The sequence below is a fragment of the Bradyrhizobium sp. ISRA430 genome, assembly GCF_029909975.1.
In the GTDB taxonomy this organism is placed as follows: Bacteria; Pseudomonadota; Alphaproteobacteria; order Rhizobiales; family Xanthobacteraceae; genus Bradyrhizobium.
Map to the genome: position 1 here is coordinate 4757459 of NZ_CP094516.1, position 56101 is coordinate 4813559.

At 64.4% G+C, this 56101-nt stretch carries 56 protein-coding genes and 1 pseudogene (2 of these 57 cut by a window edge); 31 read left to right on the top strand and 26 right to left on the bottom strand.

All coding sequences use genetic code 11. The annotated features are described in order from the left end of the window. Positions 1-2240: the 3' portion of a penicillin acylase family protein gene (locus MTX21_RS22660; protein ID WP_280966893.1), read on the top strand. Its footprint begins 208 nt before the window's first position; the window shows 2240 of its 2448 coding nt (coding positions 209-2448); the start codon falls outside the window, past its left edge; the stop codon is at positions 2238-2240. Positions 2241-2278: 38 nt separating this feature from the next. Here MTX21_RS22660 and MTX21_RS22665 read toward each other — a convergent pair whose 3' ends face one another. Further along, the gene (locus tag MTX21_RS22665) at positions 2279-3259 is read right to left on the bottom strand and encodes a threonine/serine dehydratase (protein ID WP_280966894.1); all 981 of its coding nucleotides are present in this window, start codon (positions 3257-3259) and stop codon (positions 2279-2281) included. A 27-nt stretch (positions 3260-3286) separates the two neighbouring features. On the opposite strand from MTX21_RS22665, the gene MTX21_RS22670 reads away from it, so the two are divergent. Together MTX21_RS22670 and MTX21_RS22675 are read left to right on the top strand one after the other, a co-directional pair. Continuing rightward, on the top strand, positions 3287-3589 hold the full coding sequence (locus MTX21_RS22670) for a helix-turn-helix domain-containing protein (protein WP_280966895.1): 303 nt from the start codon (positions 3287-3289) through the stop codon (positions 3587-3589). Positions 3590-3600: 11 nt separating this feature from the next. Then, positions 3601-4233, top strand: a complete 633-nt coding sequence (locus MTX21_RS22675; RefSeq protein WP_280966896.1) for a glutathione S-transferase family protein — start codon at positions 3601-3603, stop codon at positions 4231-4233. Between the two features lie 24 nt (positions 4234-4257). On the opposite strand, the gene pobA is transcribed toward MTX21_RS22675, so the two are convergent. Further along, positions 4258-5427 (bottom strand): 4-hydroxybenzoate 3-monooxygenase, encoded by a 1170-nt coding sequence (gene pobA / locus MTX21_RS22680; RefSeq protein WP_280966897.1) that lies wholly within the window; start codon positions 5425-5427, stop codon positions 4258-4260. Positions 5428-5684: 257 nt separating this feature from the next. Between pobA and MTX21_RS22685 the strand changes: the two genes are divergently transcribed. The 10 genes from MTX21_RS22685 to MTX21_RS22730 all read left to right on the top strand — a co-directional run bounded on the left by MTX21_RS22685 (position 5685) and on the right by MTX21_RS22730 (position 16405). After that, a complete protein-coding gene (locus MTX21_RS22685) occupies positions 5685-6701 on the top strand; it encodes a TRAP transporter substrate-binding protein (protein ID WP_280966898.1) in 1017 nt (338 codons plus the stop codon). A gap of 286 nt (positions 6702-6987) precedes the next feature. Further along, a complete protein-coding gene (locus MTX21_RS22690) occupies positions 6988-7497 on the top strand; it encodes a TRAP transporter small permease (protein ID WP_027549560.1) in 510 nt (169 codons plus the stop codon). Between the two features lie 2 nt (positions 7498-7499). Beyond that, on the top strand, positions 7500-8819 hold the full coding sequence (locus MTX21_RS22695) for a TRAP transporter permease (protein ID WP_280966899.1): 1320 nt from the start codon (positions 7500-7502) through the stop codon (positions 8817-8819). Positions 8820-9047: 228 nt separating this feature from the next. Further along, positions 9048-10007: an IS5 family transposase gene (locus MTX21_RS22700; protein ID WP_280964961.1), complete on the top strand. Its 960-nt coding sequence runs from the start codon at positions 9048-9050 to the stop codon at positions 10005-10007. A 161-nt stretch (positions 10008-10168) separates the two neighbouring features. After that, positions 10169-10627 carry a DUF3237 domain-containing protein gene (locus MTX21_RS22705; protein ID WP_280966900.1) on the top strand — a complete coding sequence of 153 codons (459 nt, stop codon included), beginning with the start codon at positions 10169-10171 and terminating at the stop codon, positions 10625-10627. A gap of 427 nt (positions 10628-11054) precedes the next feature. Next, a complete protein-coding gene (locus MTX21_RS22710; RefSeq protein ID WP_280966901.1) occupies positions 11055-11864 on the top strand; it encodes a crotonase/enoyl-CoA hydratase family protein in 810 nt (269 codons plus the stop codon). Next, the gene (locus MTX21_RS22715) at positions 11861-13744 is read left to right on the top strand and encodes a feruloyl-CoA synthase (RefSeq protein ID WP_280966902.1); all 1884 of its coding nucleotides are present in this window, start codon (positions 11861-11863) and stop codon (positions 13742-13744) included. The genes MTX21_RS22710 and MTX21_RS22715 overlap by 4 nt, the downstream gene beginning before the upstream one ends. 234 nt (positions 13745-13978) lie before the next feature. Continuing rightward, positions 13979-14740 carry an SDR family NAD(P)-dependent oxidoreductase gene (locus MTX21_RS22720; protein ID WP_280966903.1) on the top strand — a complete coding sequence of 254 codons (762 nt, stop codon included), beginning with the start codon at positions 13979-13981 and terminating at the stop codon, positions 14738-14740. Positions 14741-14764: 24 nt separating this feature from the next. Continuing rightward, positions 14765-15184, top strand: a complete 420-nt coding sequence (locus MTX21_RS22725; RefSeq protein WP_280966904.1) for a thioesterase family protein — start codon at positions 14765-14767, stop codon at positions 15182-15184. A 78-nt stretch (positions 15185-15262) separates the two neighbouring features. Next, on the top strand, positions 15263-16405 hold the full coding sequence (locus tag MTX21_RS22730) for an ABC transporter substrate-binding protein (protein WP_280966905.1): 1143 nt from the start codon (positions 15263-15265) through the stop codon (positions 16403-16405). Between the two features lie 75 nt (positions 16406-16480). Here the strand turns inward: MTX21_RS22730 and MTX21_RS22735 are convergent, their stop codons facing one another. Next, on the bottom strand, positions 16481-17209 hold the full coding sequence (locus MTX21_RS22735) for a glutathione S-transferase family protein (protein WP_280966906.1): 729 nt from the start codon (positions 17207-17209) through the stop codon (positions 16481-16483). Between the two features lie 37 nt (positions 17210-17246). Then, entirely contained in the window at positions 17247-17522 is a 276-nt protein-coding gene (locus tag MTX21_RS22740) for a hypothetical protein (protein WP_280966907.1), read from the bottom strand. Between the two features lie 124 nt (positions 17523-17646). Between MTX21_RS22740 and MTX21_RS22745 the strand changes: the two genes are divergently transcribed. Together MTX21_RS22745 and MTX21_RS22750 are read left to right on the top strand one after the other, a co-directional pair. Next, positions 17647-18345 carry a YafY family protein gene (locus MTX21_RS22745; protein ID WP_279373205.1) on the top strand — a complete coding sequence of 233 codons (699 nt, stop codon included), beginning with the start codon at positions 17647-17649 and terminating at the stop codon, positions 18343-18345. Further along, positions 18345-18674, top strand: a complete 330-nt coding sequence (locus tag MTX21_RS22750; protein WP_280966908.1) for a YkgJ family cysteine cluster protein — start codon at positions 18345-18347, stop codon at positions 18672-18674. Before MTX21_RS22745 ends, MTX21_RS22750 begins: the two co-directional genes overlap by 1 nt. Here the strand turns inward: MTX21_RS22750 and MTX21_RS22755 are convergent. The 3 genes from MTX21_RS22755 to MTX21_RS22765 form a co-directional block, all read right to left on the bottom strand. After that, the gene (locus MTX21_RS22755; RefSeq protein WP_280966909.1) at positions 18671-19072 is read right to left on the bottom strand and encodes a hypothetical protein; all 402 of its coding nucleotides are present in this window, start codon (positions 19070-19072) and stop codon (positions 18671-18673) included. The two genes, MTX21_RS22750 and MTX21_RS22755, sit on opposite strands and share 4 nt — an antisense overlap. Before the next feature lie 295 nt (positions 19073-19367). Then, positions 19368-19715 carry a DUF3307 domain-containing protein gene (locus MTX21_RS22760; RefSeq protein ID WP_280971140.1) on the bottom strand — a complete coding sequence of 116 codons (348 nt, stop codon included), beginning with the start codon at positions 19713-19715 and terminating at the stop codon, positions 19368-19370. Between the two features lie 260 nt (positions 19716-19975). Further along, positions 19976-20260, bottom strand: coding sequence for a hypothetical protein (locus MTX21_RS22765; RefSeq protein WP_280966910.1), 285 nt, complete (start codon positions 20258-20260; stop codon positions 19976-19978). On the opposite strand from MTX21_RS22765, the pseudogene MTX21_RS22770 reads away from it, so the two are divergent. From MTX21_RS22770 to MTX21_RS22790, 5 genes and pseudogenes are all read left to right on the top strand, one after another. Further along, positions 20205-20837 (top strand): annotated as a pseudogene (locus tag MTX21_RS22770) (C4-dicarboxylate ABC transporter substrate-binding protein); the annotation flags it as partial. The gene MTX21_RS22765 and the pseudogene MTX21_RS22770 overlap by 56 nt on opposite strands. Positions 20838-20961: 124 nt before the next feature. Further along, positions 20962-21180 (top strand): hypothetical protein, encoded by a 219-nt coding sequence (locus MTX21_RS22775; RefSeq protein WP_280966912.1) that lies wholly within the window; start codon positions 20962-20964, stop codon positions 21178-21180. A gap of 198 nt (positions 21181-21378) precedes the next feature. After that, positions 21379-22488: a cyclic nucleotide-gated ion channel gene (locus MTX21_RS22780; protein WP_280966913.1), complete on the top strand. Its 1110-nt coding sequence runs from the start codon at positions 21379-21381 to the stop codon at positions 22486-22488. 12 nt (positions 22489-22500) lie between these two features. Further along, the gene (locus MTX21_RS22785; protein WP_280966914.1) at positions 22501-23286 is read left to right on the top strand and encodes an enoyl-CoA hydratase/isomerase family protein; all 786 of its coding nucleotides are present in this window, start codon (positions 22501-22503) and stop codon (positions 23284-23286) included. A 363-nt stretch (positions 23287-23649) separates the two neighbouring features. After that, positions 23650-23889: a hypothetical protein gene (locus MTX21_RS22790; RefSeq protein ID WP_280966915.1), complete on the top strand. Its 240-nt coding sequence runs from the start codon at positions 23650-23652 to the stop codon at positions 23887-23889. Between the two features lie 197 nt (positions 23890-24086). On the opposite strand, the gene MTX21_RS22795 is transcribed toward MTX21_RS22790, so the two are convergent. The 8 genes from MTX21_RS22795 to MTX21_RS22830 form a co-directional block, all read right to left on the bottom strand. Continuing rightward, positions 24087-24800 (bottom strand): nitroreductase, encoded by a 714-nt coding sequence (locus MTX21_RS22795; RefSeq protein WP_280966916.1) that lies wholly within the window; start codon positions 24798-24800, stop codon positions 24087-24089. Between the two features lie 118 nt (positions 24801-24918). Then, a complete protein-coding gene (locus tag MTX21_RS22800) occupies positions 24919-26163 on the bottom strand; it encodes an acyl-CoA dehydrogenase (protein WP_280966917.1) in 1245 nt (414 codons plus the stop codon). A gap of 85 nt (positions 26164-26248) precedes the next feature. Further along, complete coding sequence (locus tag MTX21_RS22805; protein WP_280966918.1) at positions 26249-27490, bottom strand: acyl-CoA dehydrogenase; 1242 nt, start codon at positions 27488-27490, stop codon at positions 26249-26251. A 67-nt stretch (positions 27491-27557) separates the two neighbouring features. After that, on the bottom strand, positions 27558-28685 hold the full coding sequence (locus MTX21_RS22810) for an acyl-CoA dehydrogenase family protein (protein ID WP_280966919.1): 1128 nt from the start codon (positions 28683-28685) through the stop codon (positions 27558-27560). 98 nt (positions 28686-28783) lie between these two features. After that, on the bottom strand, positions 28784-30655 hold the full coding sequence (locus MTX21_RS22815) for an AMP-binding protein (protein WP_280966920.1): 1872 nt from the start codon (positions 30653-30655) through the stop codon (positions 28784-28786). 43 nt (positions 30656-30698) lie between these two features. Next, complete coding sequence (locus MTX21_RS22820) at positions 30699-31505, bottom strand: enoyl-CoA hydratase-related protein (protein ID WP_280966921.1); 807 nt, start codon at positions 31503-31505, stop codon at positions 30699-30701. 184 nt (positions 31506-31689) lie between these two features. Then, positions 31690-32448 carry an SDR family NAD(P)-dependent oxidoreductase gene (locus MTX21_RS22825; protein WP_280966922.1) on the bottom strand — a complete coding sequence of 253 codons (759 nt, stop codon included), beginning with the start codon at positions 32446-32448 and terminating at the stop codon, positions 31690-31692. A 54-nt stretch (positions 32449-32502) separates the two neighbouring features. After that, positions 32503-33162, bottom strand: coding sequence for a TetR family transcriptional regulator (locus tag MTX21_RS22830; protein WP_280966923.1), 660 nt, complete (start codon positions 33160-33162; stop codon positions 32503-32505). A 153-nt stretch (positions 33163-33315) separates the two neighbouring features. On the opposite strand from MTX21_RS22830, the gene MTX21_RS22835 reads away from it, so the two are divergent. The 6 genes from MTX21_RS22835 (at position 33316) to MTX21_RS22860 (ending at position 40795) form a co-directional block, all read left to right on the top strand. After that, positions 33316-34488, top strand: a complete 1173-nt coding sequence (locus MTX21_RS22835) for an acetyl-CoA C-acetyltransferase (RefSeq protein ID WP_280966924.1) — start codon at positions 33316-33318, stop codon at positions 34486-34488. Positions 34489-34604: 116 nt separating this feature from the next. After that, positions 34605-36149 carry an acyl-CoA synthetase gene (locus tag MTX21_RS22840; protein WP_280966925.1) on the top strand — a complete coding sequence of 515 codons (1545 nt, stop codon included), beginning with the start codon at positions 34605-34607 and terminating at the stop codon, positions 36147-36149. A gap of 221 nt (positions 36150-36370) precedes the next feature. Then, positions 36371-37534: an alpha/beta hydrolase gene (locus tag MTX21_RS22845; protein WP_280966926.1), complete on the top strand. Its 1164-nt coding sequence runs from the start codon at positions 36371-36373 to the stop codon at positions 37532-37534. Positions 37535-37600: 66 nt separating this feature from the next. Further along, entirely contained in the window at positions 37601-38572 is a 972-nt protein-coding gene (gene mbfA / locus MTX21_RS22850; protein WP_280966927.1) for an iron exporter MbfA, read from the top strand. A gap of 232 nt (positions 38573-38804) precedes the next feature. After that, positions 38805-40277 carry an amidase gene (locus tag MTX21_RS22855; protein ID WP_280966928.1) on the top strand — a complete coding sequence of 491 codons (1473 nt, stop codon included), beginning with the start codon at positions 38805-38807 and terminating at the stop codon, positions 40275-40277. A gap of 164 nt (positions 40278-40441) precedes the next feature. Beyond that, positions 40442-40795 carry a nuclear transport factor 2 family protein gene (locus tag MTX21_RS22860; protein WP_280966929.1) on the top strand — a complete coding sequence of 118 codons (354 nt, stop codon included), beginning with the start codon at positions 40442-40444 and terminating at the stop codon, positions 40793-40795. 142 nt (positions 40796-40937) lie between these two features. Here MTX21_RS22860 and MTX21_RS22865 read toward each other — a convergent pair whose 3' ends face one another. Then, on the bottom strand, positions 40938-42026 hold the full coding sequence (locus MTX21_RS22865) for a Zn-dependent alcohol dehydrogenase (RefSeq protein ID WP_280966930.1): 1089 nt from the start codon (positions 42024-42026) through the stop codon (positions 40938-40940). Positions 42027-42114: 88 nt separating this feature from the next. After that, a complete protein-coding gene (locus MTX21_RS22870) occupies positions 42115-43899 on the bottom strand; it encodes an acyl-CoA dehydrogenase family protein (protein ID WP_280966931.1) in 1785 nt (594 codons plus the stop codon). Between the two features lie 242 nt (positions 43900-44141). Here MTX21_RS22870 and MTX21_RS22875 point away from each other — a divergent pair, with 242 nt between their 5' ends. Both MTX21_RS22875 and MTX21_RS22880 read left to right on the top strand, forming a co-directional pair. Continuing rightward, entirely contained in the window at positions 44142-44843 is a 702-nt protein-coding gene (locus MTX21_RS22875; RefSeq protein WP_280966932.1) for an SDR family NAD(P)-dependent oxidoreductase, read from the top strand. A gap of 115 nt (positions 44844-44958) precedes the next feature. Then, complete coding sequence (locus tag MTX21_RS22880) at positions 44959-45789, top strand: enoyl-CoA hydratase (protein WP_280966933.1); 831 nt, start codon at positions 44959-44961, stop codon at positions 45787-45789. A 97-nt stretch (positions 45790-45886) separates the two neighbouring features. On the opposite strand, the gene MTX21_RS22885 is transcribed toward MTX21_RS22880, so the two are convergent. Continuing rightward, positions 45887-46510, bottom strand: coding sequence for a GNAT family N-acetyltransferase (locus MTX21_RS22885; protein ID WP_280966934.1), 624 nt, complete (start codon positions 46508-46510; stop codon positions 45887-45889). Between the two features lie 64 nt (positions 46511-46574). Further along, positions 46575-46778 (bottom strand): DUF1127 domain-containing protein, encoded by a 204-nt coding sequence (locus MTX21_RS22890; protein WP_280966935.1) that lies wholly within the window; start codon positions 46776-46778, stop codon positions 46575-46577. Positions 46779-46888: 110 nt separating this feature from the next. On the opposite strand from MTX21_RS22890, the gene MTX21_RS22895 reads away from it, so the two are divergent. After that, positions 46889-47788 (top strand): transcriptional regulator GcvA, encoded by a 900-nt coding sequence (locus MTX21_RS22895; RefSeq protein ID WP_280966936.1) that lies wholly within the window; start codon positions 46889-46891, stop codon positions 47786-47788. A gap of 141 nt (positions 47789-47929) precedes the next feature. After that, complete coding sequence (locus tag MTX21_RS22900) at positions 47930-49261, top strand: MFS transporter (RefSeq protein ID WP_280966937.1); 1332 nt, start codon at positions 47930-47932, stop codon at positions 49259-49261. Between the two features lie 124 nt (positions 49262-49385). On the opposite strand, the gene MTX21_RS22905 is transcribed toward MTX21_RS22900, so the two are convergent. From MTX21_RS22905 to MTX21_RS22915, 3 genes are read right to left on the bottom strand one after another with little or no spacing between them, the layout of a single operon-like run. Beyond that, positions 49386-49799 (bottom strand): Rieske (2Fe-2S) protein, encoded by a 414-nt coding sequence (locus MTX21_RS22905; RefSeq protein ID WP_280966938.1) that lies wholly within the window; start codon positions 49797-49799, stop codon positions 49386-49388. Then, positions 49799-50908 carry an amidohydrolase family protein gene (locus tag MTX21_RS22910; RefSeq protein WP_280966939.1) on the bottom strand — a complete coding sequence of 370 codons (1110 nt, stop codon included), beginning with the start codon at positions 50906-50908 and terminating at the stop codon, positions 49799-49801. The genes MTX21_RS22905 and MTX21_RS22910 overlap by 1 nt, the downstream gene beginning before the upstream one ends. A gap of 23 nt (positions 50909-50931) precedes the next feature. Further along, entirely contained in the window at positions 50932-51990 is a 1059-nt protein-coding gene (locus tag MTX21_RS22915) for an amidohydrolase family protein (protein WP_280966940.1), read from the bottom strand. 155 nt (positions 51991-52145) lie between these two features. On the opposite strand from MTX21_RS22915, the gene MTX21_RS22920 reads away from it, so the two are divergent. Then, positions 52146-52628: a CinA family protein gene (locus MTX21_RS22920; protein ID WP_280966941.1), complete on the top strand. Its 483-nt coding sequence runs from the start codon at positions 52146-52148 to the stop codon at positions 52626-52628. 292 nt (positions 52629-52920) lie between these two features. Here the strand turns inward: MTX21_RS22920 and MTX21_RS22925 are convergent, their stop codons facing one another. The 4 genes from MTX21_RS22925 to MTX21_RS22940 form a co-directional block, all read right to left on the bottom strand. Further along, positions 52921-53196 carry a DUF1488 family protein gene (locus MTX21_RS22925; protein ID WP_280966942.1) on the bottom strand — a complete coding sequence of 92 codons (276 nt, stop codon included), beginning with the start codon at positions 53194-53196 and terminating at the stop codon, positions 52921-52923. A 142-nt stretch (positions 53197-53338) separates the two neighbouring features. Beyond that, positions 53339-53965: a tetratricopeptide repeat protein gene (locus MTX21_RS22930; protein WP_280966943.1), complete on the bottom strand. Its 627-nt coding sequence runs from the start codon at positions 53963-53965 to the stop codon at positions 53339-53341. Between the two features lie 139 nt (positions 53966-54104). Further along, on the bottom strand, positions 54105-55607 hold the full coding sequence (locus MTX21_RS22935) for an AMP nucleosidase (protein ID WP_280966944.1): 1503 nt from the start codon (positions 55605-55607) through the stop codon (positions 54105-54107). Between the two features lie 216 nt (positions 55608-55823). Continuing rightward, positions 55824-56101, bottom strand: partial view of an HlyD family type I secretion periplasmic adaptor subunit gene (locus tag MTX21_RS22940; protein ID WP_280966945.1) — the 3' end only. It continues 1057 nt past the right edge of the window; only the last 278 of its 1335 coding nucleotides appear in the window; the start codon falls outside the window, past its right edge; it ends in the stop codon at positions 55824-55826.

Sequence of the window (56101 nt, forward strand, 5' to 3'; positions counted from 1 at the left end):
ACGACGTGTTCTTCCTGCAGGGCTTCAACGCGGCGCGTGACCGGCTCTGGCAGATCGATCTCTGGCGCAAGCGTGGGCTCGGCCTGCTCGCCAAGGACTTTGGCCCGGCCTATGCCGAGCAGGACAAGGCGTTGCGGCTGTTCCTTTATCGCGGCGACATGAATGCGGAGTGGGCGGCTTACGGGCCCAAGGCGAAAACCTATGCCGAGGCGTTCGTCGCCGGCATCAATGCCTATGTGGCCGAGGTCCGCGCGGGCAAGCGTCCACTGCCTATCGAGTTCAGAATCGCCGGCACCATGCCCGATCCCTGGGCCGCGGAGGATGTTGTTCGCGTTCGCAGCCATGGGCTGACGCGCAACGTCGCCTCCGAGGTCAAGCGCTCGCTGGTCGCCTGCGCGGCCGGCCTCGACGCAGATCGGTTTCGCGTGAAGCTGGAGCCGGCCTGGACAACGAAGGTCCCGGACGGCCTCGATCCCTGTAGTGTACCGAAGGCCGTGCTCGCGGCCTATGATCTCGCCATACGCCCAGTGGCCTTTGCGCAGCCGAAAGACCGCCACGCCGCGCTCGCGCACGATCCCGACAAGTTCCTCACCGAGGCCGATCAGCAGCGCGACACCATCGGCTCCAACAACTGGGTGATCGCGCCGTCGCGCAGCGCGACGGGTCGTCCGATCCTCGCCAATGATCCGCATCGCGAGCACAGCGTGCCCTCGCTGCGCTACATCGTCGGGCTCAACGCACCCGGCCTGTCCGTGATCGGCGCCGGCGAGCCGGCACTGCCCGGCATCTCGATCGGCCACAACGGCACCATCGCCTTCGGATTGACGATCTTCAACGTCGATCAGGAAGACCTCTACGTCTACGAGCTCAATCCGCAAAACTCCAACCAGTACCGCTATGGCAACGGCTGGGAGGACATGCGCGTCGTCCACGAGAAAGAGCAGGTCAAGGGCGAGGCCGATCGCGACCTCGAGCTGAAATTTACCCGGCACGGTCCCGTCATCCTCGTGGATGAGGCGAACAAGCGCGCGTTCGCCGTGCGCTCGATCTGGTTCGAGCCGGGCACCTCGGCCTATTTCGGCTCGTCGGATTACATGACGGCAAAGGACTGGAACGGATTCCTCGCGGCCATGCGGCGCTGGGGCGCGCCGTCGGAGAACCAGGTCTATGCCGATACGCGCGGCAATATCGGCTGGGTCGCTGCCGGCAAGACGCCGCGCCGCGGCAACTATGACGGATTGATGCCGGTGCCGGGCGACGGCCGCTACGAATGGCAGGGTTTTCTGTCGCTCGACGACCTGCCGAAGGCCTATCAGCCGAAGCAGGGTTTTCTCGCCACCGCGAACCAGATGAACCTGCCGCCCGATTATCCCGTCAGCGAACGCAAGGTCGGCTTCGAATGGGCCGACAGCGCGCGCTGGCAGCGCATTGTCGAGGTGCTCCAGGCCAACAGCAAGGTAACGCTCGCAGACGCCATGGATTTGCAGAACGACGACACCGCGATGCTGGGGAGACGGCTGGTCAAACTGCTGCAGCCCCTGTCCTCCGATGATGTCAACGTGAAGAAGGGCCTCGAACTGCTCAAGCCGTGGGACGCGCGAGACGCCGCCGACAGCGCTGCGGCCGCGGTGTTCGAAGTCTGGATCGCCAACCATCTCGGACCGGTGCTGCTGAAGACCACAGCGCCCAAGGCGGCCGATATGATCGCGCCCGAGGCGTCCAGCATTTCGGCGATCGTCGCCTACCTCGAATCTCCGGATGCCGCGCTCGGCTCCGATCCCGCTGCGACGCGCGACCAGATCCTGCGCGACAGCCTGGGCGCAGCGATCGCCGACGTCGCAAGCAAACTCGGCCCTGATTCATCCACCTGGCGCTGGGGCCGGCTGCACGTCGCAAAGTTCGACCACGCGCTGATACCACTTGCCGACAAAGCCACGGCAACGCAGTTGTCGGTCGGCCCGCTCGCGTTCGGTGGCGCCGCCAATGTACCGCGCGCGGCCACCTATCGCCGCGCAGACTACCGGCTCATCTCCGGCGCCTCGTTCCGCATGGTGCTCGACGTCGGCAATTGGGATGCGAGCCGCACCATCAACACGCCGGGCCAGTCGGGCGATCCCTTCAGCGGCCATTATCGTGACCTCGCGCCGCTCTGGGCGACGGGGCAATATGTGCCTCTGCTCTACAGCCGCGCCGCAGTCGAAGCCGCGACCGCCGAGGCGATCACGCTGACGCCGCGGTAGGAAGAGGGGACGATGCGCATGATCCTCCCCGACGCAAATCAGCTCTCGAAGTTTACCGCCGTGGTGTTGGCGCCACAGATCAGCACCGCGACCCGCTCCTTCGGCGCGGGACGATAGCGGCCGGAGAGCAGCGCCGCAAACGCGGTCGCGCCGCCGGGCTCGGTCACCATGCGCAGGCTCGACCACAGTGAGGCCTGCGCCCGCCGGATCGCGTCGTCGCCGACCAGCACGACCCGCTCGACGTGAGCGCGTGCGATCGGAAACATCAATTGCCCGACGCGCCGCGGTGCAAGGCTGTCGGCGGCGATGCCGCCGGCAGGCGCATCAACCGGCGCTCCGGCCTCGAAAGCAGCATTCAAGGTCGGCGATTGCTCCGGCTCGATCGCGATGATGCGGGTGTTGCCGACGTACCATGCCGCGATGCCGCCGATCAGGCCGCCACCGCCGACGGCCACGAGCAACGTGTCGATCTCGGGCGCATCCTGTTCCAGCTCCAATCCGACGCTGCCCTGACCGAGCAGGGTCTCCGTCTGGTCGTAGGCGTGGACCGCCATAGCACCGGTGCGCTCGACATGGGCCTCGCTCGCGGCAAGTGCATCGGCATAGCGGCTGCCCGCGATCACGAGCGCCGCGCCATAGCTCCTGATCCGCTCCACCTTTGCCGGCGACGTGATCTCCGGCACGAAAATCGTGGCGGGGATGCCGAGCCGCTGCGCCGCATAGGCGACCGCCGCGCCGTGATTGCCGCCGGACGCCGCGACGACGCCGGCCTTAGGCACCTGCCGCAGCAACAGGTTCGCAAAGGCGCCGCGCGCCTTGAACGATCCGGAATGCTGCAACATCTCAAGCTTGAAGATGACGGGATGATCCGACAAGCCAAAATCGGCGAGACTGGCCTTCAGGAGCGGCGTGCGCCGGATATGCGGGCGGATGATGGCCTCGGTCGCCGCAATCCGCTCGCGCGTGATGTCCGTGGTCGCTGTCATGATGTCCCTGATAGCGCGTCGGAGGGTTGACATCAATTAGATAATTAGCAAAATGGCTAAATGAACATTGCGCTTGTCCTGCGGGCCTTGGCCAATGAACGCCGCCTGCAGATCCTGGATTGGCTTCGCGAGCCGCGAAAGCATTTCCGCGAGCAGGTCGACGGCGACTTGGTCAAGGACGGTGTCTGCGGTCTCCTGATCGCGGAGAAGCTTGGCGTCAGCGCGCCGACGGTGAGCGAGCACATGCGGGTGCTGACCGCCGCAAAGCTCGTGCGCGCCAAGCGCATCAAGCAGTGGACGATGTATCGGCGTAACGAGGCGGCGATCGCGGCGATGAAGCGCGCTATCGAGGAAAACGTCTAGAGGTGCAAACCATGTTCCTGATCGGCCAATATGATTCCCCCTTCGTCCGTCGCGTCGCGATTGCGCTGCGGCTCTACGGTCTCGCGTTCGACCACAAACCGTGGTCGACCTTCGGCGATGCCGATAGAATCGCGCCGTACAATCCCCTGCGCCGCGTGCCGACGCTGGTGCTCGACGACGGCGAGGCGCTGATCGAGAGCACGATCATCCTCGACTATCTCGACGATCTCGTCGGAAGCGAGAAGGCGATGCTGCCGCGCGCGGGCGCGGAGCGCCGGCGGCACCTGCGCATCTGCGCGCTGGCCACGGGCCTCGGCGACAAGGCGGTCAGCCTGCTCTACGAGCGCGTGCTGCGCAAGGATCAGCAGCTTGCGCTGTGGGTCGAGCGCTGCACCACGCAGATCGCCGACGTTCTCGGCGTGTTAGAGGCCGAGCGCGCAAAGGTGACGACGCCCTATTGGCTTGGCAATCGCATCGGCCACGCCGACGTCGCGGTGGCCTGCGTCGTCCGCTTCACCCGCGAAGCCCACCCGTCACTGTTCGATGCGTCGCGCTATCCGGCGCTTGCCGCGCATGCCGACGCTTGCGAGGCGCTGGCGCCGTTCAAGGAGATCGTGCAGCCGCTCGCCCCGCCGAAGGGGTGAGCGGAAGCTGATCCCCGCGCCTCGTCAGAACGGCAATCCCACATAATTCTCCGACAGCGACGTCATCGCGGCCTTCGAGTGCGTGACGTAGTCGAGCTCGGCGAGCTGGATACGCGCGCCGATCGAGCCGGTGTCGGGGAATTTGTGCAGCATCGAGGTCATCCACCAGGAGAAGCGCACGGCCTTCCAGACCCGCGCCAGCGCCGTGGTCGAATAGGCATCGATCCCGGCGCTTGATTTCTCGTCGTAGAATTCGCGCAAGGCGGTCGCGAGGTAATGCGCATCGCTGGCCGCAAGGTTGAGCCCCTTGGCGCCGGTCGGCGGCACGATGTGGGCGGCATCGCCGCACAAAAACATCGTCCCGAAGCGCATCGGCTCGGCGACGAAAGAGCGCAGCGGCGCGATGCTCTTCTCGATCGAGGGGCCTGTGACGAGGCTGTCGGCCGCCTCCCGGTCGAGCCGCCGCTTGAGCTCGTCCCAGAAGCGGTCGTCAGGCCACTGGTCGATGTGGTCGTCGAGCGCGCATTGCACGTAGTAGCGGCTGCGTTTGGTCGAACGCATGGTGCAGAGCGCGAAGCCGCGGGCGTGGTTGGAATAGATCAGCTCATGGCTGACCGGCGGCGTGTCCGAGAGGATGCCGAGCCAGCCGAACGGATAGACGCGCTCGAACTCCTCGATCGCCGAGGACGGGACAGTGGCGCGGCTGATGCCGTGAAAGCCGTCGCAGCCGGCGATGAAGTCGCAGGTGATCTCGTGGGTGGTGCCGTCCTTGACGTAAGTTACGCGCGGGTGACTGCCGTCGAAATCATGCGGCCGGACATCCTTGGCCTCGTAAACCGTGGTGAGGCCCGCCGCTTGCCGCGCATTCATGAGGTCGAGCGTGACCTCGGTCTGGCCGTAGATCATGACCGTCTTGCCGGTCGCGCCCTTCATGTCGATGCGATGGCGGCGCCCGGAAAAAGCAAGCTCGATGCCCTCATGCACCAGCCCTTCGGCATGGGCGCGTCCGCCGGCCCCGACCTCGTCGAGCAGCGCGACGGTGCCTTCCTCGAGGAGCCCGGCACGGATGCGCCCCAGCACGTAGTCGGCGCTCTGCCGTTCCACGATGACGTTGTCGACGCCATAAAGGTGCAGAAGTTGCCCGAGCAACAATCCCGCCGGCCCTGCCCCGATGATTGCGACCTTTGTCCGCAATACTTGCTCCTCCCGATCCTGTAGGGTGCGTCGCGGCTCGCTTGTCGCGCTGGCCCGCGCACGATAATTATATCACATAACGGTTGGGCAAAAGGGAGTGCGCGTCGCCGCAGCGCGACAAATCCATGCAACAGGGCTGACGTAACACAGGCAATGCGTCGCCGGTTCCGGCTTGAACAAGCCTGCGAATTAGATAACATGTTAACTAACGAGCCCGGGCCGGTGAAGCTGCGGGTCAAGAGAGGGAGAGAGGACCGATGAGGAAAGCCTGTCTGGCACTGCTGCTGGCAGCAAGCGTGACGCCTGCGTTTGCGCAGGAAAAGACCTTCGATCTGAAGATCTCGCACTGGGTGCCGGCCTCGCACCCGCTGCAGAAATCACTGGAGGACTGGGCGGCCGCGGTGGAGAAGGATTCCGGCGGGACCGTCAAGGGCAAGGTCTTCCCGGCGCAACAGCTCGGCAAGGCCTTCGACCATTACGACATGGCCCGCGACGGCATCGCCGACGTCACCTATGTCAATCCGGGCTACCAGCCCGGCCGCTTCCCGATCATCGGTGCCGGCGAGGTGCCGTTCCTGATCTCGGACGCCAAGGGCGGCTCGATGGGGCTCGACGCGTGGTACCGCAAATATGCCGAGAAGGAGATGAAGGACGTCAAATACTGTCTCGCCTTCGTCCACTCACCCTCCTCCTTCCACTCCCGCACCAAGAAGATCGTCATGCCGGAAGACGTGAAGGGCCTGAAGATCCGCCCGGCGCACGCCACCATGGCGAATTTCGTCACCTCGCTCGGCGGCACCAATGTGCAGTCGTCCGCGCCCGAAGTGCGCGACATCATAGAGCGCGGCGTCGCCGACGGCGTCACCTTCCCCTGGGGCTCGCTGGTGCTGTTCGGCATCGACAAGGTCACGAAGTACGACATGCAGGCGCCGCTCTACGTCACGACCTTCGTCTTCGTGATGAACAAGGACAAGTACAACGCGATGTCCGACAAGCAGAAGGCGGCGATCGACAAGAACTGTACGACCGAAATGGCCGGCGTGGTCGGCGAGCACTGGGGCAAGTTCGAGGACGCCGGCATCGACAAGATCAAGGCGGAAGAAGGCCACGAGGTCTACAAGCTTAACCCGGAGCAGACCGCCGCCTGGAAGAAGGCCGCCGAGCCGCTGGTCAAGACCTGGGGCGACGGCGTGAAGAAGACCGGCGTCGATCCGGATGCGGCACTCGCGGACCTGAAGGCGTCGCTGAAGAAGTACAACGCGCTGGCGGAGTAGCGTGACGACAGGCAGGCGGCGGCGGGAAGCATCTCGCCGCCGTTGTTCTGCAGATGCGGAAGTCGGGAGCGCACGGCGCTTCCTCCCCCTCTCCCCGCTTGCGGGGAGAGGGCTGGGGTGAGGGGGAGTCTCCGCGAGGGCGGTGACAGTCCGACTCGCGGAGAGTCCCCCTCACCCGGAAACCGCGCTTTCGCGCGAATTCCGGCCTCTGCCCGCACGCGGGGAGAGGCGAACTGCGCGGCGAGACCTGGATCCAGAGAATGACATCACGCAACAGGACCATCCCATGAAGCGCGCCTGGATGGATCGCTTTATCGACACGATCGAATGGATCGCGGCCGGCTTCGTCGGCATCGTCGCGCTCGACATCTTCCTGTCTGTGCTGCTGCGCAACACGCTGAACTATTCGATCCCCGATTCCTTCGACATCGGCCGCATGCTGCTCGGCATCCTGATCTTCTGGGGCATCGCCGCGACCTCCTATCGCGGCACCCACATCACCGTCGACTTGGTCTGGGCCAATGTCACGCCGCGCTATCAGCGCTGGATCGACGTGTTCGCGACCCTGGTGCTGCTGTTCGTCGTCACCGTGCAGACCTGGACGCTGTTCGACAAGGTGCGCGGCACCTATAACGACAATGTGCAGACGTTCGACCTGCACATGCCGACCTGGCCGTTCTTCGCGATCGCCTGGATCGGCGACATTTCCGCCGTGCTGCTGATCGCGATCCGCACCTACCGGCTGATCTTCCACCCCGAAGAAATGCACGACCCCAAGCTGAAGGCGACGGAGTAACCATGAGCACCGATGCCGTCGCCGTAATCGGCTTCGTTTCCTTATTTCTCCTGATGCTGCTGCGCGTGCCCGTCGGCATGGCCATGGGCCTCGTCGGCGTGTCCGGCTTCTCCTATCTCGTCGGCGGCACCCCGGCGCTGAAGCTGGTCGGCCAGACCTCGATGCGCACGGTGACCGACTACACCTTCGGCGTGATCCCGATGTTCCTGCTGATGGGCTCCTTCGTCAGCAATTCCGGCATGAGCCGCGAGCTGTTCCGCGCCGCCAACGGGTTTGTCGGGCATTTGCGCGGCGGCCTCGGCATTGCGACGGTGGGCGCTTGCGGCGGCTTTGCGGCGATCTGCGGCTCGTCGGTCGCAACCGCCGCGACCTTCTCGGCCGTCGCCTATCCGGAGATGCGCCGCTTCGGCTATCCGCAATCCTTCGCCACCGGCGTGATCGCCGCCGGCGGCACGCTCGGCGCGATGCTGCCGCCCTCCACCGTGCTCGCGGTCTACGGCATCATCACCGAGCACGACATCGGAAAGCTGTTCATCGCCGGCATCATCCCGGGCCTGCTCGCGATGACCATGTACATGATCACGATCGGCCTGATCGGATACTTCCGGCCCGACTTCCTGCCCAAGGGCAAGGTGCTGCCGTGGCGCGAACGCTTTGCCGGCCTGAAGGACATCTGGGCGCCGGTGCTGCTGTTCGTCTTCGTCATCGGCGGTCTCTACGGTCTGCCTTTCCTGCCACGCTTCACCCCGACCGAAGCCGGCGGCGTCGGCGCCACCGGGGCCTTCATCATCGGCGTACTGACCGGACGGCTCGATCGCGAAAAGATCCTGGCCTCGCTGCTTCAGGCCACGCGCACCGCGGCCGCGGTGTTCACCGTGCTGATCGGCGCACTGATTTTCGGCTATTTCCTCACGGTGACGCAAACGCCGCAAAAGGTCACGGAGTTCCTGACCGGCCTCGGCCTCGGCTCCTACGGCGTGCTGGCGCTGATCATGGTGATGTATCTCGTGCTCGGCTGCCTGATGGACGCCATGGCGATGATCATCCTCACTGTGCCGATCATCTTCCCCGTGGTCACGCATCTCGGCTTCGATCCGATCTGGTTCGGTGTCATCATCGTCATGACCGTCGAGCTCGGCCTGATCCACCCGCCGGTCGGCATGAACGTCTTCGTCATCAAAAGCGTGGTGAAGGATGTTTCGTTCTCCACCATCTTCAAGGGCGTCATTCCCTTCGTCGCGACCGACCTCGTACGGCTGGTGATCCTGATCGCCTTCCCGCTGCTCGCGACCTGGCTGCCGACGCGCATGATGGCGCATTGATGATGGATCGCTCGCAAGCGAGGAGCTGCTTTCCCTTCTCCCCTTGTGGGAGAAGGTGGCGCGAAGCGCCGGATGAGGGGTTGCATCCGCGAACACCATTGCACAGGATTCATTCGCGGACAGAGACCCCTCATCCGGCGCGCTGCGCGCGCCACCTTCTCCCACAAGGGGCCTGTTGCGTAATCCCACGACTGTGATTCTGTAGGGCAGAGCCCTGGAGGACTGACGATGGCGGTGAAGCAGACGGGGCAGCCGAGTTTTATTGAGGCGTGGCTGCCGAAGGGAGCCGGTGCCAATGCGGCGCTGGATCGGTTGTCGAGCTTGGTCAAATGGTACCGGTTCGAGAAGCTGATGGCGCATTTGCGGGATGAAGGAAGCCCTGGCCGCCCGGGCTATCCGGTGCTGGTGCTGTTTCGCGCGCTGCTGTTGCAGTCGCTCTATGGTCTTTCGGAGCGCGAGCTCGAGGAGGCGCTGGGGGACCGCTTGTCGTTCAAGCGCTTCGTGGGTCTCAGTCTCGAAGATGCGACGCCTGATCACACGGTCCTGAACCGCTTCCGGAACCAGCTTGTTGAGCAAGGGCTGCTGGACAAGCTGTTTGGTGAGCTCGATCGTCAGCTTGAGAATGCTGGTGTCATCCTGAAGCGCGGCACGATGCTGGATGCGACATTGATCCAGGCGGTGTCAGCGCCTCCGACGCAAGAACAGCCGTCGAAGGATCCCGATGCCCGGTTTGCCAAGCGGCAAGGCAAAAGCGGCTCGACCTTCGGTTACAAGGCTCACATGGGTGTCGATGAGGGCTCCGGCCTGATCCGGTCGGTGCTGACCACGCCCGCCAATATCAACGACACGACGCCTGCGGACGATCTGATCCGCGGCGACGAAGCCGTGGTGTGGGCCGATGCCGCCTATGACACCCATGCCAGGCGGGCCCGGCTGAAAGCTGAAGGCAAAAAGCCCCGCATCGCACGTCGTCCCAACAGGCATCACCCGGAGCTGCCGCCGAGGCTCAAACGCTACAACCTTCTCATCGCCCGACGACGGGCAACGGTGGAGACCACCTTCGCCACCCTCAAACGCCGCATGCGACTGACCTGCATCCGTTATGTCGGTCTTGCCAAAGCAAGCGGGCAAGTCCTGCTCGCCTCCATCGCGTTCAACATGAGGAAATGGGCTGCGATCACAGCCTGAGCCGCCCGCCGAGGGCACCAGCCGACCCCTTCGTCGGCCCGCTACCCCGGCAACCAGCTTCTCCCCTGACCTGTCTCGGCCTCAAAAGCCAGTAGCGCAACAGGCCCACAAGGGGAGAGGGTCAGGCGGCGCGTCGTCGGCACGACACAGGAGCTGACCCGATGACCCTCACCCTCGAAACAAGATACGTCTTCACCATCACCGCGCGCATCGGTGACGTCATCACCGCCGGCGAGACCGGGATCGGCGTTCGCCGCATCATTCCGATCATCGGCGGCGAGGTGCAAGGCACGGTCACCGGCAAGGTGCTGCCTTACGGCGCCGATTTCCAGACCATCCGCCCCAACGAACTGATCGATCTCGAAGCCAGATACGCCTTCGAGACCGACGACGGCGCCACTGTCTACGTTGAGAACAAGGGCATGCGCTTCGGCCCGATCGAGCTCCTGCAGAAGCTCAAACGGGGCGAGCCCGTCGATCCGAAACTGATCTATTTCCGCACCGTGCCGAAGTTCGAGACGGGGCACGAGAAGTACCGTTGGCTGATGCAGCACATCTTCGTCGCCTCCGCCGCACGCCATGCGGACCGGGTGGTGATCGACGTGCATCAGGTGATGTGAGCCGAACAGACGTCATTGCGAGCGAAGCGAAGCAATCCAGACTGTCTGCGCGGATACATTCCTGGAGTGCTTCGCTTCGCTCGCAATGACGAAAAATGGGGTAGTGTCGGCGCCCTAAACTCGGCTCGTCGTCCCGGGGCGCGACGAAGTCGCGAGCCCGGGATCCATAGCCACAGGAAGGGGTTTGGCGACGACCCGTAACCCCGATCTCGCGCCACATCGCTCCCTGAGGTTGATGGTGCGGAACGGCCTTCGCAGGGGTGACGAGCGGAGGTTGGCCGCAAAGGAAGCGCATCCCTAACGTGTCAGTCGCAAAAATCGGCCAAGCACCTCGATGGCCCGCTAGGAACCGCATCCTGACCTATCCGCCCCGCCTTGACTCCCCCGGAATTCGTTATACAACATAACTATTCTGACAAGGACGCAAATGACACAGGGAAACGCCGAAGCCGCCAGCGCGGGTGCCGCCGGGCTGCTCAAGATCGAGAGGGCGGACAGGGTTTTGACCGTGGGTCTGAACCGGCCGGCCAAGCGCAATGCGCTGAACGACGGCATCATTCTGGAAATCGGCGACTGCTTCGCGACGCTGCCCGAGGATATCGGCGCGGTCGTCATCCACGGCATCGGCGACCATTTCTCCTCCGGCCTCGACCTCTCCGAATTGACCGACCACGACGCCACCGGCGGGCTCCTGCATTCGCAGATGTGGCACCGGGTGTTCGATCGCATCCAGTACAGCCGCGTGCCGGTCATCGCCGCGCTGAAAGGCGCCGTGATCGGCGGCGGGCTGGAGCTGGCCTGTGCCGCGCATATCCGCGTCGCCGAGCCCTCGACCTATTTCGCGCTGCCGGAGGGGCAGCGCGGCATCTTCGTCGGCGGCGGCGGATCGGTGCGGCTGCCGCGACTGATCGGAGTGGCGCGGATGATGGATATGATGCTGACGGGGCGCGTCTATTCGGCGACCGAAGGCGCTTCCTACGGCTTTGCGCAATACGTGACGGAAGCCGGCAATGGACTCGGCAAGGCGCTGGAGCTTGCCACCCGCATTGCCTCCAATGCGCCGCTGACGAATTTTGCCGTGCTCCAGGCGCTGCCGATGATCGCAGAAGCCAATCCGCAGACCGGCCTGTTGATGGAATCGCTGATGGCGACGGTGGCGCAGAGCGACAAGGAGGCAAAGCGCAGGATCCGCGAGTTCCTCGAGCACAAGACCGCCAAGGTGAAGCCGAAGTCATGAGCGCGCAGCCGTCCTCTTCCACCACGGAGCGCGGCGTGAGCACATTCCCGCTGCGGCCGATCTCGTTCGGCGATCCCGCCGTCAATATCGAGCGGCGCGAGGACGGCACGATTTACCTCAGGCCGAAGCAGCCGCTCGGCGACTATCCCGTCCGCATCACCGACCGCCTGCATCATTGGGCAAAGACCACGCCCGACCGCATCTTCATGGCGGAGCGCGAAGGCGGACGCGGCTGGCGCAAGATCACCTATGCCGAGCTGCTCACGGCGAGCCGGCACATCGCCTCGGCCCTGATCCAGCGTGGCCTGTCGGCGGACAAGCCGGTCGTGATTCTCTCCGGCAATTCGATCGATCATGCCCTGCTCGCGTTCGGCGCGTTCTACGCCGGCATTCCGTTCTGCCCGGTGTCGCCGGCCTATTCGCTGGTGTCGAAGGACTACGGCAAGCTGTCCTATCTGATGCAGCTCCTGACGCCCGGACTCGTCTTCGCCGAGGACGCCGACAAGTTCGCGGATGCGCTTCTTGCCAACGTCTCGCTCGGAACCGAGATCGCCGCATCCTACGGCACCGTGGCCGGACGCGACGTCACGCGGCTCGCCGATCTCATCGCGACACCGATCCATCCCGCGCTCGACGAGGTGCACGACAAGATCGGCCCGGACACGATCGCAAAATTCCTGCTGACCTCCGGCTCGACCGGCAATCCCAAGGCCGTCATCAACACCCAGCGCATGATCTGCGCCAACCAGGTGATGCTGCGCGAGACGCTCGCCTTCCTCAAGGACGAACCACCCGTCATCATCGACTGGCTGCCCTGGAACCACACTTTCGGCGGCAACCACAATATCGGACTGACGCTCTACAACGGCGGCTCGATGTATCTCGACGCCGGCAAGCCGATGCCCGGCGGCATCGAGGAGACCGTGCGCAATCTCCAGGAGATTTCGCCGACGGTCTATTTCAATGTCCCCAAGGGCTATGAATCGCTGCTGCCCTACTTGCGCGACGACCAGGCCCTGCGCGCAAAATTCTTCGACCGGCTGCACGCGATGTTCTTCTCCGGCGCGGCTCTCTCGCCCTTCGTCTGGAACAGCCTCGACGAGCTCGCGGTCAAGGAGAAGGGCTATCGGGTACCGATGCTGACCGGCTTAGGTGCGACCGAGACCGCACCGTTCTTCATGTCGGTCAATCCGCGCACCAGCCGCTCCGGCCATGTCGGTCTGCCTGTCTCGGGCAATGATGCCAAGCTCGTGCCGAACAACGGCAAGCTGGAAGTCCGCTGTAAGGGCCCGAACGTGATGCCCGGCTACTGGCGCCAGCCGGACGTGACCGCAAAGTCCTTCGACGAGGAAGGCTTTTACAAGCTCGGCGATGCGCTGAAGCCTGCCGACCCCGATGATCTCAATGCCGGCTTCGATTTCGACGGCCGTGTCAGCGAGGATTTCAAGCTCGCGAGCGGCACGTGGGTCAGCGTCGGCCCGCTTCGCGCCCGCCTCATCGCGGCCTGCGCGCCGCTGGTGCGCGACGTCGTCATCGCCGGGATCAATCGCGACGAGATCTCCGCGCTCGTGGTGCTCGACCTCGACGGCTGCCGCCTGATCAATCCGACGCTGGCGGCCGACGATCTCGTCGTGACCGCGCGAGACCGTCTGGTCCGCGACGCCTTTCGCGAGCGCCTGATCCGTTTCCTCAGTACCGCCACCGGCTCCTCGACACGAATTACGCGCGCGATCCTGCTGGACGCGCCGCTGTCGATCGACAAGGGCGAGGTCACGGACAAGGGTTCGATCAACCAGCGCGCGGTGCTCGAACATCGCGCCGCATTGATCGAGGAGCTCTACGCTGCCAATCCATCGGACCGTGTGATATCGGTCGGCTAACAGGACGAGATTTGTCGTGAAACAGTCGGCCCCGGCGTTCCCTTCACCTCGCCCCGCTTGCGGGGAGAGATCGAATTTGCGCAGAAGCGCAAATTCGGGTGAGGGGGACTCTCCGCGTGTCCGTCTTTCACCTCTTTTGCGGAAGCAGCCCCTCACCCCAACCCTCTCCCGTAAGAACGGGGGGAGGGAGCAGATCGATCGATCCGATCGCATTCGAATTCGAAGGAGAACGCCATGTTGTTGAAGGATCAGGCAGTCATCGTCACCGGCGGCGCATCGGGACTTGGTGCTGCCACCGCGCGTAAACTGGCGGCGCAGGGCGCCAAGGTCGCGGTCTGCGATCTCAATGCCAAGCTCGCAGAGACCGTCGCCGCCGAGATCAAGGGCGTCGCGGTCGCCTGCGACGTCTCCGATGCGGCTTCCGCCGAAGCCGCGATCGCGCAGGCCGCTAAGGCGCATGGCCCGGCGCGCGTGCTGGTCAACTGCGCCGGCATCGGCGTTGCAAAGCGCGTCGTCGGCCGCGACGGACCAATGGCGCTCTCCGATTTCGACAAGGTGGTCAAGGTCAACCTGATCGGCACCTTCAACATGCTGCGCCTCGCCGCGACCGAGATGTCCAAGCTCGAGCCGCAGGCCACCGGCGAGCGCGGCGTCATCATCAACACCGCGTCGGTCGCTGCCTATGACGGCCAGATCGGACAGTCGGCCTATTCGGCCTCCAAGGGCGGCATCGTCGGCATGACGCTGCCGATCGCGCGTGAGCTCGCTCAGTTCGGCGTCCGCGTGCTCACCATCGCGCCCGGGCTGTTCCTGACGCCTTTGCTCGCCAACCTGCCGCAGGAGGCCCAGGACTCGCTCGCCGCAGCGATCCCCTTCCCTCGCCGGCTCGGCAGCCCGGACGAATTCGCCGCGCTCGCGCTGCACATGGTGGAAAATCCCTACCTCAACGGCGAAGTGGTGCGCCTCGACGCCTCGCTGCGCATGGCGCCGAAGTAAGAACGGCAATCGTAGGGGCGCGACATGTTCGTGAACCGGCGCGACGTACAGATCCAGTGGGGCGATTGCGACCCCGCTAACATCGTCTATTACCCGCGCTATTTCGGCATGTTCGACGATTCGACCTCGGTCCTGTTCGAGAAGGCCGGCTTCTCGAAGCAGGACCTGGTCCACAAATATGGCCTGGTCGGCATTCCCATGGTCGACACGCGGGCGAAATTCTACATCCCCTCGACCCATGGCGACTGGATCACCATCGAGACCCGGATCGAGAGCATCAAGCGCTCGAGCTTCGAGGTGAAGCACAACGTCTACAAGGGCGAGGCGCTGGCAATCGAAGCCTTCGAGACCCGCGTCCTGGTCGGCCGCGACCCGGCCGACCCGGACAAGCTGAAATCGGCGCCGTTTCCTCCGGAAATGGTGACGAAATTCATCGGGAGCTAAATCGCCACACCATCCAAAGACGGGGCTGAATTAACCCCCGATTTCTGCTTTCAAAGAAACACGTAAAGGGAGGAATAGATGAGACGCTTTTACCTGACCGCCGCGATCGCCGCCGCGACGCTCGCACTGCCGGCGCTGGCGCAGACCAATGAAATCACCATCGGCATCACCACCACCACGACTGGCCCGGGCGCGGCCCTTGGCATTCCCGAGCGCAACGCGCTGGAATTCGTGCCGAAGGAGATCGGCGGCGTGCCGCTGAAGGTGATCGTGCTCGACGACGGCGGCGACCCGACGACGGCGACCACCAACGCTCGCCGCTTCGTCACGGAATCCAAGGCCGACATCATCATGGGTTCGGCTCTGACGCCGCCGACGATCGCCGTCTCCAACGTCGCCAACGAAGCCGGCATTCCGCATTTCGGCCTCGCGCCGTTTCCGATCACGCCGGACCGCATGAAGTGGTCGGTGGCGATGCCGCAGCCGATCCCGATCGTGGGCAAGGTGCTCTACGACCACATGAAGTCCAAGGGCGTGAAGACCGTCGGCTATATCGGCTACTCCGATTCTTACGGTGACCTCTGGTTCAACGACCTGAAGGCGCAGGCCGTGCCGATGGGCGTGACCGTCGTCGACGAGGAGCGCTTCGCGCGTCCCGACACCTCGGTGACCGGGCAGGTCTTGAAGCTCGTCGCTGCCAATCCCGACGCGATCCTGGTCGGCGCCTCCGGCACCGCGGCCGCGCTGCCGCAGACCGAGCTGCGCGAGCGCGGCTATCAGGGGCTGATCTACCAGACCCACGGCGCTGCCAGCATGGACTTCATCCGCATCGCCGGCAAAGCCGCGGAAGGCGTGCTGATGGCCTCGGGCCCGGTGATGGATCCGGAAGACCAGCCGGACGAGGCGCAGACGAAGAAGCCGGGCCTTGCGCTCAACACCGCCTATGAAGCGAAGTACGGCCCGAACAGCCGCAGCCAGTTTGCCGGTCACTCCTACGACGCCTTCGAGCTTCTCAAACGCATCATTCCGGCTGCACTGAAGACGGCCAAGCCGGGCACGCCGGAGTTTCGCGAGGCCATCCGCCAGGCCCTGCTGACGGAGAAGGAACTGGCGGCCAGTCAGGGCGTCTACAACTTCACCGAAAAGGATCGCTACGGCCTCGATGAGCGCTCGCGCATCCTGCTCACGGTGAAGAATGGCAAGTATACGCTGGTCAAGTAAGCACAGCTTTCGGTTCGAGACGATCAGAGCCGGCCCCATGGGCCGGCTCTTTTTTGCGCGGCGTGGCGCCGAGCTTCAGGCAGCCTGAGCAAGCCTGCTCCAGGCAAACTCCGGATAGTACTTGACCATCATCCGGTCGACATAGGCGGTGAGGTTCGGAAACTCCTCGGCCCGCCCGCGCAGCTTGGATTCGAAGAACGGCGTGAGGATTCCGGCGAGCGCGCCGAAGGCGGTCGCATCGACGCCGCACGGCTTGTCGCCCATCAGATAGGACTTGTCGCCGAGCTGCACCGAAAGCGCAAACAGCGAGCGTACGGCGAGATCGACATCGTCATCAGGCGCATGGCGGCCGAGACCGGAGAGCAGATAATTCTCGGCGACCCGAAATTGCGCATCCTCGCGCAGCTTCTCACGGTTGTGCTCCGGCGCGCCGTCGAAGAAGTGCGCAGGCCCCTTGGCGAAATTGACCGGATCGACCCAGCGCGCCCCGACCAGCGCCCAGTAGACGTGATGCTCGATCATCCGCTCGAAGGCCCAGGCCTGCGCGCGCTGCTGCAGGCTGAGGCCGGCGTCGAAATCGAATCCGTATCGGCGTTCGATATGGGCGCGGATGAAGGTGGAATCGGCGACCGCCTCGCCATCATCGTCGATGAAGGGCAACTGCCCCTTGGGCGAGGCGGGCGGCATCGCCCGCTCCTTCCGATACGGCAGCTCCGCCATCTTGAGCTGCACCTCGGTCTTGGTGACGAAAGGGCTGATTTCCGGCAGGCCGAATCCGACACCGAAGCCGTAAAGGGTGATCATGTCTCGCGCTCCTGATCCTCGAAAGATGCGATGGAACCTATCGTCCGGCTGCTGCCACCATGGTGGCAGCAGCCGTGATATCCTTGGTGAAACGAGCCCCCCGCCAGGCCCGGCCCATGAGGTGGCGGACCAACGCGTTCGCGACCTGGACCAGCGAGCGGGTCACAAGGCTCACCAACGCAAGGCGGAAGTCGATGAACATCAGATCGAGTGACATGAGGCGCCCGAACGCCCAAGTAGGCAGCAAGGCGTGCAGCGAGGCCTGTACCCGCCATAACGGGACGGCCGTGCCGAATTGGGTGGGAATGAACATGGACAAATCCTCTTCTGTCGAAGCGTTGTCCCGGTATAGAACTCCCCTGCTGCCAACATCCTGTCAGCAGCCGCGCGCCGTTTTTTGAGCCGCCTGCGATCACGGATTTGCGAAGAGAACTGTCATGAGACGTGCCGACCGGCTGTTTCAGATCATCCAGGTGCTGAGGCGCAGCCGCAAACCGCTCACGGCCGACGCGATCGCGGCCGAGCTCGAGACCTCCAAGCGCACCGTCTATCGCGACATCGCCACGCTGATCGGCCAGCGCGTGCCGATCCGCGGCGAGGCCGGCATGGGCTACATCCTGGAAAAGGGCTTTGACCTGCCACCGTTGATGCTGACACCTGACGAGATCGAGGCGGCGGTGCTCGGGGCGCAATGGGTCGCTGGCCATGCCGACGCGGCACTGGCGCGTGCCGCCGAAGACCTCATGGCCAAGATCGCCGACACTGTGCCCGAACGGCTGCGGCCGTTCGTGCTGGAGCCCGCAAGCCGCGCCCGGCCAAGCTGGAACAGGGAGCCTGACCGCATGGACATGGTGCGCACGCGCACCCAGATCCATGAAGGCAAGAAGATCATGCTGCGCTATCGCGACGAGCAGGGCCGCCCCAGCGAGCGCATGATTTGGCCGATCGCGGTCGGCTATCTCGAAGCGGTCCGCCTGCTCGCGGCCTGGTGCGAGCTGCGCAGCGACTTCCGCAGCTTCCGCACCGATCGCGTCGTGGAGGCGACCTATCTCGACGAGAGATATCCGGAGCGGCGCGACGTGCTGCGCGCGAAATGGCGGCAGAGCCTGGTCTGGGGCCCGCCGAAGGATACGTAATGGCGATTGATGGGACGTTCGCCGTCGACCTGTCGACCTGCTGCCAGGCTTGCGGCGCCTGTTGTGCCTATTCGGCAAACTGGCCGCGCTTCTCGATCGAGAGCGATGATGAACTTGCGCTGATCCCGGAAAAGCTCGTCAACGATCGGCAATCGGGCATGCGCTGCGAGGGCGATCGCTGCGCGGCTTTGCAAGGAGAGATCGGGACGGCGACCGCCTGCGGCATCTATCAGGTGCGGCCGGAGGTCTGCCGCACCTGCATGCCGGGCGACGCCGAATGCGCCATGGCGCGGCGGAAATTCGGACTGCCGGTGATCGCGGTAGTCTAAGCCGGAACGGCCTCGGCGAGGTCGTCGTCGTCGAGCTCGTCCTCAAGTGGCGCGAGCACAGAGAGCGGCTTGGTCGATAGCGTAATCGGCTTGCGACCGCCCGACACGGACAATGTCGATTTGGCCGAGCGCTCGCGCGACAGCGCGTAGAGCGTCGAGCCGACGCGGCCGCCGTTATCGACCAGGTCGCGCTCGCTGCAGCTCGCCGCGATCGCGACCGCCAGCGAATGCAGGTGGCTGCGGCGGTAGCAGAACAGCGCCAGCCTCGCGCGGACCTCGGGGGAAACACTCTCAACCAGCCTCGGCAGGCCGCTTTCACTGGCGCGATACATCTCGCCAAGGAGTTCGTCGCGGACCGGGCAGAAATCGCTTTCGTAGGCGTCGCGGCTTGAAAACATTGCAGTTCTCCCTCGACGCCGAAGATGCAGCGCAATTCTCTAATGAAAGGTTAACCACACTGACCGGTAGTTCCGCAGGGTTGTTGCGCCCAGGCCGCGAATCAGGCGCGGGCGGTCCCGTTGCGGCGCATCCTTCGAGACGCCCGCCTTCGGCGGGCTCCTCAGGATGAAGTCTGGGTTTGCGGGAAGATCTTTGACCCTCATGGTGAGGAGCGCCGCTTGGCTCGTCTCCGGACGATGCTTTGCATCGCCGGGCGAACCATGAGGCCGAGCCCCCATCGGGAGCGCCCCGGCGTCAGTTGGCGGCCATGAAGATGGAGAGACCGAAACCGGTGAGGTGGTGCAGCGCCTGGTCGACGCCGATCAGGGTCCAGAACCAGGGGTGCTCCTGGTTGACGCCGAAATTGGCCGAGACAAGACCCTTGGCCCGGTCGACCGTAATGTGAATCGCGAAATCGATCAGCGCCACGAACCAGAATCGTGGCGCCACGATCAGGATCAGCGGCAGCGCAACCGCAAGGTGAATCAGGCAGTGCACCAGCAGCGGCAGACCCCAGCCGTGCTTCTGGTCCTTGCCGTGCGCCATCCAAGCGGTTTGCAGCACGAAATCGGCGATGATGTGCTTGAAGGTAAGCAGCATCATCCAGCCAATGAGCGCTTCAACCGGAACCGCCGATGACATGGGTGGAAACGACAAAGCTGACGCCCTCATTGACGTGGGAAGCAAAAATGGAGCGTTCAGCGCAACTTCTTCTTGGACCCGGCCAAATCTCCGGGATCGATCTTTTATGACATTTCCCGCGGCGGAATGCATCCGGGGGGAACTCGAAAATCGCCAACTGTGGCCGAACGGCGATAGGACGACCAATCGACGCGGACGCGCCAAGTCAGGTTACCTTCGGCTCAAAATTTGCATTCTCCTGCCAGGAAGCTATCATCCCCAGGTAGAGAATATCGTTCTTTTTTCAGGCATGTACGAATTTTCAGGCGCGCGCAGCCGGCAAATCCGCCGCCCGCCACCCAGCGTAAGGCCAGAGTGCTGCCCTGAGTACTGTAGGCCCGACGGCACCCACCGAGCAGCAGCCGCCGCGGCGCCCCAAGGTGATCAAGACCAATCAGCAGCAGGTCCTTCGATACGATCGGGCTCGAATGGCTTCTGGTCGCACAGTCCAGGATGTCCGTGACCACGGCCGGCGACCTCGCGCGCATCATCTACGAGAACAAGTCTGCGCTCGGGCTCGATAGCGGCTTTGCCACGCGCATCGAGCCGGCCTCCACCGAGAAGGACGCCCTCGTGATGGCGCATCAGGGCGCGGCCGACTACATCAACGACGACACCAAGTCGTTCATGGATAAGTACAGCGACATGATGTACCTGGGCGCTGCCGCGCTCAGCGTCATCGGCTCTATCTTCGCCGCGATCTACGCCAAGATCACCCGGATCGCACCGGAGAAGGCCAGCGAGCTGTCCACCGCGATCCTCGACATCGGCGAGCGCATCGAGCAGGCCCATTCGTTGGATCAGCTCGAATGTCTTCAGGACGAGCTCGAGGGCATTCTGCGCGGCGCGATCATCGGGCTCCGGGACGGCACGATCAGTACCGATGGACTCGACACGTTCAAGCTCGGCTATGAATTCGTCCGCGACGAGATAGGTATGCGCCGCGACTACCTGAAGCGCCATGCCGCCGAGGTGGAGAAGGACGCCCCCGCGCCGCACGACGACACCAATGTCGTGGTGGTGAAGACCGCACAGAGCGCCTGATCTCGCAGGCGCAGCAACCGAGCTCGAAGACGACCCGGCATTTCGCCTGGATCAGCGTTCGGAACCCCGGGAACCCTCCCGATCCGCAACCGTTGGGGTGCCGAATACAACCGGAGAACGCGGCATGCGTACACTCCTCGTCATCCTCCTCCTGGGAATGCTGGCGGCGGTTGGCTATTTCGCCTATTCCGCGATGGCGGTCGAGGGAGACCCGATCCCGACGGAAGGCTACGTGGCGCTCGCCCTGGGCGCAGGGTTCTCCGTGATCGTCGGCGTCGGCCTGATGGTCCTGCTGTTCTTCAGCAGCCGCCGCGGCTACGACGAGCCGCCGCATTTCAAGTAGTGGCCGGTCTGCCTGTCACCTCCCCGGCATGGCGGATCGAGACCGGCCGGTGACGCCGCCCGATCGGCTTCCTTTTGACGCCGCCGGTCAAACTGTCCTTGCCCGTCGTTGACGCCCCCCGCCCGCACGGGCACTTTGGCGCCGACGTCCCAACCGGGACCTCCAAATCCTATCCCCAGACCCGGGCCGCCTCCCCGCATGTGCAAATCCTTGATCCCCGCTCTGGCGCAGTTCGTAGCCGCCACGGCCGGCCGCAACATGACCAAGGCGGCGTATGGCGCGGTGATCCTCGGTGTCGCGGCCATGGTGCTGCTGACGGTCAACCCGGCCTATGAGGCGGCGTACCGCTGGCTCGATGGCCTGCTGTGGGCCTGCCTTCTCTACTTCGTGTTCGAATGGGTGGTCCGGCTGCGCCACATGGCGCGGCAACGGCGTCTTTCGCTCTACATGTCCACCTCCGCAGGGCTGGTCGACGCGATCGGGGCGCTGGCCGTCCCGACAGCACTGATCTTGGGCATCGAACCCAGAACGGCCTGGCTGCTCAGCGTGCTCTGGGTCATGAAGGTGGTGCCGGGCATTCCCGGCCTGCGGCAGCTTCGCCGCGTGCTGGTGCTGGAATCGGGCCCACTGATCAGCGTGCTCGTGATCTTCCTGATGGTGGTCTTCCTCGCCTCGGTCGCCGAATATTTCCTGGAGCGGGACGTGCAGCCGCAGACCTTCGGCAGCGTCCCGGCCGCGCTGTGGTGGGCGGTGGTGACCCTGACGACCACGGGCTATGGCGATGTCGTGCCGGTGACGCCGCTCGGCCGCATGGTGGCGGCGCTGGTGATGATCTCCGGCCTCGGCGTGTTCGGGCTCTGGACCGGTATTTTGGCGACCGGATTCGCCGCCGAGACCCGGCGCGACAATTTCCTGAAGACCTGGGAGTCCGTCAGCAAGGTGCCGTTCTTCGCCGCCCTCGGCCCCGCAGCGATCGCCGACGTCACCCACATGCTGCGCACCATGGAGCTGCCGGCCCGCACCATGATCATCCGGAAGGGCCAGCAGGGCGACTGCATGTATTTCATTGCGGCCGGCGAGGTCGAGGTCGATCTGCCTGGCAAGAAGGTGCAGCTCGGCGAGGGCGCCTTCTTCGGCGAGATGGCGCTGCTCGGCAACAATGTGCGCGGCGCCAACGTCGCGACCACGAAAGTATCGCGGCTCCTGGTGCTCGACCTCGTCGACTTCCGCGTGCTGATGGCGCGTCATCCGGATCTCGCCGAGACCATCGATGCGGAAGCCAAGCGCCGCGCGCTCGAGAACAAATAAACGGAGACAAGAATGTCGGAGACAGCCGACGCGGCCAGCAGCCCCGTGCTCGAAATCACCGGCGCGCGCGCCACCATCCGCCTCAACCGCCCGAAGCATCTCAACCGGCTCCAGGCCGAAGATCTCGGCGAGCTCATGAAGCTGTTCGACCGGATCGAGGCGGATCCCGCAATCCGCGTGCTGGTGCTCACCGGCACGGGGCGCGCCTTCTCCGCGGGCTACGACCTCAACTCGGTGGCCGAGCGCGCGGTGAGCGCCAAGGAGCAGCAGAGTGCCGGCTCGGCGTTCGAGGTGGTCGTCAACCGGCTGGAGGATCTCGGCGTGCCGACGATCTGCCGGCTCAACGGCGGCGTCTATGGCGGCGCGACCGACCTCGCGCTCGCCTGCGATTTCCGCATCGGCGTCGATACCGCCGAGATGTTCATGCCCGCGGCGCGGCTCGGGCTGCACTACTACAAGAGCGGCATCAAGCGCTACGTGACGCGTCTCGGCGTCGACAACGCCAAAAGACTATTCCTGACCGCGCAGAAGATCAGTGCGCCGGAGATGCTGCGGATCGGCTATCTCACCGACATGGTGCCGGAGGAATCGCTCGACGAGGAGATCGACAAGTTAGCTGCGATCCTGGCCGGCAACGCGCCGAACGCGATGCGCGGCATGAAGCGCGCCATCAACGAATTCGCCCGCGGCGAGCTCAATGAGGCCGCCGCCGACCAGCGCCATCGCGACAGCATGCGCGGCGACGAGATCAAGGAAGGCATCAAGGCGTTCGCGGAAAAGCGGCCGCCGCGGTTTTGAGAAGCGCAAGTCTGGATTGGCAGATTGGCGGTTGGGGATCGGGTGAGCGAGCCCCATATTCGCTCGTCGTCCCGGCGAAGGCCGGGACCCATAACCACAGGAAGCGGTTGTGGCGCGAGATCGTGGTTACCAATCTTCGCCAAGCCAAATCTTGTGGTTATGGGTCCCGGGCTCGCGCTTCGCGCGCCCCGGGACGACGAGTCGGATTTGAGGCGCCACCTTCAGCGAACATTTTTACCCTCCGCAACCGACGAAACAGTCCTGAAACACGATTCTCCCGTCATGGCGTGAACGGATTCGCAGCTCGGCTCGACCGAAACGCAGGGACACAACAACGGCCTTGCGCCAAACTGGAGAATGAAGATGTTTCGCAAGCTTGCACTTGGTCTGATCGCCGCCGGCTCGCTCGGTGTTGCCGCCCTCGCGCCCAACGCTGCATCGGCCCACGGCTTCCACCATCACTGGGGTCCCGGCTGGGGCTGGGGTTATGGCGGCCTCTACGTCAACACCGGCGTCAGCAACTGCTACCAGGAGCGCGCCATCCAGACCCGCCACGGCCTGCGCGTCCGCGTCGTGAACGTCTGCGCGTACGGGATGTACTGAGATCTCGCTTTCGGCAAACAAGCCTCGGTCGCACAGCGACCGGGGTTTTGCTACGTGTCACTCCGGTCGTCCGACGAAAGTTGAGAGAAGACTACTTCATCGTCGTCATTGCGAGCGAAGCGAAGCAATCCAGAGATGTCTCCTCGGTGGGATTCTGGATTGCTTCGCTTCGCTCGCAATGACGACGTAGGAGAATCTCACTCGTCCGCGAAGGTCACAGTATCCGCAACACTCGCGCGCGAGGTGCGGTAGCTGTTGACCTTGTGAGCGTGATCGGCATAGCCGAACGAGATGCCGCAGACGACGCGGCGGTCGTCGGGCAAGTTGAAGTGACGCCGGATCAGCCCGGAGTGGCGCGCAAGCGCGGCCTGCGGAATGGTGCCGAGCCCGAGCGCCTGGGCGGCGAGCATGAAATTGCTGACATAAGCACCGCAGTCGATCGCGCCGTAGATCCCGAGCGGCTCGTTGGTGTGGATCACAGCCACATGCGGCGCGCCGAAGAAATTGTAATTCTCCAGCGCCTGCTTGGCATAGGCCGCCTTGTCGCCGCGGGCAATGCCCAGCGTGTTGTAGAGCTGAAAGCCGCTCTCGCGGCGGCGTTCGAGGTAGACGCCGACATATTCGCGCGGCGGGGTGAAATCATGGTCGTCCTTGGCGCCGGATGCGGCTTCCGCATAGATCGCCTTGTGAAAGCGCTCCTTGGCCGCGCCGCTGGCGATCAGCACCTGCCAGGGCTGGCTGTTGCACCAGGACGCGGTGCGCTGGGCGGTCCTCAGCACGTGCTCGATGGTCGCGCGGTCGACCTCCCTCGGCAGGAATGCACGCACGGAGTAGCGCTCGTTGAGGAGCTCCTCGAGCACCCCGATGCGATCTTCGGTGGCGTAGCGGGCGTTGGGTGATTTCGCATCCATGGCGCAACCTTTGTCTTCCGTAGGGTGGGTTAGCCGAAGGCGTAACCCACCTCTTCTATCGATCGTCATTGAGAGCACTAGTGGGTTACGCGTCGCTAACCCACCCTACGATTCCAAATCAACGTCCCTTCGTGGGGATCTTGTTATACGGCACGTCCTTGTCAACGCGGATGTCACCGGGCAGGCCCAGCACGCGCTCGGCGATGATGTTGCGCAGGATCTCGTCGGTGCCGCCCGCGATGCGCATCGAGGGCGAGGACAGCAGCATCTGCTGGAACTGGCCGTGCGCGGTTTCCTCGTCCATTCCCGTGAGAACGCCGGCCGCGCCCTGGAGGTCCATCGCGTAAGCGGCGATGTCTTGTAGCATCAGGCCCGACACCAGCTTTCCGATCGAGTTTTCAGGGCCAGGCCGCTCGCCCTTCGACAGCGCCGAGATCGCGCGGTAGCTCGTGTATTTCAGCCCGCTCGACTTCACCGCCCAGCTCGCGAGCTTCGAGCGCACCGCGGGATCGTCGATGGCGAGGCCATCCTCCAGCATCAGTTTGGAGCAGAACTCGAACATCTCCGGCACGCCGGTCGCGAGCCGCGCGCCGATCGACATGCGCTCGTTCATCAGCGTGGTCAGCGAAACGCTCCAGCCTTCGCCGACGGCGCCGAGGCGCTGGCTGTCGGGGATCACCACGTCGGTGAAATAGACCTCGTTGAACTCCTGCATGCCGTTGGCCTGCTTGATCGGGCGGACCTCGACCCCTGGGCTCTTCATGTCCAGGAAGAACATGGTGAGGCCCTTGTGCTTGGGCACGTTCGGATCGGTGCGCGCGATCAGGAGGCCATAGTCGGAATAATGCGCGCCCGAGGTCCAGATCTTCTGGCCGTTGACGACCCAACTGTCGCCCTTCTTCTCCGCGCGCGTGCGGAGCCCTGCGACGTCCGAGCCGGCGGACGGCTCGGAGAAAAGCTGGCACCAGATCTCCTCGCCCGCGGCGAGTTTTGGCAAGTACCGGCGCTTGGCATCCTCGCTGCCCCAGGCCATCACGGTCGGGCCGCACATGCCCTCGCCGATCTGGAACGGCTGCGTCAGCTTGCCGTAGACGCCCTCCTCCTGCTGCCAGATCACGCGCTCGATCGGCGTCGCGCCGCGCCCGCCATATTCCTTCGGCCAGTGCAGGCAGGCCCAGTTACCTTCGAACTTCCTCTTCTGCCAGGCCTTGCCGACATCGACGATGTCGTGCTTCGCAAGCCGGATGCGGCCGAGCGAGGATTTCGATAGCTCAGCCTCGAGCTCCTTCGGCGCGTTGGCGTCGATCCATTTGCGCGCTGTCTCGCGGAATGCGGCTTCCTGCGGCGTGTCGTCGAAATTCATGGCGGACCTCACTTCTGCGTAGGATAGGCGCCTAGCGGATTGCGCTTCGCGCATCCGCGGGGCTAACCCACCCTACTTTTCGAACTCATCTTCCCTTCGTCGGGATCTTGTTGAACGGCACGTCCTTGTCGACGCGGATGTCGCCGGGCAGTCCCAGCACTCGCTCGGCGATGATGTTACGCATGATCTCGTCGGTGCCGCCCTCGACGCGCGTACCCGGCGCGCGCAGCAGCATCGCCTGAAAGCGGCCGGCGACTTCGGCGTCTTCAGAACCGCTGATCACGCCGGCTCCTTGCAGATCGAGCGCGTAGGCCGCAACGTCCTGGATCATGGAGCCAGCGACCAGCTTGCCGATGGAATTTTCAGGCCCCGGCCGCTCGCCTTTCGACAGCGCCGAGATCGCGCGCATGCTGGTGTATTTCAGCCCGCTCGCCTTCACCGCCCAGTTCGCGAGCTTCGAGCGCACCGCTGCGTTCTCGATCGCCGGTCCATCCTCCAGCATCAGGCCGGAGCAATAGTCGAACAGCTCCGGAAAGCCTGTCGCCACGCCCGCACCGATCGACATGCGCTCGTTCATCAGCGTGGTCAGCGAGACGTTCCAGCCGTCATTGACCTCGCCGAGGCGCTGGTGATCGGGAATGCGGACGTTGGTGAAATAGACCTCGTTGAAGTCGGACGCGCCGCTCGCCTGCTTGATCGGCCGCACCTCGACGCCCGGACTCTTCATGTCCAGGAAGAACATGGTGAGGCCCTTGTGCTTGGGTACGGTGGGATCGGTGCGCGTCAGGAGGATGCCGTAGTCGGAATAGTGCGCGCCCGAGGTCCAGATCTTCTGGCCGTTGATCACCCATTCGTCGCCGTCCTTCTCGGCGCGCGTGCGCAAGCCCGCGACGTCGGAACCGCCAGCCGGCTCGGAAAAGAGCTGGCACCAGACCTTCTCGCCGGAAGCGAGCGGCGGCAGATATTTGCGCTTATGCTCCTCGCGCGCGAACGCCATCATGGTCGGCCCGCACATGCCGTGGCCGATGATGAACATATGGGAGAGCTTGCCGAACGGGCCCTCCTCCTGCTGCCAGATCACGCGCTCGATCGGCGACGATCCGCGCCCGCCATATTCCTTCGGCCAGTGCAGGCAGGCCCAGCCGGCGTCGGCCTTCTTCTTCTGCCAGGCTTTTGCGACCTCGAGGATGTCAGCGTTCTTGAGCTGCGTGCGGCCGAGCGAGGATTTGCGCAGCTCCTCCTCGTACTGCGTGGGCGCGTTCGCGGCGATCCAGGCGCGGGCTTGGCTGCGGAATTCGGCTTCCTGCGGGGTGTCGTCGAAGTTCATTACGCTTCTCTGTCTTCCGTAGGGTGGGTTAGCCGAAGGCGTAACCCACCACTTCTCTAGAATGTTGTTACGCCGCGTTCTTCTTGCGCATGCGATCGATGAGCTGGTCTTCCCAATAGGTGAGGCTGCCGAGCCCGAGCGCCATGGCGTTGGCGCGACGGTAGTACATGTGGCAATCGAACTCCCAGGTGAAACCCATGCCGCCATGGACCTGGATGTTGTTCTTGGCGCAGTGCTGGAACGCCTGCGTCGCGCTGATGCGCGCCGCGGCGGCTGCTTCGGGCAATTCGGCCGCATCGGTGGAGAGCGCCCAGGCGCCGTAATAGCTGTTGGAGCGCGCCAGCGTCGCCGAGACATACATATCCGCGAGCATGTGCTTGACTGCCTGGAACGAGCCGATCTGGCGCCCGAAGGCGATGCGGTCGAGCGCGTAGTCGCGGCCCATCTCTAGCGCGCGGTCGGCACCGCCGACCTGCTCGAAGGCGCACAGCACCGCGGCACGGTCGAGCACCTGGGTGAGGATGCTCCAACCTTCGCCGGGAGCGCCAAGCGGTTCGGCCTTGCAATCCTTGAAGGTGATCTCGGCCTGGCCACGGGTCGGATCGAGATTGGTCAGGTTTTTGACCTCGACGCCGCCGCCCCTGAGGTCGACCAGGAACAGCGAGATATCGCTGTCGCGCCCGCTCGTTCCCGTGCGCGCGGCGACGACCGCGAAATCGGCGATCGCGCCGTCGGCGACCGGTTTCTTGACGCCGTTGAGCACGCCGTTCGAAGCGGCGACTTTGATGCTCTTCGGCGACGGATTGCCCTTGCCCTCGAACAGTGCCAGCGTGCCGATCGCCTCGCCCGAGGCAATCGCGGGCAGCCATTTCTTCTTCTGCGCGTCACTGCCGGCGATCAGCAGCGCTTCGGCGGCGAGATAGACGGTCGAGGAGAACGGCACCGGCGCATTCGCCCGGCCCATCTCCTCGGCGATGACGCAGAGCTCGAGATGGCCGGCACCCGCGCCGCCGAATTCCTCGGGAATCGCAACGCCGAGAAAGCCCATGTCGGCGAGCCCCTTCCACAGTTCGCTGTCATAAGGCGCCTTGCCGTCGAGCACGACGCGCACCGCCTTGGGCGAGCACTTTTCGGTGAGGAATTTCCGCGCCTGGTCGCGGAGTTGTTTCTGGTCGTCAGAGAAATCGAAGTTCATGGCGGCTTACCTTCTTATTCGTTGTCATTCGTCAAGGCCGTCATTCCGGGGCGCCGCGCAATCGGCGAGCCCGGAATGACGCGTTGATGGATCTTCATTCATCGCAGCACGATCACGTCCTGATCCGGCCTGTCCGCATAGAGCCGCTCGACCAGCGCAGCGCGGCGCTCGAGGCCGGCACGCTGGTTGATGTAGCCCTTGTCGGTGAGCTCGTTGCCGTCGATCGAGGGCGGCTCGACCATCAGCATGGCGCGCGCGATGATGCGGCTGCTCGCGCCTTCGCAGTCCTTGTTGTGGGTCTCCAGCCCGCGCCTGAAGCAGGCGATCACGTCGGGATGCTTCACGGCTTCCTCGAAACTCAGCTCGGGACTGCCGGTGAGCTGACGGCAGGCATGCAGGTTCGGCCAGGCCAGCAGGCCGATGAAGGGACGATCCTGTCCTGTCACCAGCGCGTCATGCACGACCGGAGTCGCGGCCGCGATCGTATCGGTGCGGAGCGAGCCGACATGGACGAAGGTGCCGGTCGTAAGCTTGAAGTCCTCGACGACGCGGCCGGCGAAGATGATGCCCTTCACCGGATCGCTGTCATCGACGAAGATGCCGGCGTCGCCGATGCAATAAAAGCCTTCCTCATCGAACATCTTCTTGGTCAGCTCGGGCTGGCCGAAATAGCCGGGCGTGACGTTGACGCCGCGCAGGCGCAGCTCGTACTTCGAGCCGCACGGCACCATCTTCAATTCGACACCGGGGAACGGCAGGCCGATCAGGCCGACGCGCTCGGTGTCCCAATAGGTGCCGGTCGAGGTCGGTGCGGTCTCGGTGGAGCCCCAGCCGGTATAGAACACGATGCGCTCGCCGGTGGTCTTCACCGCCAGCGCCTGCATGCGGTCGTAGAGATCGTCCGGCAGCCGCGCGCCGCCATAGGCCATGATCGCGAGGTTCTTGAAGAAGGAGCGGCAGAGCGCGTCGTCCTTCTCCATCGCCGCCGCGAGCGCTGCATAGCCGGCCGGCACGTTGGCGTAATAGGTCGGCGAGATCTCGTGCAAATTGCGCAGCGTCTCCTCGAACTGGCCCGGCATCGGCCGGCCGTCATCGATATAGAGCGTACCGCCATCGACCAGCACGGGATGGAACGCCGCATTGCCGCCCATGGTATGGTTCCAGGGCATCCAGTCGAGCACGGTCGGCAGCGGGCCACCCGGTGTGCGCGGCCGCACCTGCATCATCATCGCCGCATTGGCGCCCATCATCTCCTGGGTGTTGATGACTGCCTTGGGCATGCCGGTCGAGCCGGAGGTGAACAGCAGCTTGCCGATCGTCTGCGGCGTGATTTTTGCGATCGACGCCTCGACATCAGCAGTCACAGGGGTCGCTGCGAGATCGGCGAAGCTCACGCTCTTTATGCCGTCACACGGCCGCGCGACGTGAACGACGGTAACGCCGGCGAGGTTGAGCGCCTTCAGCGCCTTCCCGAAGGTCGGGCCGTCCTGCACCATCACGACGGCCGGCTTGATCAGGTCGAACAGATATCTCAGCTTGGCGTGATCGTGGCTCATCAAGGAATAGGCAGGCGACACCGGCGCGGCCGGCGAACGCGCCTGCATCGCCGCCTGCGTCATGAGCGCGTGCTCGATCGAATTGCCGGAGAGGATCGCGACCGGACGGCCGTCGAGCCCGAGATTGAGCAGCGCTTGCGTCAGCGCATCCACGGTACGCTTGGCTTCGTCGTAGGAGACCTTTCGCCATTCGCGATTGGGTCCGCCGCGCTGTGCGAGCCAAATGCGCTCGGGCGCTTGCTTCGCCCATTTCGCCAGCGATGCCGGGATGTGCTTCTCGTAAGGCTGCAGCGGAATGCGCGACTTCAGCACCACCGTGCCGTCGTCGCGGCGTTCGACATTGATGTCGCGCGCCAGCCACTCGACCTTGCGAAAGGCGGGCTTCGTCATCACCGCCGCCGCACTCCCATTCATTTTGCGTCTCCCGGAATTATTGTCCTTTGCGGATCTTGGTCGTTCAGCGCTTGATATAGACAGGCTTTCGCTTCTCAAGGAAGGCCCTGATGCCCTCCGAAAATTCCTCGGAGCGGCTGCACAGGACCTGGTTACGGTCCTCCATCGCAATCGCTGCTTCCAGCGATCCGGCGTCGACGCTCATATTGAGACATTCTTTTGACAAGCGCAGGCCCACAGGCGATGCCGTCGTCATCGCATCGATGTAAGGCGCAGCCGCGTCATCGAGCTTGTCTTCGTCGACGACTTCGGAGACGAGCCCCACCGCGAGCGCGCGCTCCGCGCCGATGAAACGTCCGGTGAGGATCAGCTCCGAGGCCACAGAGACTCCGATGAGGCGCGGCAAGAAATAGCTGGTGCCGATGTCGCAGCCGCCAAGCCCGAGCTTGATGAAGGCACAGTTCATCCGTGCCGACTTCGTGGCGATGCGGATGTCGGAGGCGAGCGCCAGCGCAAAACCTCCGCCGGCCGCCGCGCCCTGCACCAACGCCAGGATCGGCTGCGGGCAGCGCCGCATCAGCATCACGATGTCAGCGATGCGCCGCTGCGAGTCCAAGGACTCGGTGACGCCGGGCGGCTCCTGCTGCCCGGCGCGGCGGGCCATCGCGTGCTTGAGGTCGAGGCCCGCGCAAAAATTCTTGCCCGCGCCCTTCAGCACCACAACGCGCGTGTCGCGGTTGCGCTGGAGGCCCTGGAAATAGACGTTGAGTGCGTCGATCAGCGACGGATCGAGCGCATTGAGGCTTTCGGGACGATTGAGCGTCACCCGGTCGACGCCGTCGTCATGCTCGATCAGCAGCGGTTGGGACATGGATCGCTCCTGCATCCGCGCTTGAGGTGGCGGATATTGTGCCCTCTCCCCTTGTGGGAGAGGGCAAGCACGTCGCTAGCCAGGAATTCGCTTGGGTGAGGGGTTTTTCTCGGCGGATGGAGACCCCTCATCCGGCGCTTCGCGCCACCTTCTCCTACAAGGGGAGAAGGGAAGAGAGCGCCTCTTACCTTGGCGCCATGCGGATGGCGCCGTCGAGGCGGATGGTCTCGCCGTTGAGCATCGGGTTTTCGACGATGTGCACCGCGAGCGCACCGTATTCGGCGGCATCGCCGAGGCGCGAGGGATGCGGCACCTGGGCCCCAAGGCTCTTGCGGGCCTCTTCGTTGAGGCCCATCAGCAGCGGCGTAAAGAACAGGCCGGGCGCAATGGTGTTGACGCGGATCTTCTGGCTGGCGAGGTCGCGCGCGGCCGGTAGCGTGAGGCCGACGACGCCGCCCTTCGAGGCCGAATAGGCGATCTGGCCGATCTGGCCCTCGTAAGCCGCGACCGACGCCGTGTTGACGATGACGCCGCGCTCTTCGCCGATCGGCTCGGCCGTGACGAGACGCTCGGCGAACAGACGCAGGCAGTTGAAGGTGCCGATCAGGTTGACATTGATGATGCGCGCAAACTTCTCCAAGGGATAGACGCCATCGCGGCCGACGATACGCTGCGAGCCGCCGATGCCGGCGCAGTTCATCAGCACGCGCGCGACGCCGTGCGCAGCTTCCGCCTTGGCGATCGCGGCCTTGATCTGCTCTTCGCTGGTGACGTCGGCGTGCAGCGCGACGCCCTTCACTTCAGCCGCGACCTTCTCGGCGTTTTCCTTGTTCTGATCGATCACGCCGATCTTGGCGCCCTTGGCGGCCATGGCGCGGGCGGTTGCGGCACCTAAGCCCGAACCACCGCCGGTGATGAGAACGGCTACGTCTTTCAACTGCATCGTAAGCTACCTTTCCTTGGGCGTTTCTTCTCTAGACTTGAAGGTTTTGGCCGATTATCCGGCCGCGGCGGCTTCCCCGGCTTGCGTGAGGATGCCGCCGCAGATCAGCGTTTCCATGTGCTTGATGTATTGCCGGCAGACTTCGTCGGTGACTGGGCCGACGCCGGTCGCGCGAGACATCGCGTGCCGGCCGAAGAACAGGTGATCGCAGGCGCCGATCAGGCTGGTGTAGAACAGCACGGGATCGGTCGCGCGGAATTCGCCGCGGCTGACGCCTTCGGCTAGCAGACGGCGGTGGAAGTCGAGCAGCGGCGCGACGAAAAACTTCGAGACCTCGTCGGCGGAGTCGGCCGTACTCTCGTGCAGCAGATAGTGAATCAGGCGGTTCATGTAGGGGAACCGGTGATAGGCGCGGATGATGCCGCCGATATGCAGCTTCAGTTTCGCGGTCGGCGTGATTGGCTGCGCCAGGAGAAATTCGAGGTTGGACAGCTCGGTCGCGGCATCGCGCGCGAGCAGCGCCAGCAAGAGGCCGTCCTTGTTGCCGAAGTGATATTTGACCAGGGCGGCGTTGGCGCCGGACTTCTGGGCGATGTCGCTGAGCGAAATCTCGATCGAGGAGCGCTCGATCATCAGTTCGCTCGCGGCCACCAGCAGCTTCTCCGCCGTGGAGCTCTTCGTCGCCGGAAGCCTGGTCGGTACGGTGGTAGTCACGAAATCCCTGTCATCGCCGCGGAGAGGGGCGCAGATAAGCGCAAGCAGCGGCTCATCACAAGAGTTAATTGATCGATTGACTAAACGATCTTCCGCCCTTTTAATCCGCGCCCGACAACCAACCCATTCAGAACCATCAGGGAGAAACCGAATATGGCCGAGGCTTACATCGTCGCCGCTGCGCGGACCGCCGGCGGGCGCAAGGGGGGCCGCCTCGCCGGCTGGCATCCGGCCGATCTCGCCGCCAAGGTGCTCGACGAATTGGTCGACCGCACCAAGGTCGATCCCGCCTTGGTCGAGGATGTCATCATGGGCTGCGTCATGCAGGTCGGCGAGCAGTCCAACAACGTCGCCCGCAACGCCGTGATGGCCTCGAAGCTGCCGGAGAGCGTGCCGGGCACCTCGATCGACCGCCAGTGCGGCTCCTCGCAGCAGGCACTGCACTTTGCCGCACAGGCGGTGATGTCCGGTGCGATGGACGTTGTGATCGCGGCCGGCGTGGAATCGATGACGCGGGTGCCGATGGGCCTGTCCTCGCAGCTCCCGGCCAAGAACGGCTTCGGCAATTACAAGAGCCCGGGGATCGAGACCAAGTACCCCAACATCGTGTTCAGCCAGTTCACCGGCGCGGAGATGATGGCCGAGAAGTACGGCCTGTCGAAGGACGCGCTCGACGAATATTCCTACAACAGCCACCAGCGCGCGATCGCGGCTACGCAAGCCGGCCACTTCAAGAAGGAGATCGTGCCGCTCGAGATCACCCGCGCCGACGGCTCCAAGGACACGCATCACATCGACGAGGGCATCCGCTTCGACGTCAGCCTCGACGGCATCAGGAGCGTCAAGCTGATCGCCGAGAACGGCAAGCTCACCGCGGCCAGCGCCAGCCAGATCTGCGACGGCGCCTCCGGCGTCATGGTGGTGAACGAGCGCGGCCTGAAGCAGCTCGGTGTCAAGCCGCTGGCGCGCGTGCATCACATGACCATGACGGGCGGCGATCCCGTGATCATGCTGGACGCACCGCTGCACGCCACCGAGCGCGCACTGCAAAAGGCCGGCATGAAGATCGGCGACATCGACCTGTTCGAGGTCAACGAGGCCTTCGCCTCGGTGCCGACCGCGTGGCTCAAGACCACCGGTGCCGATCCGGACCGTCTCAACGTCAATGGCGGCGCCATCGCGCTCGGCCATCCCCTCGGCGGCTCCGGCACCAAACTGATGACGACGCTGGTGCATGCGCTGCACCAGCGCGGCAAGCGCTACGGCCTGCAGACCATGTGCGAGGGCGGCGGCATGGCCAATGTGACGATCGTGGAGCGGCTGTAAGAAAAGCAAAAGCGAGTAGTGAATGGCGAGTAGCGAATAGTGAGTAGGCGAAGGGCAGTCCGCTCTTCTTCCTATTCGCCATTCGCTACTCGCCATTCGCGTTTAGAGGAAACGCGATGACCCATCCCTCCATCCACGCCCGCACCACGCCCGACAAGATCGCCTACCGGATGGCCGGAACCGGCAAGGCGATCACCTATCGCGAGCTCGACGAGCTCTCGAACCAGGGCGCCCAGCTCTTCCGCTCGCTCGGGCTGAAGGCCGGCGATCACATCGCGCTGTTGATGGAGAACCGCCTCGCTTTCATGGAGATCTGCTGGGCCGCGCAGCGCAGCGGGCTCTACTACACGGCGATCAGCCGCTACCTGAAGCAGGATGAGATCGACTACATCATCGGCGATTGCGGCGCCAAGGTCGTGATCACCACGCCGAAATGCGCCGACCAGATCAAGGGTCTGATCAAGGGCACCCCTTGCGAGCCGATCTTCTACATGATGGACGAGCCGCTGCCCGGCTTCCGCTCCTACGACAAGGAGGCGGCCGCGCAGCCGACGACGCCGATCGCCGACGAGGTCGCCGGCTATGACATGCTGTATTCGTCCGGCACCACGGGCCGGCCCAAGGGCATCAAGAAAGCCTTCGAAGGCAGTCGGATCGACGTGCCGAACGCGTTCCTGCGCGTGCTCTGCGCCGACATGTGCGGCATGAATGCCGCAAGCACATACCTCTCGCCGGCGCCGCTCTATCACGCGGCGCCATTGCGCTTCAACATGATGGCGATCGTGCTCGGCGGCACTTCCATCATCATGGAACATTTCGACGCCGAGGAGTTCTTGAAGCTGGTCGAGCAATACAAGGTGACGCAGTCGCAGCTCGTGCCGACCATGTTCGTGCGCATGCTGAAGCTGCCGGACGAGGTGCGCTCCATGTACGACGTCTCGACGCTGAAGGGCGCGATCCACGCCGCCGCGCCCTGCCCGATCGATGTGAAAGCAGACATGATCGAATGGTGGGGACCGATCCTGATTGAGTATTACGCGGGCTCGGAAGGCAACGGCGTCACCGTCTGCAATTCGAAAGAATGGCTGGAGCATCGCGGCAGCGTCGGCCGCGCGGTGGTCGGCAAGATCAAGATCCTGGACGAGAATGACGAGGAGCAGCCGCTAGGCGAAATCGGCACGGTCTATTTCGCCGATGCGCCGGCCTTCACCTATCACAACGATCCCGAGAAGACGAAGAAGGCCTACAATGCCAAGGGCTGGTCGACCCTCGGCGATGTCGGCTATCTCGACAAGGACGGCTTCCTCTATCTCACCGACCGCAAGTCCTACATGATCATCTCGGGCGGAGTGAACATCTACCCGCAGGAGACCGAGGACGTTCTCATCTCCCATCCCGACGTCGCCGACGTCGCCGTGTTCGGCGTGCCCAATGCGGAGATGGGCGAGGAAGTGAAGGCGGTGGTGCAGCCGCACGACATGAAGCGTGCGGGCAAGGCGCTGGAGGCCGATCTGATCGCCTACTGCAAGAGCCGCCTCTCCGCGATCAAATGCCCGCGCTCGGTCGATTTCGAAGCCGAACTGCCGCGTACACCGACCGGCAAGCTGGTGAAGCGCCACTTGCGCGACCGGTATTGGCCGAAGAGCGCGGTGAAGATTTGACTCGTGGCAGGGACCGTAGGGTGGGTTAGCCGAAGGCGTAACCCACCTCTGCTCTATCCGCGGGAGCTGAAGAGGTGGGTTACGCTTCGCTAACCCACCCTACTACGATCTTGCGCAACCTTCCGTTATGCCCGGGCTTGTCCCGGGCATCCACGTCCTTCAACATGCGCGAAAGAAAACGTGGATGGCCGGGACAAATCCGGCCATGACGGGAGGATAGATTGACCGCTCAGCCAACCACCGCTCTCCCCGACATTCCCCTGCCCGCCGGTATCCGCTCGCGTTACGTCGACGACATCAACGGCCTGCGCATGCATGCGCTCGAAGCCGGCTTCGAGACCAAGGGGCGCCCCTGTGTCTTGCTATTGCACGGCTTCCCCGAGCTCGCCTTTTCCTGGCGCAAGGTGATGCCGGTGCTCGCTGCGGCCGGCTATCACGTGATCGCGCCGGATCAGCGCGGATATGGCCGGACGACGGGATGGAGCGCGGACTATGACGGCGATCTCGCGCCGTTTCGGCTCTTCAACCTGGTGCGCGACGCGCTCGGGCTGGTGGCGGCGTTCGGCTACAGCCGCGTCGATGTGGTCGGGCATGATTTCGGCAGCCCGGTTGCGTCCTGGTGCGCGCTGATACGGCCCGACGTATTTCGCTCCGTCGTGATGATGAGCGCGCCGTTCGGCGGGCCGCCGCCGCTGCCGTTCGACACGGTCGACGCGCCGGCAAAGCCGCCCGTCGAAGATCCCGTGCATCGCGAGCTCGCTGCGCTGCCGCGCCCGCGCAAGCATTATCAATGGTACTATTCGACGCGTGCGGCGAATGCCGACATGCATCAGGCGCCGCAAGGCGTGCATGATTTCCTGCGCGCCTACTATCATCACAAGAGTGCGGACTGGATCGATAACAAGCCCTATCCGCTGCAGTCATGGTCGGCGAACGAGCTCGCAAAGCTGCCGACCTACTACGTGATGGACGCTGGCGAGACCATGGCGGAGACGGTGGCGAAGGAGATGCCGTCGCCGGCCGCAATCGCCGCCAATCATTGGCTGCCGGACCGCGAACTCGCCTACTACAGCGCCGAATACGGCCGCACCGGTTTTCAGGGCGGGCAGCAATGGTATCGCTGCGGCACTTCCGGCGCTTTCAATAACGAGTTGCAACTGTTCGCGGGCCGCAGCATCGACGTGCCCTCCTGCTTCATCTCGGGCAGGCAGGATTGGGGTACGTATCAGCGCCCCGGCGTGGTGGAGGCCATGCGGGCCAGCGTCTGCACCAACATGCTCGGCTTTCACCTTGTCGATGGCGCCGGCCATTGGGTGCAGCAGGAGCAGCCGGCCGAGGTGAGCCGGCTGGTGATCGACTTCCTGGCGAAGGCTCATGCCGCATGATTTGACCCGGGAACCGCAGCGCATTATATAGTTTAGAACCATTCTAAACTTTGTCGCAGGGCCGTCGTGAAGAACTTTGCCGATCTGACCGAGCGCGAGGTGCTGGCGGTCGCGATTTCCTCAGAGGAGGAAGACAGCCGCATCTACATGACCTTCGCCGAGGACCTGAAGGAGCGATACCCGGACACGGCCAAGATCTTCGAACAAATGGCCGAGGAGGAGCGCGATCACCGGCATCGCCTGCTGAAGCTCTATGAGGAGCGCTTCGGGGTGCATCTGCCGCCGATCCGCCGCGAGGACGTCAAGGGCTTCCTGCGGCGACGTCCGATCTGGCTGACGAAGAACCTGCCGCTCGACACGATCCGCAAGGAGGTCGAGACCATGGAGCTCGAGGCCGAGCGCTTCTATGCGCGGGCCGCCGACCAGGCCGACGATGTCGGCGTGCGCCGCCTGCTCGGCGATCTCGCCGAGGAGGAGAAGCATCACGAGAACCGCGCCATCGCGCTCACGGACGAATTCCTGAAGCCCGACGTGCGCGCCGAGGAAGACCGCACGCGGCGGCGGATGTTCGTGCTGCAATATGTGCAGCCCGGTCTCGCCGGCCTGATGGACGGCTCGGTCTCGACGCTGGCGCCGCTATTCGCCGCCGCCTTCGCCACGCACCATAACTGGCAGACCTTTCTGGTCGGACTCGCCGCCTCGATCGGCGCCGGCATCAGCATGGGCTTTGCGGAGGCGCTCTCCGACGACGGCTCGCTGACCGGGCGCGGCTCGCCATGGCTTCGCGGCATCACCTGCGGGGCGATGACGACGCTTGGTGGGCTCGGCCACACCATGCCCTATCTCGTGCCCGATGCCTGGCCCAACGCGTTCTGGATCGCGACAGCGATCGCCTGCATCGTCGTGTTCTTCGAATTGTGGGCGATCGCCTTTGTCCGCGCGCGCTATATGGACACGCCATTTCTCCAGGCCGTATTCCAGATCGTGCTCGGCGGCGCGATCGTGCTCGGCGTCGGCATATTGATCGGGGCGGCTTAGGTTGCCCTCCGTGTTATGCCCCGCGAAGGCGGGGCATCCAGTATTCCAGAGACTGTAGTCGTATGCGGACAAGCCGCGGCATACTGGATCGCCCGGTCACGCCGGGCGATGACCACGATCTGTTGTGTGGCTTACTCCCGATACGTCTCGCTCACATGGCAATCGCCGTCAAACGGCGGTTGCAGCGTTTGGCCAAACTGCGCATCATTCCCAGGATGAAAGGAGAAGCGTTGTGGCCAAATCGGAATGGAGTTTCAAGAGCGCGGTCGAACTGTCGGCCGCATTGACCGCGAAGAAGGTCTCCGCGGTCGAGCTCACGCGGGACGCGATCGACCGTATCGAGCGTCACGACGGCAAGGTCAACGCGATCTGCGTCCGCGACTTCGATCGTGCGCTCGCCGCCGCCCGCGAGGCCGATGCGGCACTGGCGCGCGGCGAGCGGAAACCGTTGCTCGGCCTGCCCATGACGGTGAAAGAATCCTATAACATCGCCGGGCTTCCGACGACCTGGGGCATTCCCGCGCAGAAGAATTTCATCGCCGAGGAAGACGCTCTCCCGATCGCGCGGGTGAAAGACGCCGGCACCGTGATTCTGGGCAAGACCAACGTGCCGCTCGGCCTCGGCGACTGGCAGAGCTATAACGACATCTACGGCACCACCAACAACCCCTATGACCTCAGCCGCACGCCCGGCGGCTCGTCCGGCGGATCGTCAGCCGCGCTTGCGGCGGGCTACGGCCCCTTGTCGATCGGCTCCGACATTGGCGGCTCGCTGCGCGTGCCGGCTTTCCATTGCGGGGTCTACGCGCACAAGCCCACCTTCGGACTGGTCGCGATGCGCGGCCATACGCCACCGCCGCTGCCGGCCCTACCGTTCGAGCGCGACCTGTCGGTGATCGGCCCGATGGCGCGCAGCACCGCCGACCTGTCGCTGCTGCTCGACGTGATGGCCGAGCCCGATCCGCTGGATGTGGGCAAGGCCTACCGGCTCGATCTGCCGGCGGCACGGCACGGCGCCCTGAAGGATTTCCGCGTGCTGGTGATCGACACCGATCCGGTGCTGCCGACCGACGCGGCCATACGCGGGACAATCAACACGCTGGCCGAGGATCTTGCCAAGGCCGGCGTCAGGGTCGAGCGCACCAGTCCGCTGCTGCCGGATTTCGCCGCCTCCTCGCGGCTCTATATGCGCATGCTGATGTCGTTCCTGGGTGCGACCTTCGCGCCCGACATCTATGCCGGCGCCAAGACGGCCGCCGCCGCGCTGCCGGAGAGCGACAACAGTCTCGCCGCGGAGCGGCTGCGCGGCATCGCGCTCAGCCATCGCGATTGGCAGATGGCCAATGGCGGGCGCACGCGGCTGCGCGCGCAATGGCGCGAGCTGTTCAAGAGCTTCGACGCAGTGATCTGCCCGGTCATGCCGACGCCGGCCTTTCCGCACGACCATTCGCCGGAGCAGGAGCAACGGCGCATCACAATCGACGGCAAGGAGCACGCCTATCCCGATCAGCTTGCGTGGCCCGGCATCGCCACCCTGCCCGGCCTGCCCTCGACCGCGATCCCCACCGGCTTTGCACCGGACGGACTGCCGGTCGGCGTCCAGATCGTCGGCCCGTGGCTGGAGGACCGCACGCCGCTAAAACTTGCCGAGCTGATTGAGCGCGAGTTCGGCGGCTTCACGCCGCCGCCGGCATTTGATGATTAGTCCGTTCGTCATTGCGAGGAGCGGAGCGACGAAGCAATCCAGTCTGCGTCCGCGGAATCATTCCTGGATTGTTTCGCTTTCGCTCGCAATGACGGCGCAACTAACTTCGAGATGCCGGGTTCGCGCTTCGCGCGCCCCGGAATCACAAAAAGGAGAAAAACGCTATGAGCAACGACATGGAGGAGCTCACCGCACTCAACCGCGACTATGTCGCGTCCGTGCAGAACTGCGACGTCAATCGCTTCGACGAGATCCTGGCGCCGGATTTCTACTGCTCCAATCCCGACAAGACGCTGGTCGATCGCGCAGGCTTCCTGGAACAGACGGCGCGGCCAATCGCGATCCGGAACTTGCGCGAGCGCGACGTCATCATCCGCATCATGGGCGATTTCGCCATCATCCACGCGTCGACGAGCTACACCACGGCCGACGGGCAGCAGGCCACCGGCCGCTACACCGACTGCTGGGCCAAGAAGAATGGCAAGTGGCTCGCGGTGTCGGCGCACGTGTCGCGGTGAGGCGGGCGAGATATGTCCACCACTCCGCTGTCATGCCCCGCGAAAGCGGGGCATCCAGTATTCCAGTGGCCGTGCGGTTTACGACAACTGCCGCGGCGTACTGGATCGTCCGGTCAAGCCGGGCGATGACACGTCGTTGATGCTAGCTATCAAACACAATCACGCTGCGCAGCGTCTTGCCGGCTTTCATGTTGGCAAAACCTTCGTTGATTTCGGACAGCTTCAGCTTGGCCGAGATCCAGTCCTCCAGATGCAGCCGGCCGCGCAGGTAGAAATCGACCAGGCGGGGCATGTCGACCCGGAAATGGTTCGAGCCCATCGACGAGCCCTGGATCTTGCGCTCGCGCAGGAAGTCGAAGCCGTGCAGCTCGATCTTCTGCCCGAACGGGATCATGCCGACGATGGTGGCGGTGCCGCCTGCGGCGAGCATGCCGAAGGCCTGCTCCGCGGTCTCCTTGCGGCCGAGCACCTCGAAGGAATGATGCACGCCGCCATTGGTACGATCGCGCACCTGCTGCACGACGTCGCCATCGGCCGGATTGATGATGTCGGTCGCACCCAACTTGGTCGCGAGCTGGAGCTTTGCGGGATTTGTGTCGATGGCGATGATGCGGCCGGCCCCTGCAATCTGCGCACCGTTGATCGCGGCCATGCCGACGCCGCCGCAGCCGATCACCGCCACGGTCTCGCCGGCCTGGACCTTCGCGGTGTTCACCACCGCGCCGTAACCGGTGATGACGCCGCAGCCGATCAGGGCGGCGAGCTCCAGTGGCATGTCCTTGCGGATCTTCACGATGGCGTTCTCGTGCACCAGCATCTGCTCGGCGAAGGACGAGAGATTGAGGAACTGGTGCAGCTTCTCCGGCTTCGACCATTGCATCCGGTTGGAAGCGCCCGGCAGCATCTTCACCGTCGTATCCGTGCAGAGCACCGTGCGGCCGGTCGTGCAGTTGTCGCAGGTGCCGCAGAACACCGAGAGGCAGGTGACGACATGGTCGCCCGGCTTCACATAGGTGACGTCGGAGCCGACCTGCTCGACCACACCGGCGGATTCGTGGCCAAGCACCGCGGGCAGTGGATGCGGATAAAGGCCTTCCATGAAGTGCAGATCGGAGTGGCAGAGGCCGGCGACCGCTGTGCGGATCAGGACCTCGCGCGGGCCGGGCTTGGGCAGGCTCACATCCTCGATGACGAGCGGCTGATTGACTTCATAGAGGACGGCGGCCTTCATCGGTGTTTCCTCGTTGTTATGATGTCGTTGAGTGCGGGTCTTCACCTCTCCGATAGGGAGGTGAAGCGCGAGCGCGGGCCCAATGAGCCTACGCCGCCAGAACGAGTTCGCCAACCTCGCTCATGCCGGCGGCACGATCACCCAGCAGCAGTACGGCAATCTTCTGCTGCGCGGCATTTTCCGTCAGCCGGAACGGGTCGGTTGGCGACACCCGATGATCGATCACCAGCCGCGAAAGCAGCAGCCGGCGCGCATCGCCGCGCGCCTCGTGGATGCGATGCGCCTCCCAGGCGAGCGCGACCGCGCTTGCAACATGATAAAGCAGGCTCGTCGCCCGCCGCGCATCGGCCTCGTTGTCGGCCTTGCCTGCGACCTCGCGCGCGAAGCCGACGGCACGATCGGAGAGGCCACGCAGCCCATCGCGCCAGGCCTGCGGCACGGACGCGCTGTCGTCGAGCCGGGCATGCAGATCGGCGGCGAGCGCGGATTCGGCACCGTGGCGGCCAACGGCGCGCTTGAGCGCATCGATCGCCACGATATTGCCGGTGCCTTCCCAGATCGAGCCGAGATGCGCATCGCGCAGCAGGCGAGCGGTGGCGAATTCCTCGATATAGCCGATGCCGCCGCGCATCTCGAGCGCGTCGCCGCACACCTTGCGGGCATCGCGCGTGGCGCGGAATTTCAGCGTCGGGGTGAGGATGCGCAGCAGTGCCGCGGCATCCTGGCTTCCCGCTTCGGCGCGATCGAGCGCGTCGGCGGTGAGAAAGCTCATCGACAACGCCTGCTCCACCGGCAGCATGATCTTCAGCATCTGCCGCCGTCCGAGCGGCAGGTCGATGATGGGGTTGCCGAACACCACGCGGTTCCTGGCCACCGTCATCGCGTCGTGATAGGCGCGGCGCATCAAGGCGGTCGATTTGACGCCGTTGGAGAGCCGCGACGAGTTCACCATCTCGGCCATCTGCACGAAGCCGCGGTCGAGCTTGCCGACCGCATAGGCGATCGCGCCTTCCAGCTTGATCTCGCCCGACGCCATCGAGCGGGTGCCGAGCTTGTCCTTCAGCCGCACGATCCGGTAGTGATTTTGCGAGCCATCGTCGAGGAATCGCGGCATCAGGAACAGGCCGACGCCGCGCGTGCCGGGACCGGCGCCTTCGGGACGCGCCAGCAGCATAACGACTTTCGCATCCGCATTCGAGCAGAACCACTTTTCGCCGTAGAGCCGCCAGTGGTCGCCCTCCCTGACCGCACGCGTCGTCAACGTGCCGACGTCCGAGCCGCCCTCCTTCTCGGTCATGAACTGACCGCCCTGCGTCAGCTTGCTCATATCGGTCTGGGTCAGGCCGTCGAGATATTTCGCCTTCAGCGCCTCGTCGCCGAAACTTGCAAGCAACTTGGCGCAGCCGTCGGTGACGTTGATCGGGCAACCCATGCCGAATTCGGTCTGGTTGAACAGGAAGGTGAAGGCGTGCTTGGCCACGACGGGATATTTGTCCGGCCAGCCCATGATGCCCTTGCGGATCGAGAGCGCGTGAATGCCGAACTCGCCGAAGGCCGCCTTCTCCAGTTCGCGATAGGCCGGATGATACTCGATCCACTGCACGTCGCGGCCGAACTTGTCGCGCTGATGCAGCACCGGCGTGTGCCGGTCGGCGAGACGCGCGCATTCGTCGAGAGGGCCGCCGGCAAGCTCACCGAGCCGGTCGAGGTGCGGCTCGATGTGACGGAACAACGTGTCCGGCAGATGAATGCGCAACAGATCCGTCAGCGCCGGATCGGCACGGTAGAAATTCATGCCGGTGGTATCGGGTGCGAGCAGGCCCGGCTGGCCTGCCGCTGCATCTGCCTGATGCGAACTGATGGGCTGATGCATGATGACCTCTTCGTTTCCGTCCCGCGGCATTATCAGCGGCTGCTTTCCCGCTTGCCGCGTTGCATGATGTGGATCATGCTCCAGACGGCAACACGGTGAAAGCCGCAAATTGTCAGGGAGGCATGACCGCCGCGAGGGAGCAATTCGCTCTGCGGAATTGTGATCGCCCGGTCCGGCGCGTCCGCTGGTTGTCCGCGCGCATGATGCATAGATGAACGGCTCTTATCCCCGAGGGACCAACCATGGATCACCCAAAGTACAAGATCGCGCTGATCGTCGGCGCCGGTGAAGGATTGAGCGCTTCGCTGGCACGGCTCCTGTCCGGCCAGGGACTGCGCGTCGCGCTCGCCGCACGAAAGATCGAGAAACTCGGCGCGCTCTGCACCGAGACCGGCGCGAAAGCCTATGCCTGCAATGCGACGGAGCCGGAGGAGGTCGAGCGCCTGTTTGGCCTCGTCGAACGCGAGATCGGCACGCCCGACCTCGTCGTCTACAACGCCAGCGGCCGGACCCGCGGCCCGTTCCTCGACCTGGTGCCGGCGGATGTCGCGCAATCGATCGCGGTCAGCGCCTATGGCGGGTTCCTGGTGGCCCAGCAGGCGGCCAAGCGCATGCTGCCGAACAAGCATGGCGCCATCCTGTTCACGGGCGCATCCGCCAGCGTCAAGGGCTACGCCCAATCCGCCCCGTTCGCGATGGGCAAGTTCGCGCTGCGCGGGCTGGCGCAGAGCATGGCGCGCGAATTGTCGCCGCAGGGCATCCACATCGCGCATTTCGTGATCGACGGCGGCATCCGCAGCGCGGCGCGCACCGAAGCGGAGGACAAGCCGGATTCGATGCTCGATCCCGATGCGATCGCGCTGAGCTATTGGAACATATTGCAGCAGCCGCGCAGCGCCTGGAGCTGGGAGCTGGAGTTGCGGCCCTGGGTGGAGAAGTTTTGAGGTGAACTGCCGTAGGGTGGGCAAAGGCGCATAGCGCCATGCCCACCAGCAACGACAACGAAGCAAACGGTGGGCACGCTTCGCTTTGCCCACCCTACAAGAGCAGGGGAGCGAGATGACCACCGAAACCACCATCGACACCGGCACCACCGAGCTTCTTTGCGTCATCCGCGACCGCGTCGCGGTGATCACGCTGAACCGGCCGGAGGCGCGCAATTCGCTGTCGGACGCACTGACCCCGGCGCTGCGCACGATGATCCGGACCTGCGGCGAGGATCCGAATGTCGGTGCGCTCCTGATCACCGGCGCGGGCGAAGCGTTCTGCGCCGGCGGCAACGTCAAGGGCATGGGCGCGCATCGCGACAAGGCCAAGCTCGAAATGTCCTTCGACGACAGGGTCGCCGATCTGCAGGAGCGGCAGCGGCTGCTCACCGGCGCGCTCGTGTCGGTGCGCAAGCCGACGATCGCAGCCCTGCCGGGGCCCGCGGTCGGCGCGGGGCTCGCGATCGCGATGGCCTGCGACATCCGCATCGCCGCGCAATCGGCCTTCGTCGCCACCGGCTACGCTCGCGTCGCGCTCAGCGGCGACTACGGCATCGCCTGGCTGTTGACACGGCTTATCGGCACCGCGCGGGCGCGCGAACTCATGTTCACCGGCGACAAGGTCGACGCTGCCAGATGTGAGGCGATCGGCCTCGTCAACCGCGTTGTGCCCGATGACAGGCTGCAGGCCGAAGCCTTTGCGCTGGCAAAATCGCTCGCCGAGGGCCCGCGCCTCGCGCTGCGCTACATGAAAGACAATCTCGATGAGGCCCTGCTGTTCGATTTCGAGACCGCCCGCGACCACGAGGCCGCGCGACTGATCCGCCTGACCACGACGGCCGATCACAAGGAGGCGGTGCAGGCCTTCATCGACAAGCGCAAACCAACGTTCACGGGGAAGTAAATCTCACGCGTCCGTGGACAGCCCTCCGTCAATCGCGCTCGATGTGGAGTCAAAAAAAGCCCGGCCCTGGGTCACCAGGGCCGGGCTTGGAGTGCGGTCAGGCCGCGGCTGAGGGGCTTGTGGCCTGACGGGAAAGAGCGGCGAGGCGCCAGCTCGCGCAGGGAATGTCCTTCGGCGCGACCGTGATCTCCTTGTCGAAGCGCACCAGCTTCCAGTCGTCCGGATGATTGGTGAAGGCAAAGCCAGATTTGCGCGCGAGCGAGATCATGGTGTCGTTGGAGCGGAGCGTGTCACCGAACATGTGCTCGGCGCCGAGCGCGGCCGCACGGCATTCCAGGTTCTTGAGCAGCGCGCTGCCGATGCCACGGCGCTGCCAGCGATCGTCGACCGACAGGCCGAATTCGAGTGTCGCGGTTTCGGCATGGAAGGCGTAGCGCGCTTCGGCGACGATCGTCTCGAAGCCGTCGACCATCACGCTTGCGACGATCGTGAAGCGCTCGCGCTCGCCGACCTGAAGGAAGTCGTGCAGCAGCCCCTTGGGCAATTCGCTGATCGCGCCGAAGAAGCGGTTGTAGCGGGACCGCGTCGAGAGCGAACGGAAATAGTGCTGAAGCTCATCGGTGTCGCGCGGTTCGACGAAGCGCACGGTCAGGGCGTCGCCATGCCGCGTGCGCAGCGTATCCGAATATTGCCTGAGATCGCCGAGGCGAAGGGTGCTCATGACGCGTGCCCTTTAAAAAGGACCGCCGGCGCCCCTGATCAGGCGGCGCCGGCCTAGCTGCCGTTCAGGCCCGCCAGAAGGGCTTCTCAGCCTCAAAGGCAACATCGCTCCAGGACAGGCCGACATCCTGAAGATCGCGGCTGGTCCACTGGGCGAGCTCGCGCCGGGTCCGATAGCGCTCGTGCCAGACATGAAGGGTCTCGCCGATCTGGTAGATCAGGCTTGGCGCATGATGATTTGTCATCGAATTGGTGGTGCACGTAGACATTTTCAGCTCCTAGAGCTAAATTTGAGCGTAATATCTGCCTGCAAACGCACTTCGACAAACGACAATTTGTACCTTTTCGCATGAATTAAACTCATGAATCCTGCTGCCAAATGACTGCCAGATTGCCATCCCTGAACGGATTGCGGGCATTCGAGGCCGCCGCGCGCCACCTCAGCTTCACGCTGGCCGCGGCCGAGCTGAACGTGACCCAGACCGCGATCAGCCATCAGATCCGGCGGCTCGAGGAGGAGCTCGGCATCCGCCTGTTCGTCCGGCAGAACCGCGCGCTCGCGTTGACGCCGGAGGCGCGGGATTACCTGCCCGGCGTGCGCGCTGCCTTCAACGATCTGCGGCTGGCGACCGACCGGCTGCTGCGCAAGGACGACGACAAGGTGCTGACGGTCTCGACGCTGGCCTCGCTCGCCGCGAAATGGCTGTTGCCACGGCTGACCGATTTCCAGGAGGCGCATCCCGGCATCGACGTGCGCATCACGACTTCGACCAGCCTCGTCGACTTCCAGCGCGACAATGTCGATGCGGCGATCCGCTATGGCCGCGGCCAGTGGCCGGGCCTGCGCGCCGACTGGCTGATGGCTGATGAGCTGTTCCCGGTGTGCAGCCCGTCGCTGCTCCGCGGTGACAAGCCGCTGCGTCGACCGGAGGACCTGAGAGACCATCCGCTGCTGCACACATCCAACGCCAACAGCGACGATTGGCGGCTCTGGCTGACGGCCGCGGGCCTGCCGGCCAATCTCGCCAAGCAGCCCGGCATCACCTTCGACATGATCTTCATGACCATCCAGGCGGCGATCGACGGCATCGGGGTTGCGATGGGGCGGACTTCCTACGTCCAGGACGACATCGCCAAGGGCCGCCTCGTGGTGCCCTTCAAGATCGCCCTGCCGGCGGATGCCGGCTTCTATCTGGTCGCGCCGGACGGCGGCCGCGTAGCGCCGAAGCTTGCCGCCTTCCGCCAATGGGTGGTCGCGGCAGCGCAGAATAAAGCCTGAAAAACCATCAGCTTCTGCAGCAAATTCGGTTGACTCGCAGCGCCCCGCACGACAAGGGGTAGGACAGATTGTCGCAGCATCAATCTGTGCCTGCCGTGAAAATGAGTTCCGGTCCGGCCACGTCTATAGGGGAGCAACGCCATGGCTGGACCGGCCAATTCAACCAATCCACCCGAGATCAAGTCGCGCATCGGCGCCATCCTGCGCGCGACGAGCGGCAATTTCCTCGAGCAGTTCGACTTCTTCCTGTTCGGCTTCTATGCCGCCGCGATCGGCAAGGCGTTCTTCCCCTCGACCAATGAGACGGCTTCGCTGCTCAACACGTTCGGCGTGTTCTGGCTGGGCGCACTGATGCGGCCGGTGGGCGCGATCGTGCTCGGGGCCTATATCGACCGTATCGGCCGCCGCCAGGGCCTGATCGTCACGCTCGGCATCATGGCCGCCGGCACCGTGGTGATTGCATTCTGCCCGAGCTACGCCAGCATCGGCATTGCCGCGCCGATCATCGTGCTGCTCGGCCGCCTGTTGCAGGGCTTCTCCGCCGGCGTCGAGCTCGGCGGCGTCTCGGTCTACCTCGCGGAGATTTCGACGCCAGGCAACCGCGGCTTCTATACCTCGTTCCAGTCGTCGAGCCAGCAGGTCGCGATCTTCGTGGCGTCCATCCTCGGCTACATTCTCTCCGAAGTGATGCCGGCCGACACCGTCGCCGCCTGGGGCTGGCGCATTCCCTTCTTCGTCGGCTGCCTGATCATCCCGCTGATCTTCTTCCTGCGGCGGACGCTGCAGGAGACGCCGGAATTCCTGGCGATGAAGAAACATCCGACCGCGGCGCAGGTGTTTTCCTCCGCGGTTGCCAACTGGCGCATCGTCATCCTCGGCATGATGATCGCGATCCTGACCACCACGACGTTCTATTTCGTCACGGTGTACACGCCGACGTTCGGCAAGAACGTGCTGAAGCTGTCGACGCACGACGCGCTGCTGGTCACGCTGCTGGTGGCGGTGACCAACTTCATCTGGAATCCGGTCGGCGGCGCGGTCTCCGATCGCATCGGCCGCAAGCCCGTGCTGCTGACCATCGCCTGCCTCTCGCTGGTCACCGCCTATCCGGCGCTGCACTGGCTGGTGGCAGCGCCGACCTTCGGCAAGCTGCTCGCGGTCGAGATGATGTTCTCGTTCTATTTCGGCGTCTACAGCGGCACCATGCTCGGCGCGCTGGTCGAGATCGTGCCGGCGCATGTGCGCACCACCTGCTTCTCGCTCGCTTTTGCGCTTGCTGCCGCTCTGTTCGGCACCTTCACGCCATTCGCATCAACCTGGCTGATCGAGCGGACCGGCGACAAGGCCTCGCCCGGCTTCTGGCTGATGTTCGCCGCCGTACTCGGCATCATCGCAGCATCGACCGTCTATCGCGGCGGCGCCAAGGCGGTGGCGACGTACGATCCGGTGGCGGAGCCGGTGGCTGGCCACTAGCCCCATCGTCATTCCGGGGCGATGCGAAGCATCGAGCCCGGAATCCATAGTGCCACAGCAGCGCTACGAGAAATGGATTCCGGGCTCGCCTCTTCGAGGCGCCCCGGAATGCGGGGGGTTGGGGTTACAGCTCCACCACCACGTAGTCGCTCTCGACCCGCACCGGGATCGTCTCGGCGACGTACGGTCCCTTCACCACGTTGGCGCCCGGCTCGACATGGGCCGGATACGCCTTCACGCGGAAGCGGCGGGGGTCGCAGTAGGATTGTCCCGTGCGGACGTCGAACTCCCATCCATGCCAGGGGCAGCGGATGATCTCGCCCAGCTTGGTGTATTCGATCTCGCCGGGGTCCTTTGACTGCGCGAGCCCGATCAGCGGCCCTTCGCACAGCGCCGCGCCCTGGTGCGGACAGCGGTTCAACAGGCCGAAATATTCGCCCTTGATGTTGAAGACCGCGATCGGCCGGCCGTCGATCTCCAGGAATTTCCGCGTACCGGGCGGGAGCTCGTCGACCGGCGCAATCACATGACGCGCCATCAATCGATTCCGTACAGCTTCCGCGCATTGCCCAGATAGAACGCCTCGCGATTGGCATCGCTCACCCCCGGCGGCAGCACACGCGAGGGCTCGTCATAATCCCAGTGCGGATAGTCGGTGGCGAACAGGAGCCGGTCCCAGCCGATCCACTTGATGACGTCGAACAGATCCTCGCGCCGCTCCGGATCCTCCATCGGCTGCGTGGTCCACCACACCTGTTCGCGGATATATTCCGATGGCGGCCGCTTCACATGCGGCACCTCGCTGCGCAGTCGCTGCCAGGCCTTGTCGAGCCGCCAGGCGAGCGACGGCGCCCAGCCGAAACCGGCCTCGATCATCACCATCTTCAACTTCGGGAAGCGCTCGAACACGCCCTCCAGCACGAGGCTCGCAAGTGCCGATTGCTGGCACTGCGAATGGCCCACCATCTCCTCGATGTAGTAACTCGGCCAGCCCGAAGGCGTGATCGGGTTGCCGCCGAAGCCGAAGGCGTGGACGCCGACGGGTAGGCCGGCCTCTTCCGCAGCCTGGTAGATCGGCCAGTATCGGCGCTGGCCGAGCGGCTCGACATTGCGGCTGAGCAGCAGCACCTGGACGAAGTTCTTGTCACCCGCGCGCTCGCGGATTTCGGCAGCGGCCGACAGGCCGTCCTCATTGCCGACGACGATCGAGGCCTTCAGCCGCTTGTCCTTGCTGGTCCATTTGTCGATCTGCCAGTCGTTGATCGCCGAGCACAGAGCGGCCGAGAGCTCGTGATTGCGGATGCCCTGTCCGGCGTTGAGCGGATTGAGCACCCCGAGCTGCACGTTGTTGGGATCGAGATGCTGCGTCTGCATGAAGGAGAGCGAGGAACCTTGCGGCCCGCCCTCTGGCGGATAGGCGTCGCGGCGCGAAGCGTTGGGCTGGGCTTTCGGGTAGGGCGGGCCTTCCATCATGCCCTGATAGGCATGAACGCCGTAGATCTCGAGATGATGCTGCCAGCGTTTGGCGAGGTAGGGATAGAGTTCGGTCCGGGTCGCGCGCGCCGGGTGGATGTCGCAGTCCGCGATCGCGGTTTTGGCGGTCAGGGGGGAAGCGGCTTCGGAGCTCTCGCGGAACTGGATATTCATCGCCTTGCCTCCTTTGGCAGCGGCTAAGTCAGGCGGGGATAGGTTGCATGCGGATTGTCGATCATGATCTTGCGCACGAGATCGGGGGACAGACCTTCGGGCAGCGCAGCCTGGCCGTCGAACTGCCAGTGCGGATAGTCCGTGGAGAATAGGACCAATTCGTCGGACTGCATATGATCAAACAGGCGAATTAATGTCGCCGGCTCTGGCGGCGCGTCAAATGGCTGTAACGAAAAGCGGATGTTGCTGCGCACAATTTCCAGCGGCGCGCGATCGACCCAGGGCGTCTCCATCCGTACGCCGCGCCAGAACTTGTGCAGGCGCCAGAGATAGGGCGGCAGCCAGGAGACGCCGGATTCCAGCATCACCATCTTCAGCCGGGGATGTCGGGCGAACACGCCTTCGACGATCAGGCTGGTGAGCTGGGCCTGGAACGCTTGGGCCTGACCGACATAATCCTCGATGTGATAGGAACCCCACCCGACCGCGGTCGGCGGATTGTGATAGGCGGAACCGGCGTGGACGCCGATGGGAAGGTCCAGCCGCTCCGCCGCCTCATATATCGGCCATAGCGCGCGCTTTCCCAGCGGCACGTCGCCCATCACCAGCATCAACACCTGCACGAAGCGCCGGTCCTGCGCGCAGCGCTCGATCTCGGCGACGGACTTCTCGACGCTTTGCGTCGGGATGACGATCGAGCCGCGCAGCCGCTTGTCGCGATCGAGCCACTCCTTCGCCAGCCAGTCGTTCAGCGCGCGGCAGAAGGCGGCTTGCATGTCCTCGGAAAACACCATCTGCACGCCGTAGAGCGGATTGCAGATGGCGTGGCTGACCTCGAAGGGATCGAGCACATGGCGCTGCATGTCCTCGAGACTTGAGCCGGGCTTGCCGGTTTCGGGACGCCAGTCGTCGCGCGCCGTGATCGGCGAGTTCTGCGGATAGGATTGCGAGACGAGGTCGACCATGCCGCGCGTCGTCACCTGGTCGCGCCAGTAGTCGTTCAGATAGGGCAACAGGCTCGTCAGATGCGGCACCGCCGGGTGCACGTCGCAATCCACACCGCCGGCGATCAGGGACGTCATGACGTCTCCTCTTCACGTTTCCTCTTCTCGCAGCGCTACTGCCGCGCCGTCCTGCGTCCGCCATTCAAGCAGGCCTGTTCGGCCCCTGCAACTCGGCCAAGGCCGCTGTCATATGCTAGGAAGGCGCAGCTCGGTTGCGGAGATGAGGTGCAGGAATGAAGGAGCTCATTGGCATTGCGGAACAGGTCGCCGCAAAACTGATCGCACGCAAACAGACCATTGCGGTGGCGGAATCCTCGACCGGCGGTCTGATCTCGGCAAGCCTGCTCGCGGTGCCGGGCGCATCGGCCTATTTCCTCGGCGGCGCCGTGGTCTACACGCGCGATGCGCGGCGCGTCCTGATGGATATTTCGGACGACGGCATGAAAGGCTTTCGGTCGGCCTCGGAGCCTTACGCAAAGCTCCTCGCCGAGCAAATGCGCAGCCGCTTCGGCTGCGACTGGGGCCTATCGGAGACCGGCGCCTCCGGCCCGACCGGCAACCGCTACGGCGATGCCGCCGGCCATAGCTGCATGGCGGTTGCGGGCCCTGCGGCGGAGGTGATGACCCTCGAAACAGGCAACAACGACCGCTTCGTCAACATGCAAACGTTCGCGGCGACGGCGTTGAAGTTGCTGCTGAAGAATTTGGAGCGGTGATCGCATCGCCACTCTGGTAAATCGACACGACATCACCCCAGATCGCGCTGTCATGCCCCGGCTTGCCGCCTTCGCTAAAGCTTCGGCGGCCGAGCACCCTCGTGGCCCGGCGTAGCCTTGGCGGAGCTGGGACCGGGGCATTTAGTACGCCGCGGCCTATCGATTCAATCACAACCGTCTCTGGAATACTGGATCGCCCGGTCAAGCCGGGCGATGACAGCGGAGAGTGAGGTGCGTCCATCCTCGATGTCGTTTTGGCTTTCACTAGGACGACGTTGGGAAGGCCTTGCGCCTACCTCCCCAAATGCCGCATGAAAATCCGCACCACATAACCCTTGAACCGCGGCGCCTCGTCGTAGAGATCTGACGCGATCCGTTCGATGGTCTCACGCAAGGACAGGAACTGCGCCTGGCGGGCGCTGCTTTCGGTGCCCTGCATGCCCGCAAGCTCATCCATGGCGGCATCGCTGATTTGACACTGCACGACGTCGCCGTCGTTTAGCATGGTGAAACGAAAAGCCAGCCGTTCCAGATCATGGCCCACGATCTTGTCGCGCGTCAGCGGCATCCAATTGTCCCGTTCGCGCCCCCGAACGGGACAATGCTGAAAATCTCGGCTCTTGTCACCATGCGCGCCAAGTGAGGTGGCAGTTATGCCGAGCGCCTCGACGGGTGCGCGCCCGCACGCGGCCCCACGAGCTGGCTCACCTTCAATAGACCAACGCCGTGCCGGTCGGCTTCTCCAGCGCAGCGGCCAACGATTTGTACTCCTCGCAATCCGTCCCGCAAATAGCGGCGATCCGGCTCAGATGATACAGCGCCTGCTCGCGATTGCCCTGCTCGAGCTGCCACAGGCCATAATACTGCCAGGTCAGCACGTGGTTCGGATCTGCTTTCAGTGCGCGCTCGTACCAGACCTGCGATTGCTTGTAGTCGCCGAGCTTGCGATAGGAGTAGCCAATGAGATTGGCGACATTCGGATGGTCGTCATGGCCGAGCGCCTTCAATTGCTCGATCGCGGCCGCGTAGTCGTTGCGCTCATAGATCGTGTCATAGGCCACGCGGTAGCCGGCCGCGAATGCCGGATCGCCGATGCTGGACTGATTGGTGGGCTTCTTGCCCCTATGGGTTGCCTTGGTGCCGGAGCGTCGCGGATAGGTCGGTTGCGGTTGCGCTTTCTGGTCCGAATAGGCACCGGCATAGGGATCGGTGTTGCTGACGCCACCGCCGCCACCACCACCGCCGCCTCCGCCACCGCCTGCGGCAAACGTCGGCGAAGCAAGCAGCGCCGCTGCAAACGTTCCCAGCACGACGACCCTGATCATCGCTGTGATCATTTCTGTCTCCTGTTTCGATCCAAGCGGCCCCGGACGACGTGATAACCCTGCCCTCGCGGCGATATTCCGCGATGCCTGCATGCTCACGGAGACGTCAGCATCCGTACGACAGTCCTTCTGCCCTTCCGACCACGGAAGACTACTGAAATGCCACCTCGGCGAAGCTGCGAAGCTTGCGCGAATGCAGTCTTTCCGATTCCTGCTGCTTGAGCCGCTCCAGCGCCTTCAGACCAATCTCGAGATGCTGGCCGACGCGGCGCCGGTAGAACTCGCTGGCCATGCCCGCAAGCTTGATCTCGCCGTGCAGCGGCTTGTCGGAGACGCAGAGCAGCGTGCCGTAGGGGACGCGGAAGCGATAACCGTTGGCCGCGATCGCCGCCGATTCCATGTCAAGCGCAACGGCGCGCGATTGCGACATGCGCCGGATCACTGCGGGTCCGCTGATTTCCCAATTGCGATTGTCAACGCTCGCCACCGTTCCCGTGCGCATCAGACGCTTGAGCTCAAACCCCTCGAGGCCCGTGACGTCACCGACCGCCTCCTCGAGCGCGACCTGCATCTCGGCCAGCGCCGGGATCGGCACCCACAGCGGCAGCTCGCGATCGAGCACGTGGTCTTCGCGCACATAGCCGTGGGCGAGCACGTAGTCGCCGAGCCGCTGCGTATTCCGCAAGCCGGCGCAATGGCCGAGCATGAGCCAGGCATGCGGACGCAGCACCGCGACGTGGTCGGTGACGTTCCGCGCATTGGACGGGCCTGTCCCGATGTTGATCAGCGTGATGCCGCGATAGTCGGGCGCGACGAGATGGAAGGCCGGCATCTGTGGCGTGCGCTCGGGCGCAACTCCGGTCGTTCCGCCGCCATTGCGCGTGATCACGTTGCCGGGCGCGACGAAGGCCTCAAGGCCGGCCTCGCCGGACTGGAGGCGCTGCTCACAAAACTGCGCGAAGGCGTCGACATAGAACTGATAGTTCGTGAAGATCACGAAGTTCTGGAAATACTCGGGATCGGTGCCGGTGTAGTGATAGAGCCGTCGCAGCGAGTAATCGACGCGAGCCGCCCGGAACAGGGAGAGCGGTTCGGGCGCCCCTGGCTGTAGCTCGAACGTGCCGTCGGCGATCGCATCGTCCATGGCGGCGAGATCCGGCACGTCGAACATGTCGCGCAGCGATCGCATGACAGGGAACGTCTCGCCGCTGGCGATGGCGGCTTCGATATTGATGTCGCGGCGATAGGCGAAGTGGATCGGGATCGGCTCGCTGGACTCGCCGATCTCCACGGGCACGCCATGGTTCTGGATCAAGAGCCCGATCTGCTCGGTCAGATAGCGCCGGAACAGGTCGGGCCGCGTCACGCTGGTCTCATGCACGCCCGGTCCCGCGACAAAGCCGTAAGACAGACGCGAATCCAGCCGTGCATGCGTCGCGGTGGTGACACGAACGAACGGGTAGTAGGCGCGCGCGTGCGTCGTGATCGTCTCGCCGTTGACATAGGCCTCGAACCGGTCGCGCAAGAATTTCGTGTTGCGTTCGTAGATCTCTTCGAGGCGGGCGACGGCGGCGTCCGCATCGTTGAAGGATTCGCTGGCGATGGACGGCGGGGATTGGATGGGAATGGGATGCATGTTGGCGCCAAGTTTCATTGAAGAGCCGCTTGGCGTCGGAGTATAGCAAGAATAAAGCCGCGCCGTCATTGCGAGCGCAGCGAAGCAATCCAGAATCTCTCCGCGGAGACAGACTGGATTGCTTCGCTGCGCTCGCCATGACGAGTGGAAAGCCGTGATTGCCGCCGGGACGGTCGGTGGATACGGCGCTGCGCGCCCTTGCCTACCCTACGAGATCGGAAATGACGCTGCGCGTCACTTCTCTCGGAAGGCGCGCATGAGCTGGTCGTGCAGCGGCTTCATCAGGTAGGACAGCATGGTGCGGTCGCCGGTCTGGACGAAGGCCTCGACCGGCATGCCGGGAATCAGCTTGACGTCGCCGAGGCGGGCGATCTCTTCCGGCGGCATCGAGACGCGGATGGTGTAGTAGCTCTGGCCGGTGCGCTGGTCGGTGGTGACGTCGGGCGAGACGCGGCTGACGAGGCCGTTGAGCTCGGGCGTGGTGCGCTGGTTGAAGGCGGAGAGGCGCAGCA

Excerpts from the sequence above, each read along its gene's own strand:
- MTX21_RS22665 (WP_280966894.1), bottom strand. The coding sequence starts at position 3,259 with ATGTCAACCCTCCGACGCGCTATCAGGGACATCATGACAGCGACCACG.
- MTX21_RS22670 (WP_280966895.1), top strand. The coding sequence starts at position 3,287 with ATGAACATTGCGCTTGTCCTGCGGGCCTTGGCCAATGAACGCCGCCTG.
- MTX21_RS22675 (WP_280966896.1), top strand. The coding sequence starts at position 3,601 with ATGTTCCTGATCGGCCAATATGATTCCCCCTTCGTCCGTCGCGTCGCG.
- MTX21_RS22685 (WP_280966898.1), top strand. The coding sequence starts at position 5,685 with ATGAGGAAAGCCTGTCTGGCACTGCTGCTGGCAGCAAGCGTGACGCCT.
- MTX21_RS22690 (WP_027549560.1), top strand. The coding sequence starts at position 6,988 with ATGAAGCGCGCCTGGATGGATCGCTTTATCGACACGATCGAATGGATC.
- MTX21_RS22695 (WP_280966899.1), top strand. The coding sequence starts at position 7,500 with ATGAGCACCGATGCCGTCGCCGTAATCGGCTTCGTTTCCTTATTTCTC.
- MTX21_RS22700 (WP_280964961.1), top strand. The coding sequence starts at position 9,048 with ATGGCGGTGAAGCAGACGGGGCAGCCGAGTTTTATTGAGGCGTGGCTG.
- MTX21_RS22705 (WP_280966900.1), top strand. The coding sequence starts at position 10,169 with ATGACCCTCACCCTCGAAACAAGATACGTCTTCACCATCACCGCGCGC.
- MTX21_RS22710 (WP_280966901.1), top strand. The coding sequence starts at position 11,055 with ATGACACAGGGAAACGCCGAAGCCGCCAGCGCGGGTGCCGCCGGGCTG.
- MTX21_RS22715 (WP_280966902.1), top strand. The coding sequence starts at position 11,861 with ATGAGCGCGCAGCCGTCCTCTTCCACCACGGAGCGCGGCGTGAGCACA.
- MTX21_RS22720 (WP_280966903.1), top strand. The coding sequence starts at position 13,979 with ATGTTGTTGAAGGATCAGGCAGTCATCGTCACCGGCGGCGCATCGGGA.
- MTX21_RS22725 (WP_280966904.1), top strand. The coding sequence starts at position 14,765 with ATGTTCGTGAACCGGCGCGACGTACAGATCCAGTGGGGCGATTGCGAC.
- MTX21_RS22730 (WP_280966905.1), top strand. The coding sequence starts at position 15,263 with ATGAGACGCTTTTACCTGACCGCCGCGATCGCCGCCGCGACGCTCGCA.
- MTX21_RS22735 (WP_280966906.1), bottom strand. The coding sequence starts at position 17,209 with ATGATCACCCTTTACGGCTTCGGTGTCGGATTCGGCCTGCCGGAAATC.
- MTX21_RS22740 (WP_280966907.1), bottom strand. The coding sequence starts at position 17,522 with ATGTTCATTCCCACCCAATTCGGCACGGCCGTCCCGTTATGGCGGGTA.
- MTX21_RS22745 (WP_279373205.1), top strand. The coding sequence starts at position 17,647 with ATGAGACGTGCCGACCGGCTGTTTCAGATCATCCAGGTGCTGAGGCGC.
- MTX21_RS22750 (WP_280966908.1), top strand. The coding sequence starts at position 18,345 with ATGGCGATTGATGGGACGTTCGCCGTCGACCTGTCGACCTGCTGCCAG.
- MTX21_RS22755 (WP_280966909.1), bottom strand. The coding sequence starts at position 19,072 with ATGTTTTCAAGCCGCGACGCCTACGAAAGCGATTTCTGCCCGGTCCGC.
- MTX21_RS22760 (WP_280971140.1), bottom strand. The coding sequence starts at position 19,715 with ATGATGCTGCTTACCTTCAAGCACATCATCGCCGATTTCGTGCTGCAA.
- MTX21_RS22775 (WP_280966912.1), top strand. The coding sequence starts at position 20,962 with ATGCGTACACTCCTCGTCATCCTCCTCCTGGGAATGCTGGCGGCGGTT.
- MTX21_RS22780 (WP_280966913.1), top strand. The coding sequence starts at position 21,379 with ATGTGCAAATCCTTGATCCCCGCTCTGGCGCAGTTCGTAGCCGCCACG.
- MTX21_RS22785 (WP_280966914.1), top strand. The coding sequence starts at position 22,501 with ATGTCGGAGACAGCCGACGCGGCCAGCAGCCCCGTGCTCGAAATCACC.
- MTX21_RS22790 (WP_280966915.1), top strand. The coding sequence starts at position 23,650 with ATGTTTCGCAAGCTTGCACTTGGTCTGATCGCCGCCGGCTCGCTCGGT.
- MTX21_RS22795 (WP_280966916.1), bottom strand. The coding sequence starts at position 24,800 with ATGGATGCGAAATCACCCAACGCCCGCTACGCCACCGAAGATCGCATC.
- MTX21_RS22800 (WP_280966917.1), bottom strand. The coding sequence starts at position 26,163 with ATGAATTTCGACGACACGCCGCAGGAAGCCGCATTCCGCGAGACAGCG.
- MTX21_RS22805 (WP_280966918.1), bottom strand. The coding sequence starts at position 27,490 with ATGAACTTCGACGACACCCCGCAGGAAGCCGAATTCCGCAGCCAAGCC.
- MTX21_RS22810 (WP_280966919.1), bottom strand. The coding sequence starts at position 28,685 with ATGAACTTCGATTTCTCTGACGACCAGAAACAACTCCGCGACCAGGCG.
- MTX21_RS22815 (WP_280966920.1), bottom strand. The coding sequence starts at position 30,655 with ATGAATGGGAGTGCGGCGGCGGTGATGACGAAGCCCGCCTTTCGCAAG.
- MTX21_RS22820 (WP_280966921.1), bottom strand. The coding sequence starts at position 31,505 with ATGTCCCAACCGCTGCTGATCGAGCATGACGACGGCGTCGACCGGGTG.
- MTX21_RS22825 (WP_280966922.1), bottom strand. The coding sequence starts at position 32,448 with ATGCAGTTGAAAGACGTAGCCGTTCTCATCACCGGCGGTGGTTCGGGC.
- MTX21_RS22835 (WP_280966924.1), top strand. The coding sequence starts at position 33,316 with ATGGCCGAGGCTTACATCGTCGCCGCTGCGCGGACCGCCGGCGGGCGC.
- MTX21_RS22840 (WP_280966925.1), top strand. The coding sequence starts at position 34,605 with ATGACCCATCCCTCCATCCACGCCCGCACCACGCCCGACAAGATCGCC.
- MTX21_RS22860 (WP_280966929.1), top strand. The coding sequence starts at position 40,442 with ATGAGCAACGACATGGAGGAGCTCACCGCACTCAACCGCGACTATGTC.
- MTX21_RS22865 (WP_280966930.1), bottom strand. The coding sequence starts at position 42,026 with ATGAAGGCCGCCGTCCTCTATGAAGTCAATCAGCCGCTCGTCATCGAG.
- MTX21_RS22870 (WP_280966931.1), bottom strand. The coding sequence starts at position 43,899 with ATGCATCAGCCCATCAGTTCGCATCAGGCAGATGCAGCGGCAGGCCAG.
- MTX21_RS22875 (WP_280966932.1), top strand. The coding sequence starts at position 44,142 with ATGGATCACCCAAAGTACAAGATCGCGCTGATCGTCGGCGCCGGTGAA.
- MTX21_RS22880 (WP_280966933.1), top strand. The coding sequence starts at position 44,959 with ATGACCACCGAAACCACCATCGACACCGGCACCACCGAGCTTCTTTGC.
- MTX21_RS22885 (WP_280966934.1), bottom strand. The coding sequence starts at position 46,510 with ATGAGCACCCTTCGCCTCGGCGATCTCAGGCAATATTCGGATACGCTG.
- MTX21_RS22890 (WP_280966935.1), bottom strand. The coding sequence starts at position 46,778 with ATGTCTACGTGCACCACCAATTCGATGACAAATCATCATGCGCCAAGC.
- MTX21_RS22895 (WP_280966936.1), top strand. The coding sequence starts at position 46,889 with ATGACTGCCAGATTGCCATCCCTGAACGGATTGCGGGCATTCGAGGCC.
- MTX21_RS22900 (WP_280966937.1), top strand. The coding sequence starts at position 47,930 with ATGGCTGGACCGGCCAATTCAACCAATCCACCCGAGATCAAGTCGCGC.
- MTX21_RS22905 (WP_280966938.1), bottom strand. The coding sequence starts at position 49,799 with ATGGCGCGTCATGTGATTGCGCCGGTCGACGAGCTCCCGCCCGGTACG.
- MTX21_RS22910 (WP_280966939.1), bottom strand. The coding sequence starts at position 50,908 with ATGAATATCCAGTTCCGCGAGAGCTCCGAAGCCGCTTCCCCCCTGACC.
- MTX21_RS22915 (WP_280966940.1), bottom strand. The coding sequence starts at position 51,990 with ATGACGTCCCTGATCGCCGGCGGTGTGGATTGCGACGTGCACCCGGCG.
- MTX21_RS22920 (WP_280966941.1), top strand. The coding sequence starts at position 52,146 with ATGAAGGAGCTCATTGGCATTGCGGAACAGGTCGCCGCAAAACTGATC.
- MTX21_RS22925 (WP_280966942.1), bottom strand. The coding sequence starts at position 53,196 with ATGCCGCTGACGCGCGACAAGATCGTGGGCCATGATCTGGAACGGCTG.
- MTX21_RS22930 (WP_280966943.1), bottom strand. The coding sequence starts at position 53,965 with ATGATCACAGCGATGATCAGGGTCGTCGTGCTGGGAACGTTTGCAGCG.
- MTX21_RS22935 (WP_280966944.1), bottom strand. The coding sequence starts at position 55,607 with ATGAAACTTGGCGCCAACATGCATCCCATTCCCATCCAATCCCCGCCG.